The organism is Streptomyces sp. NRRL WC-3626 (assembly GCF_000718785.1).
In the GTDB taxonomy this organism is placed as follows: domain Bacteria; phylum Actinomycetota; class Actinomycetes; order Streptomycetales; family Streptomycetaceae; genus Streptomyces; species Streptomyces edwardsiae.
Genome location: NZ_JOCA01000021.1, coordinates 55,877 through 113,547 on the forward strand (window position 1 = coordinate 55,877; position 57,671 = coordinate 113,547).

The following is a 57,671-nucleotide window of genomic DNA, read 5'->3' on the forward strand; positions in this document are numbered from 1 at the left end:
CTGTTGGTCGACGACGACCGGGAACTGGCCGACATGCTCTCCGGCGTACTGCGGGAGGAGGGGTACGCGGTCGACATCGCGCCCGACGGGCAGCGCGGCCTGCATCTCGGCCTCTCCCGGCGGTACGACGTGCTCGTCGTCGACCGGCGTCTGCCGGCACTCGACGGCCTCGACCTCCTGAGACGGTTACGGTCCCGCACCGTCCGCACGCCGGTCTTGCTGCTGACCGCGATGGGTGCGGTGCACGACCGGGTGGACGGGCTGGACGCCGGCGCCGACGACTACCTCGCCAAGCCGTTCGAGCTCGACGAACTGAGCGCCCGATTACGGGCGTTGTGCCGACGGGCGCTCGACACCACCGATGTGCTCAGAATCGGATCGGGGCGTCTGCATGTGGGACGCCGGGAGGTCGAGCTGGCCAGCGGCGAGCAGGTCGCCCTCGCCGCCCGGGAGTTCGCGTTACTGTGGGCGCTCGCCTCGCGTCCGGCGATCGTGCACTCGCGGGCGGAGCTGCGCCGGCTGGTGTTCCAGGAGGCGCCCGCGTCCTCCATCGTCGACACCTACGTCTACTACCTCCGCCGCAAGCTCGGCCGGCAGATCGTGCGCACGGTCCGCGGTCTCGGCTACCGCCTGGGGCGGTTGTGAGGCCGCCGCCCGCCGAGTGGGCGGCGGTGCGCCGGGCGCGTCTGCGGATCGCCGTGATCACCGGGACGATCATCACGCTGCTGATCACGGTCGTCGGCGGCATCTCGCACACCGTGATGGTGCGGGCGCAGAACGATCAGGTGTGGCGTGAGCTGCGCTACGGCGCGGGCTATGGCGATCTTACCAGCCCTCCGGTGTGCACCTGGCTGTACGCACCCGGCACCACCCCCCTGTCCAACGCACCGGACGGATTCCCGTTGCGCGCCGACGTGAGCCGGGTGCGCGTCACCGGCGAGGCCGTGGAGCGCACCGTGGAGCGCAACCACACCGTCTACAGGGTGCGTACGCAGGTCAGGGCGGACGGGGACGTGGTGCAGGCGGTGTTCGACATGCGCTTCCAGCTGGCCGACCGCAACCATCTGTGGTTCGCACTGGGTGTGGCCGAACTGGTGGGACTGCTCGCCGCCGCCGTCACCGGGGCGCTCCTCGGGCGACGGGCCGTGGCCCCTCTGGCGGAGGCCCTCACCCGGCAGCATCAGTTCGTCACGGACGCCAGTCACGAGCTGCGCACCCCCATCACCCAGATGCACACGCGGGCGCAGGTGCTGGCCCGGCAAGCGGCCGACCAGGATCTGCCGGTCCCGCATCGCGACGGGCTGGCCCGGCTGGTCGCCTCGGCCGGCCGGCTCGGCGAGGTGCTCGACGACCTGCTGCTGTCCGCGAGCCTCGCGGCAGGCCCGGCACGGCGGCCGGAACGCCGACCGGTCGATCTGGTCGCGCTGGCCCGGACCGTGGTGGCGGAGGAGGCGGACCGGGCGCGGGCCCGTCGTCTCACCGTCGTCGTGGACGGACCTCCACATCCCCTCCTCGTCGACGGCATAGAGTCCGCGCTGCGCCGCGCCGCCGGTGAGCTGCTGTCCAACGCGATCAGCCACAGCCCGGCCGGGGGGCGGATCGAGGTGACGCTGTCGCGCTCCGCCGGCATGGCCGTACTGACCGTCACGGACTCCGGGCCCGGGTTCGAACCGGCGACGGTCGAGCAGCTGTTCCAGCGGTTCCACCGCGGCGACGGCGGACGGTACGGGCTGGGGCTCGCGCTGCTGCGGGAGGTCGTCACGCACCATCGGGGCACGGTCGCCGCCACCGGCCGTCCGGGCCACGGCGCCCGGTTCGTCATCCGGCTGCCGGAGTACGGGCCCCTGCCCGGCGTCCCGGCCCCCGCGGGTCCGGTCACGGCAGCTCGCGTGCGGCGAGCAGGCGTGCCGCGGCGCGGACGTCCGCGTCCAGCGGACGATCCGGCTCGACCGGGGGGATCACCTCGATGAGGGCGTCGAGGAGTTCCGCGCAGCGCGGCGCGGTGGGGCGGCGGGCGCCGACGTGGACGGCCTGGCGCAGACCGAGCGCGAGCGAGCCGGCCAGCAGGCCGAGGAGCTCCGCCATGTCGAAGGAGCGCAGGGCGGCCTGGGTGCCGAACGGTACGACGTCCTGGTTGTGCAGGTTCGTCGGCAGGCTCTGCATGCCTGCCGGTGTCGCGTTGCGGCGGATCTCCGCGACGAAGGCGGTGCCGGCCAGCTGGACGCCCTGGAGACCGTGCTGCAGGCCCGGTGCGGTGGCGAGCATCGGCGGCAGCCCTCCGTTGCGTGCCGGATCCGTCAGCAGGTCGAGCTGGCGTTCGGCGAGGTTGCCCAGCTGGGCGGTGACGGAGGCGAGCAGGTCGGCCGCGAACGCGGCGGGCTGCCCGAAGAAGTTCCCGCCATGCACCACCTTCCCGTTCTCCGCGTCGTCGTCGGGGAAGAACAGCGGGTTGTCGCTGACACCGCCGAGATCCGCGGCGACCACACCGTCGACGTAGCGCAGCGCGTCCTCGGCGGCGCCGAGCAACTGCGGGGCGCAGCGGATGCTGTACGGCTCCTGCAGCGGCCGGGTGCCGGAGGGGACGATGCCGGCGAGCGTCTCCCGCATCCGCGCGCCGGCGTCGACCGCTCCGGTGTGGCCGTAGACGCGCAGCAGGTCTCCGTCGAGGAAACCCGGCTCGCAGCCGAGCGTGTCGGCCAGCAGACAGGTGAGGGCCATGAGTGAGCGGTGCGCGGTGCGGACGGTGTCGCGGGCGAGTGCCAGCGCGGCGGTGGTGACGGAGGTGCCGTTGACGAGGGCCAGCGCGTCGCGGCCGTCCAGTGCGAGCGGGCGGAGCCCGGCGGCGGTCAGTGCCTCAGCGGCCGGCATGCGGCGGCCGTCCACGTAGGCGTGCCCCCGCCCGCGCAGTGCCTGGGTGGCGTAGGCGAGCGGGATCAGGTCGCCGCTTGCGCCGACAGAGCCGTAGCGGGGGACCGCGGGCGAGAACGTCGTGGCGAACATCGCGGCGAGCCGGTCGACGACCTCCGTGGACACGCCGGAGAACCCCTGGGCGAGGGACCAGGTGCGCAGCAGGAGGGCGGCACGGCTGATCTCGTGCGGCAGGTCCGGTCCCTGACCGGCCCCGAGGTGGGCCAGGGTGTTGTCGCACTGATCCGCCTCGTCGGGGCGTCCGGCGTACCCCACGAGTGCGCCGAATCCGGTGGTGGCGCCGTAGATCCTGGGGGGTTCGCCACCGCCGTCACCGTGCCGCAGGCCGTGCAGGAACCGGCGGCCGCGGCCCAGCCGCGCCCGGACCTCGGCGTCCACGCCGACGGTGAGCGGCGTCGCGGCGCGGCGCAGAGCGGCGGGGTCCAGGGGGCCGGTGAGTGAGACCGTGTCCGTAGGGGTGAGCACGTCCGGAAACGTAGCCGGGGAATCTCAGAGCGCTCTGAATTCCGGTGACTAGCTTCCGGAGCATGACCCATGACTACCTGATCATCGGTGCGGGGCCCGCGGGACTCCAGCTTGCCGCCTTGCTCGAGCGGGACGGCGCGGACTACGTCGTTCTGGAGCGCGGCAGTGGTCCGGGTACGTTCTTCACGCGGTTCCCCCGGCACCGCTATCTGATCTCGAACAACAAGGTGCACACGGGGTACGACGATCCGGAGCTGCGGCTGCGGATGGACTGGAACTCCCTGCTGAGCGACGACCCGGAGCTGCTGTTCACCCGGTACAGTCCCCGCTACTTCCCGCCGGCCGACGACCTGGTGCGCTACCTGTCGGACTTCGCCTCCCGGACCGGGGTGCGCGTACTTTACGACACCACCGTCGAGAAGGTCTCCCGCGACTCCGGGGGGTTCACCGTCACCGACCACACGGGAAGGACGTGGCGGGCACGGCGTCTGGTGGCCGCCACCGGAGTGCCCGTACCGAACCTGCCGTCGATCCCGGGCATCGAGCTCGCCGAACGCTACGACACGATCGACACCGATCCGAAGTCCTTCACCGATCAGCGTGTGCTCATCATCGGCCGGGGCAACTCCGCCTTCGAGACGGCCGAGAACCTGATGGAGACCGCGGCGGTCATCCACGTGGTCGGCTCGGGCTCGCTGAAGATGGCCTGGCGGACGCACTATGTGGGACACCTGCGCGCGGTCTACAACAACTTTCTGGACAGCTACCAGCTGAAGTCGCAGAACGCTCTCCTCGACGGCCGGGTACTCGCGATCAGACGTGAGCCGGACGGTTTTCACGTGCCGGTCTCCTTCGAGCGGGTCGACGAGGTGGTCAAGGAGATCCGCTACGACCGGGTGATCGTCGCGACCGGCTTCCGGTTCGACGGCTCGGTCTTCGACGACACCTGCACGCCGGAGCTGATCGTCGACGGCCGCTTCCCGGAGCTGACGCCTCTCGGCGAGTCGGTCAACGTGCCCGGCCTGTACTTCGCGGGGACGCTGATGCAGGGCCGCGACTTCGGAAAAGCCACGACCGGCTTCATCCACGGCTTCCGCTACACGGTGCGGGCGCTGCACCGCGGACTGCGGCAGCGCCACGACAAGGTGCCCTGGCCGACGACGGTCCTCGGCCGGGCCATGGAGCGGGCCGTCGACACGGTGATCGCCCGCGTCAACCGGTCCTCCGCGCTGTGGCAGCAGTTCGCCGTCCTCGGTGACCTGCTGCTCCTCGACCCGGACGGCACACTGCGCTACGCCGAGGAGGTGCCGGTCGCCCATGTGCCGGGCGCCGTGGGCGCCGGGGACTTCGGTGAGGTGGACGCCTACGCGGTGATCACGCTGGAGTACGGGGAGGACCACGACCGGGTGGACCCCTTCGACGTCACCGCGGGCCGCAAGTCCCAGCAGGACGTGTCGGGCCTGGACGGACGCTATCTGCACCCGGTCGTCCGCTGGTACCGGGGCGGCGAGTTCGTCGCCGAGCACCACCTCGCCGAGAACCTGGAGAACGAGTGGGACAGCGAGGACGTCCACCGCGCCCCGCTGGACGCCTTTCTCACCACGCACCGGAGCCCGGCCGCCCCGGTGGCGCCGTGACGCTCCGGGAACTGCACGACAGCGCACGGAAGGCACTGGATCCGACGCGCTACGACTACGTGGCGGGCGGCGCGGGCGAGGAACGCGTCCTCGCCGGCAACGAGAAGGCGTTCGCCCGGTACGCGCTGCTGCCGAGGGTGCTGAGCGGCGGCGAGACGCGGGACACCGCCGTCGATCTGCCGGGGGCCCGGCAGGCGGCGCCGGTGATCGTCGCACCGACCGCCTTCCACCGGCTGGCGCACCCGGACGGGGAGCGGGCCACCGCCCGTGCCGCCGCGGCCGAGGGCGCCGTCCTGGTGACGGGGACCACCGCGACCACCGCGGTCCTCGACGTCGTCGCCGCGGCGCGCGAAACGGCGCCCGACCCTGCCGTGTGGTTCCAGCTGTATCTGCACCCCCGCCGGGAGGTCACCGGGGCCCTCGTCCGGCGCGCCGAGGAGGCGGGCTGCACGGCGCTGGTGGTCACCGTCGACTCGCCGGTGTTCGGCCGGCACACCAGAGACCTGCGCAACGGGTTCACCGACCTGCCGCCCGGATTCGCCGCGGAGAACATGCGCGACCTGCCCGGCGCCGAGCCGGGCGCGCTCACCGCCATCCCCATGTCCCCGGCGGTGCGCTGGCCGGACTTCGCCGAGTCCCTGCGCGGCACCTCGCTTCCCGTGCTGATCAAGGGGGTACTGCATCCGGACGACGCACGCCTGGCCGTCGAGCACGGTGCGGCCGGGGTGATCGTCTCCAACCACGGGGGCCGCCAGTGCGACGCGGTCCCGGCAGCCGTGGACTGCCTGCCCGCCGTCGCCGAGGCGGTCGCGGGCCGTGTGCCGGTGCTGCTCGACGGAGGGGTGCGCCGGGGCAGCGACGTCGCGGTGGCGCTCGCGCTGGGCGCGAGCGCCGTCGGCGTGGGACGCCCGGTGGTATGGGGTCTGGCGGCCGAGGGGGAGACGGGGGTACGTCGGGTCCTGGCGACACTCTGCGACGAGTACGACCACACGCTCGCCCTGTGCGGCGGGCGCCGGAACGCCGATCTCACGGTCGACATGGTCGTACGGAACGGGGGACCGTGGTGAGGAACCGGACGGGGACGGAGGCATGGTGGCTGCCGCGCGCCGTAGTGGCGCTGCGGGTACGCATCTTCGAGAAGGTCAACGGCGACCGGGTGGTGACCCTGCCCGACGCCGCCCACGGGCCGGAGGTGTTCGAGCGGGTCTACGCCCACCCGGCCGCGAACGGACGGAGCGAGGGGGCGGGCCTGTCCGACCTGTTCTGGTACTGGCTGGCGCCGGGGCCCGAGGTGCACCAGGAGCACCTGGAGCCCGGCGAACGCTACGAGGACGTCGCCGCGACAACGCGGCGCATCCTGGCCGGGAACTCGGCCGAGCTCACGACGGCGGCCGCCCGCGCCGTCGCCGGTGCGCTGGACACGCTGCCGGACACACGGATCAGCCTCGTACGGCTGCGGGACCTGATGATGCCCGCGTGGGCCGAGTTCTGTTACGAGCTGGTCTTCCGGGAGCCGTGTCCGCCCCGTGCCCGGGATCTGATCACCGCTCACGCCGATGACGTGATCACCGCGCTGAAGTGCACCGGTCTGCGCCATCCCCGGCGCCGGGCCCGGCTGACCGTTTATCTGCGGGACCGGGTCGCGGCCGGCCACGTTCCGCACCGGCTGCCCGCCTCCCTGTCGGTGCCGGAACAGGTGCACTACCTGCAAGGGACCTTCTTCAACACGGCGGTCGTGCAACTGTCCGAGGCGACCGCGCACGTCCTGCTCGCCCTCGCCCGCCACCCGCGGGTGCAGCAGCGCCTGGCCGCCGGTCCCGAGGACGACCGGTACCTGACGCGGGTGCTCGACGAGACGATGCGGCTGTACCCGTTGTTCGGCATCGCCCACCGCATCACCACGGGTGAGATCCCACTCGACGCGACGACGGTGCTGCCGGCCGGCTCCGTGGTGTGCTTCAGCTACCCCGGCTACCACGCCACCGGGTACGAACGGCCCGACGTGTTCGACCCGGACCGCTGGACCCGCCTGACCGCCAAGGACGTTCATCACATCCCGTACGGCGTGGCGGCGAACCGTCCCTGTCCGGCCTGGCGGATCTCGCCGCTCGTGCTGCGGGCCGCGGTCCGCGAGGTGCTGGGCCGCTTCCGGCTGGACTCGACGGCCGCGCACACCCGCTCCAATCCGCACCGGGCGCCGTGTCTGCTGATTCCGCGCGGCCTGCCTGCCGAGCCCCGCCGCCTGCGCGCGTTGCGGAGCTTCGTCCGGCTGCGGGACGGTTTGGAGGACGTCACCCGCGGCGTACGCCAGCTGGTGCTCGGCACGGTCATGGTCCTGCACGCCCGCCGACTGCGTCCGGCGGCACGGTACTTCGCCGAGCAGCGGGCAGGACGCTGTCCGGTCCCCCACCCGGGACGGGGGAACGGATGACCCGCACGGAGCCCGGCCCCGCGTCGCTTCCGGCAGTCGTGGCGATCCCGGCCGGCTTCCGGTTCCGCGGCGATCCGCGTCCGATCTTCTACAGGGTGGAGAACCGGCCTTGCCCGCGCAACCAGCTTCGCTGATACCCCGGCCCACGCTGTTCTGGACCGGCGTCGCTCTCACGTGCGCCGGAGTCGGCCAGCACGTGTGGATGTTCGTCGACTCCGCGTCCATGGACTTCCACATGGCCATGATGGGCATGTCGGGGGTGATGTGGGCCGCCATGGCCGCCATCGTCGTGGGCGTGCTGCTCTCCGGGTTCGCGGTCGTGCAGCCTCCCGGAGCAGGTCCCGCGGCCACCCCCGCTCCGGCCCGGACGACCCGGGCGAACCGGCGCAGCCTCATCGCCGTGCTGAGCTTCGCGCTGATGGTGGACCAGATGAAGCCGGCCACCCTGGCGTTCATCCAGCCCGGCATGCGTGCCGAATTCCATCTCAGCGCCGCCGAGATCTCGTGGTTGCCCACCGTGGCGCTCAGCGGCACGGTAGTGGGATCACTGGTGGGGGGCCGTGCCGCGGACCGCATCGGGCGCAGGGCGACGGTCCTCATCGCGTCCCTTCTCTTCCTCGGTACGACGGTGTGCGGTGCCATGCCGACGTACGGCGGCATCCTGGTCATGTGCGCTCTGATGGGGATGGCGGCCGGAGGCATGCTGCCCGTCGTCTACGCCCTGATGACCGAGAGTCTGCCGCCCGGCCGGCGCGCGGCCGTCATGGTGCTCCAGGCCGGGCTCACCACCACGGGGGGCTACATGGCGGCCGCCGGACTGGCCGCGGTGCTGATCCCGCTGACCGGGTGGCGCGTTCTGTGGTTCGCCCAGCTTCCGCTGGTCCTGATCCTGATCGCGCTGAACCGGTGGATCCCGGAATCGGCTGCCTTCACGGCAGCCCGGCGGTCACAGGCCGGGCGCGTCCCCGCCTCCACCCTGTTCAAACGCCCTCAGACAGCCAAGACGCTGGTGGTCAGCGGATACGCACTGGCCTGGGGCCTCGTCTACTGGGGCTTCATCACCTTCCTGCCCAGTCAGTTGGAGGCCTCGGGCGAGAAGGGCATGTCCGCCGCCACGCTGCTGTTCATCTCGTCGCTGTTGTCCATCCCCACCTGCGTCGTGGCCGCGTGGCTCTACATGCGCTGGTCGGCGAAGGGCACCATGGTCGTCTACGCGGCCCTGACCGTCGCGGCGCTGCTCGTTCTGGCCGCCGTCGGAATGGACGGCAGCCGGCCTGTCCTGCTGACCGCGGTGATCCTGCTGTTCGCCGGAACCGCCGGTGTCATCGCGCTCATCGGCCCCTACACGGCCGAGATCTACCCCATGGCCATCCGGGGGACCGCCGGCGGTTGGGCCGCGGCGGTCGGCAAGTCGGGCGGAGCCTTCGGGCCCCCTCTCATCGCCCTGGTCCTCTCCGCGCCGGGAGGCATGCGCACTGCTGCGGTCCTCGCCGCTCTCCCCATGGCCGTGGCGGGCGGAGCCGTCGCCTTCCGCGGGAGCGACCCGGGGGCCGCCGCCCAGCGCCCCGAAGACGCCAGGCTGAACGCCGAACTCGACGATCTGATAAGGGGTGAGGCTCTTCCCGCCGAGCGGACCACGCCGACGGCGCCCGCAGCGGGCGGGGACGGCACGGCGGCGCCATGAACGGCGTCACCGGAACGGGCCGTGTCCCGCCCTCGCGGTTCACGCGAGGGCGGGACACGGCCCGGGACGGGGCTCCGGCCGGGCCCGCTAACCCCCGGCCGCGAGACGCCGTTTGTCGGGTTTCCCGGCAGCCGTGAGCGGTACCTCGCCGATGAGGGTGAGCCGGGTCGGAGCGCATGCCTCACCCAGGTCCGCTGCCACCAGCGCGCGCAGTTCGCCGAGGTCCGGGGTGTGACCGGCCGCGGGTACGACGAAGGCGTGGACGGCCTCGCCCGTACTGTCGTCGGGCACGGCGACGACGTACGCCTCGGCCACCGCGGGATGCCCGGCGAGCAGCCGCTCGACGGGCCCGGCGTAGTACACGTTGGCGTTGACGATGATCACGTCGCGGATCCGTCCCGTGAGCCACAGCCGGCCCGACGCGTCGAGATGGCCGAGGTCGCGGGTCCGCACCCATCCGCCGGAGAACACCTCCGCCGTGAGGGCGGGCTCCCGCCAGTAGCAGGAGCTCTGCGCCGGGGTACGGACGAAGAGTTCGCCGTCGGTCCCCTGCCGGACCGGGCGGCCGGAGGCGTCGCGGATCTCCAGTGCGACGGGCGGCACCCCGAGGGAGCCTGCCGGCTCCTCCGGGGTCGCCATGGAGATCATGCCGGTCTCGGTCTGTCCGTAGCCGTGGAAGACGACCGGGCCGAGCACCTCGACGGCCTCCCGCAGCCGTCCCGGCTCCAGCGGTGACCCCGACACCATCAGCGCGCGGAGACCACCGAGGTCCACCGGCGACTCGCGCTGGTCCGCCACGAGTCTCGCCAACCGGGCGACCGTCACGACACTCGCGGTCGCCCGGTGCCGCACCAGGGCGTCGGGAAAGTCCGGTGGGTCGGCGGTGACCAGGGTGCCGCCGGCGGCGAGTGCCAGCAACCCGTACTCCATCATCACCTGGCTGGCCAGGGTGCCGAACACCAGGAACCGGTCCATGCGCCCCGCGAGTCGACGGACGGCGGGCGGCCAGGCGTCCGGCCGGTGCGCCCAGCCCGCGGTCATCGCCGCGTAGGTCTGAGCGCACGCCTTGGGTACGCCGGTGCTGCCGCTGGTGTGCAGGAGCCGGGCGACGTCCTCGGGCCGTGCCAGGACCCCTGGCCGGACACCGTCATCCTCCGCCGACAGCAGGCTGTCGAGCGTGAGGAGGGTTCCGGGCCCACGGGCGCCGGGACCGTCCGACCGGTCGGTGACCCGTACACCGGCGTCCCGCAGAAGGTGCTCCCGCTGCCGCCCGGTCAGGCCGGGCCGCACCCCGACGACGCGAGCCCCGACGACATGGGCGGCGATGATCGCGGCGAACTCCCGGGGCCCCGCCCCCAGCAGCATGGCGACCCCGTCGCCGGGCCCGACACCGTGCTGCCGCATGCCGTTCACCGCGCGCCGCACCATGCCGAGGAGCCCGGCTCCCGACACCTCCCGGCCGGCGTGCTCGAACACCGTACGGTCACCCGCCGCGTCGAGAAGGTCGAGTACGCCGCCCGGGAACTGCTCAGCCAAGGCTTTCCCTCACGAACGTGGTGAGCGGCTGCCGGTGGACCGCCGTCAGGTTCCATTCGTTCTCCAGATTCTCCGCCAGGTGGTGGGTCCCGGCGAGTACGCCGTCCCGGTAGTGGCGGACGACGGGATGGAGATACGTGGAGTCCGCGGCGTGCTCGACGTCGTTCTCGAGCACGCGCGGGACACCGACGTCGAACGGGTCGGTCCGGTCGTGTTCGGGTCCGTACTCCAGGTCGGCGACGAACCGGTGCGGGGCGGGCCCGAGACCGCCGTCGGTGATGTAGTCGAGCGGGACCTCCTCCTGGTACACGGCGTGGTCGCCGTCCACGCCGACCACGTCACCGAGGAACCCGAACTGCTGCCACAGGCCCGACGAGCGGTTGACGCGGCCGATGAGGGCGTCGGCGATCGCCTCCGGCGTCGCGGTGAACGTCCGGGCCGGCCAGGGGGTGCCGAGATGGCGAGCGCCCAGGATGCGGTGCAGGGCACGGGTGGCGTAGCGGAAACCGTGGATGAAGCCGTTGGTGGACTTCTTGAAGTCCCGCTGCTGCATCAGGGTCCCGGCGAAGTACAGGTCCGGTACGTTGACCGACTCGAAGGACGAGGTCTGTCCGGGGAACCGGTCGTTGATGACGAGCGCGGGGCGGCAGGTTTCGTCGAAGACGGACGCGTCGAAGCGGAAGCCGGTGCATGCGATGATCCGGTCGTAGTGCAGTTCGCGCAGCGGTTCCTCGGTCCGCGCGTAGCGGAGCATCACCCGGAAGCCGCCGCTCGCCGACTTCTCGATACTCTCCACGGTGCCGTCGAGTACCGCGTTCTGCGACTTGAGCTGGTAGGTGTCCAGGAAATTGTTGTTCACCGCGCGCAGATGCCCGAGGTAGTGGGTCTTCCAGGCGAGTCTGACCGAGTGCGGGCCGGCGACGTGGATCACCGCGGCCTTCTCGATGAGCCCGTCGGCGGTTTCGAACGCGGAGTTCCCCTTGCCGATGACCAGCACCCGCTGGTTGGTGAAGGATGCCGGGTCGGGGTCGAAGGTGTCGTACCTCTCGGCGTGTTCGATACCCGGGACGGGAGGCTCGTAGAGCCGGGAGACGCCGGTCGCCATGACGAGCCGCTTGGCCCGCCAGGTGCGTCCCTCGTCGTCGCGGACGGAGAAGACGCCGTCCGCGCGGGAGACCTGGACGACCTCCGTCCCGTACTCGGCGCGCACCCCGGTGCGTGCCGCGAAGTCGGCCAGGTAGCGCACCAGGTCGTCCGCCGGCGGGAAGTAGCGCTCGCTGTACCGGGTGAAGAGCAGCTCCGGGTCGTCGCTGAGCAGCGAGTTCCAGTCCATGCGCAGGTTGAGTTCCGGGTCCGTGAAACCCGTGTTCACCTTGTTGGTCGATATCAGCCGCCGATGACGGGGATACCGGGTGAAGAACGTGCCCGGTCCTCTCCCTCGCTCCAGGACGACGTAGTCGCGCCCGTCGCGTTCCAGCAGAGCGGCGAGTTGAAGTCCGGCCGGCCCGGCCCCGATGATGAGATAGTCGCGCACCATGCGCCGGACGGTAGCGACGCCACATCAGAGGGCTCTGAGATTCGGCGGCCCGCACGGCGCCGCCGGCGCGCACACCAGCGGGCAACGTGGGAGACGGCCTGGCGGGTGAACGGCTGCGCCCGTGCTTGGAGCAGACCGCCGCACCAGACCGAGGCGGAACCGGCACACGCGGTACGCCACGGAAAGCCGCCGTGGTCCGCCGGACGGCCCGTGCGCGGGGCGGCGCCCGTACGCTTGCCCGATGTGAGACGCAGACGGCCGATCCCGCCCTCCCCCCTGCCGCAGCGCGACGGTGTCGACCCGGTACGGGTCCGGCTGCCCGCCGGGGGACAGTGGGCTACGGTACGGGAGCACCTGGCGCAGCGGCTCTCAGCCGCCGGCCCCGGAGTCGTGGACGCGATGTTCGCCGCGGGCCTGATCGTCGGGGCGGACGGACGGGCCGTACCGGCGGACACCCCGTACGCACCCGGCATGTTCCTTTGGTTCCACCGCGAGCTGCCCGCCGAGGTACCCGTGCCGTTCCCGCTGGAGGTCGTCCACCAAGACGAGCACATCGTCGTCGTCGACAAACCCCACTTCCTCGCCACCACCCCCCGCGGCAGCCACATCACCCAGACCGCCCTCACCCGCCTCCGCCACGAGCTGGGCATCCCGGAACTCGGCGCCGCGCACCGCCTCGACCGGCTCACCGCCGGCCTGGTGCTGTTCATCGTCCGGCCAAAGGAGCGCGGCGCCTACCAGACCCTGTTCCGCGACCGCCTGGTGCGCAAGGAGTACGAGGCCGTCGCCCCGTACGACCCGGCGCTCGCACTCCCCCGCACCGTACGCAGCCGGATCGTGAAGGAGCGCGGGGTGCTCACCGCCGAGGAGGTCGAGGGCGAGCCCAACGCCGAGACCCTGGTCGACATCGCCGCCCACCGCGCGGACGGTCCGGCCCGGTACCGGCTCGTACCCGGAACCGGCCAGACCCACCAGCTGCGGGTGCACATGAACGCGCTCGGCCTGCCGATCCTCGGCGACCCGCTGTATCCCGAGGTCACCCCGCCCGTCCCGGCCGGTGACTTCCGGCGCCCGCTGCAACTCCTCGCACGGAGAATGGAGTTCACCGACCCGGTGACCGGGGTGGAGCACCGCTTCGTCAGCGGACGGGAACTCGCGGCCTGGACGTCGTACGACGACTGGGCGGCGGCCGGTCAGTAGCCGCGCCACCAGCGCAGCAACCGCTGCCAGGCGCCCCGCGGCTCAGGCCGCGTCGGCGGCGGGGGCGGGGGCACCGGCATCGGCATCTGCGCGGGCGCCTCCACGCGGGGCGCGGGGGCCGCGTCCGGCCGGCTCACCCCAATGTGCCAGTCCTGCCGCGGTGGCGCGTCGTTCTCGTGGCTCGGCCGCTGCAGCACGTCCTGCTGCGGCCGGGGGATGAAGTTGACGGGCAGCTCCACGAGATGCCGGGACGCGATGGACTCGGTGAAGCGCAACTCCGACTCCGGCACGCTCAGTTCGACATCGGGCAGCCGCATCAGCAGCGCGTCGACGCCGACTTCCGCGATGACACGGCCGATGTCCTGCCCGGGACACTCGTGCGTGCCTCCGCCGAAGGCGAGGTGCGAGCGGTTGCCCATCATGTCGGCGGTCGGGTCGGGACGTACCCGCGGATCGACGTTGGCCGGTGCGGGCGCGAAGAGCAGTCCGTCGCCCTTGCGGATGCGCTGCCCGCCGAGCTCGGTCTCCTGCTTGGCGTAGTAGGCGAAGATGGTGCTGAACGGCGGTTCGTCCCAGAGCAGTTGCTCCACCGCCTGGGGCACGGTCATCTGCCCGCCGTTGAGCTGGGAGCGGAAGCGGGGGTCGATCAGCACCTGGCGCAGCACATTGGCGAGGAGGTTGGCCGTGGCCTCGTAGGCGGCGATGAGGACCACCCGGAGGTGCTGCGCGATCTCCTCGTCGGTCAGCCCGGCCGGGTGCCTGGTGAGGTGGCCGGTGAAGTCGTCCAGCGGTTCGGCCCGGCTGCGGGCGGTGAGGCGCTGCAGGGCGTCCATGATGTAGGCGTTGCTGGCGATCGCGGTCTCGGTGCCCCGGAGCATGTCGCGGGCCGCCTCGACGATCCGGTCGTTGTACTCGTCGGGCATGCCGAGGACATGGCACATCACGGCCATCGGCAGATGCTCGGCGTACTGGCCGACCAGTTCGGCCTCGCCCGCCTCGCAGAACCGGTTGACGACGCGCTGCACACTGCGGTTGACGTGCCGGCGCAGGCCCCGGAAGTCGGTGGCCGCCACCGCGACGTCGATGGCGCCGCGCAGCCTCCGGTGTTCGTCTCCCTCGGCGTGGGCGCACATCGGCTGCCAGGCGATGTGCGGCATCAGCGGGTGGTCCGGCTTGACCAGGCCGTCGCCGAGCGCGGACCAGATGCGGCTGTCCTTGCAGAAGTGCGCGGGGCTGCGCAGCAGTTGCTGGCTCTCGGCGTGGCCGAGGACCACCCACAGTGGTACGTCGTCGTGGATCAGCACGGGCGCCACCGGGCCGTGCTCGGCCCGCAGTTCCTCGTACAGCTTCTTCAGGTCCGGCGACTCATGGAGCCGGCTCAGCCCTCCGGGACCCCGGCCGTGCGCGGGACAGCCGGGGGGCGGGGCGGGCCGGGAGGAGTCCGCGCCGGCCGGGGAGTCTCCCGTCAGGGGGTTCGATTCAGTCGTCACAGTGGTCGCTCCGGAGGGAAGAACGGGGGGCTGGGGAGGGGACGGATCCCGGGGTCAGGTGAGCGAACCCGTCATGGCGAGCGAGTGCAGGAACCGCATCAGGGTCATCAGGACGTCACGGCTGGAGGCGCGGCGCCGCACATCGCACTCCAGGATGGGGACCCGCTCGGACAGATCGAGGGCGGACCGCAGGTCGGCGATGGGGTAGCGGGGGGCGTCGGGGAAGGAGTTGACGGCGACGACGAACGGCACTCCGCGTTCCTCGAGCCGCCCCATGACATCGAAGCTGACCTCGAGGCGGCGGGTGTCGACCAGGACGACGGCGCCGAGCGCGCCCTCGAACAGCCCGTTCCAGAGGAACCAGAAGCGTTCCTGGCCGGGGGTGCCGAACAGGTACAGCACCAGCTGGTCCGTGATCTTGATCCGGCCGAAGTCCATGGCGACGGTGGTGGCCGTCTTGGACGCGGAGCCGAAGTTGTCGTCGACCCCGACGCCGGCCTGGGTCATGGTCTCCTCGGTGGTCAGCGGTTTGATCTCGCTGACCGAGCCGACCATGGTCGTCTTGCCGACCCCGAACCCGCCCACGATCACGATCTTCACCGCGGCCTGTGCCGTCTGCGGCAGCTGGTCCTCGGCGCGGGGGCCCGGGATGGTCTCAGAGCCTTTGAAGTCCATGCATCACCGCTTCGAGAAGGGAACGGTCCGGGAGCGCCTCGCGGACGATCGGGAAGCGCGCCTGGACCAGTTCCGCCGCCAGCATGTCGGTGAGCAGCACGGTCACCACGCCGAACGGCAGGCTGAGATAGGCCGACAGTTCGGCCACGGACAGGGGGGCGGCACAGAGCCGGAGCAGCGCCGCCTGCTCGGGAGTGGCGGAGGGCGGGGGGTCCGGGGAACCGGCCACGATGAGCGTGACGAGATCGAGGTCCGCCCGTTCGCCGTCCGGTCCGGCGACCACGTACAGCCGCTCCGGGTTGCCGCCGCCCTCCTTCTTCCTGGCCGGTTCGGCCGGCTTCGGGGAGGGTGCGGCCCGGGGGAAGCGCCTCTGGCGTTGCGGAGGAGTCATACGGTCTGCCCGTTCCGTCGGGGCGGGCTGGTCAGATGGGCGCCGATACGGACGACGAGGTCGCGCATCATGCCGCCCATGCGGCCCGGCTCGCAGGTCATGTCGGAGAGCACCGCGAGATAGGCGTTGGCGCCGGCCGCCATGAGATAGAAGTAGCCCTCGTTGATCTCGATGAGGACCATCTTCATCTCGCCGTTGCCGTAAGGGAGTTCCTGGGCGACGGCCCCGGCGAGGCTCTGTACGCCCGCGCAGGCGGCGGCGACCCGGTCGGCGGCGTCGGGCTCGCCGCCGTAGCGGGCGATGCGCAGGCCGTCGGCGGAGAGCACCACGATCATCTCGACGCCGGGTACGCCGTCGGCGAGCTCCTTGAGCATCCAGTCGAAGTTGGCTCGTTGCTGGATCACTTGAGGTCCCCCTCGTCATCGGCCTCGGTGCGGGCCGGTTCGTTGATGAGATGCAGGTAGGCGGTCGGGTTCCGGGTGAAGTCGGTGGTGGGGACGTCCGGGTCGAGGCCCTTGCGCATGCCCTCCCAGAAGGCGTCGACCCACAGGCCGGGTTCGCGGTCGTCCTGCTTCTTCTCGGGCTCGGGCCTGGCCCAGATGTCGTGGTACTCCTCGCCCCGTTCCCTGGCCTCCCGCTCGGCCCGTTCGGCGGCCGCCTGCTCGGCGTAGCGCTGGTGGATCGGGGTCTTCACCCGGCTGCGGCGCTGCGGCAGCCCGCCCGCGGTCCACTCGGTGACCTCGGGGACGTCGTCCTCCATGGACACCGTCTCGGGGATGCGGGGGCTGGTGGGGCGGCGCTTCTTGGGGGTGCGCTCCGGTCCCGGGAGGGCGTCGACCGGGCGGGGCACGGCGGTGGCGCCGATGCCGTGGGCGAGGCCGACGCCGGGCTCGTCGGTGAGCATCTCGCTGGGCACGATGAGGACGGCGCGGACACCGCCGTAGGCGGAGGCGCGCAGTGAGACCTTCATGTCGAAGGCGGTGCAGAGGCGGCCGACGACGGCGAGGCCGAGGCGCGGGTTCTCCGTGATCTCCTGGAGGTCGGTGCCCTTCTGGGCCTGCTCGAGGATGCCCTCGATACGGGCGCGGGCCTGCTCGTCGAGGCTGACGCCGGCGTCCTCGATCTCGATGGCGACGCCGGTCTGCACCTCGGTGGCGGTGACGCTCACCTTGCTGGTCGGCGGCGAGTAGCGGGTGCCGTTGTCGAGGATCTCGGCGGCGGCGTGGATGACCGGCTCGACGTAGATGCCCTTGATGTTGACCTTGGCGATCGACTTCAGGTCGATGCGGCGGTATTCGAGGATGCGGGACATGGCGCCGCGCAGCACGCTGTAGAGCGCGACGGGCATGGGCCACTGGCGTCCGGGGCGGCCGCCGCCGAGGACGGAGATGGAGTCGGCGAGGCGGCCGATCAGCGCGGTGCCGTGGTCGATGCGCAGCAGGTCGTCGAAGACCTCGGGGTTGCGGCCGTGGTCCTCCTCCATCTCGCGGAGTTCGTTGGCCTGCTGGTGGACGATCGCCTGGACGCGGCGGGCGATGCTGACGAAGGAACGCTGGGCGGAGTCGCGCAGGTTCTCCTCGTCGTCGATGATCTTGAGGATCGTGCGCAGCAGGTCGATCTGGTACTTGGGCAGATCGCGCCAGGCGGGGTTGAGCTGCGGCAGGCCGCGGATGACTTCGTCGGGGTCGTTCCCGCTGTGCAGGAAGTCCAGGGCCGCGGGGACGACCCGCTGGGTGAAGTACTGCGTCTCCGTGTCATGGGCGGCGATCCGGGATTCCAGATACGCACGGTGACGGTCGTACTCGGCCTGCGACTCCCGCAGTACCCGGCCGCGGCGTACCGCCTCGGTCGCGGCGACGGTCACCAGCAGGGTCGCGACGGCGCCGCACACGCCGACGGCGATCCGGGCGGGCTCCGTCACCAGGGCGACGGCGGCTCCGGTCGCCGCGGCCATCACTATGGCCGGCAGCAACAACACGCGTGCGTGGGAAAGTTGGACACTCGCCATGTGAGCCCTCTGAAACGAATCGACTGATGGTCGGGGAACATGCACATAGGGGAACAAGCGCACGAATTCATCTCAACTCGGTGCGCTGCGGGCGAGCTTAGTCCGACGGGATCATCGCCATGTCATATTCCGCAAGTGCCGGAAACGACCCCTGGGGCAGGAGTACGCTCGGGTCGTTTGCACGCTGCGCGGCCGTTCGAACGCAGTGCGTCACGGCGTTCGGGCGTACGAAAACCACTCACCGTAATGAGTGAGAAGGGCGGCGGGCCTCCCTGATCCTGCCCGCCGAACGGGGCGTTGACGCTCCGGGAACGGCGGAAGCCCGGCGCGCACCTGGCGCACCGGGCTTCGAAGTCTCCTTCGTCCGGGCGGTGTTCAGCCCACGGACGAGTAGGCGACCACCCCGCGCAGCAGTCCGTCGACCGCCTTGCGGGCGTTCTTGGCGACCGTCGAACCGTCGCCGGTGGGTGCCGCCGCCGAGATCTGGCCGAGCACGTCGATGACCTGCTTGCACCAGCGCACGAAGTCACCGGCCGGCATCTCCGCCTCGCGCAGCACTTCGTCAAGGCCCTTGCCCGAGGCCCACGTGTAGGCGGCCCAGGCGAAGCCGAGGTCGGGCTCGCGCTGGCCGACACCCTCCGTCTGACTGATCCGGAAGTCCTCCTCCAGGGCGTCCAGGCGCCCCCAGATCCGGACCATCTCGCCGAGCGCCGCCTTCGCCCCGCCCGACGGCAGCTTGGGCGCCATCGCGTCGTCGGCGACCCGGGCCTCGTACACCAGGGCCGAGACGCACGCGGCGAGTTCGGCGGGGGCGAGCCCCTCCCACACGCCCTCGCGCAGGCATTCGCTGGCCAGCAGGTCGAGTTCGCCGTACAGCCGCGCCAGCCGCTTGCCGTGTTCGGTGACCTCGTCGCCACGCAGATAGTCCATCTCGGTCAGCAGCGCGACGATACGGTCGAAGGTCCGGGCGATGGTGTTCGTCCGGCCCTCGATGCGCCGCTCCAACTGCGAGGTGTCGCGCAGCAGCCGGTGGTGGCGTTCGGCCCAGCGGGCGTGGTCCTCACGGTCCTGGCAGCCGTGGCACGGGTGCGCCCGCAGTGCCTTGCGCAGCCGCGCGATCTCCCGGTCGTCGGCCGCCTGGGAACGCTTCTTGCGGTGCCGGTCCGGGGAGATGTGCCCGGCCTTGGTGCGCAGCGCGGAGGCGAGGTCCCTGCGGGACTGCGGGGAGCGCGCGTTGAAGGACTTCGGGATCCGCATCCGCTCCAGCGCCTCGACCGGCACCGGGAAGTCGATCGACGCCAGCCGCTTCACCTGCCGCTCGGCGGTCAGCACCAGCGGGCGCGGACCGTCGGAGTACTCGTAACCGCGGTGGCCGTCGGTCCGCCCCGCGGGCAGACCGGGGTCGAGGACCAGCGCCAGCCCCGCGTACTTTCCGGTGGGTACGTGGATGACGTCACCGGGTTTGAGCTTCTCCAGCGCGACGGCGGCCTCCGCACGCCGCTGCACGGCGCCCTGGCGGGCCAGTTCGTTCTCCCGGTCCTTGAGTTCACGGCGCAGCCGCGCGTACTCGTCGAAGTCGCCGAGATGGCAGGTCATGGAGGCCTTGTAGCCCTCGAGGCCCTCCTCGTTGCGCTGCACCTGCCGGGAGATGCCGACGACCGACTTGTCCGCCTGGAACTGCGCGAACGACGTCTCGAGGAGCTCGCGCGAACGGTGCCGGCCGAACTGCTCGACCAGGTTGACCGCCATGTTGTACGACGGCTTGAAGCTGGACCGCAGCGGATAGGTGCGGGTACCGGCCAGTCCCGCCAGATGGTCGGGGTTCATGGCGCGCTGCCACAGCACGACCGCGTGGCCTTCGACGTCGATGCCGCGGCGGCCGGCCCGGCCGGTCAGCTGGGTGTACTCGCCGGGGGTGATGTCGGCGTGCTGCTCGCCGTTCCACTTGACGAGCTTCTCCAGGACCACCGAGCGGGCGGGCATGTTGATACCCAGGGCGAGGGTCTCGGTCGCGAACACGGCCTTCACCAGGCCGCGGACGAAGAGTTCCTCGACGACCTCCTTGAACGTCGGCAGCATTCCCGCGTGATGGGCGGCGATGCCGCGCTCCAGGCCCTCCAGCCACTCGTAGTAGCCGAGGACGTGCAGATCCTCGGCCGGGATGGCGGCCGTGCGCTCCTCGACCAGGGAGCGGACCCGTGCCCGCGCCTCGTCGTCGTTGAGTCTGAGGCCCGCGTACAGGCACTGCTGCACGGCGGCCTCGCAGCCGGCGCGGCTGAAGATGAAGGTGATCGCGGGCAGCAGGCCCTCGGCGTCGAGCCGCTCGATGACCTCGGGACGGCTCGGCGTCCACACGCGCGAGCGCTGTCTGCGCTCCCGCTCCCGGTCGGCCTCGCGCACATTGCCCCGCCCGCGCTTGCGGTCCCCCCAGGACGGGCGGCTCGCCTCCAGGCGGGCCATGCGCGTGAGGTCCGGGTTGACGGCCTTCTTGCGGCCCTCCCCCTCCTCGAACAGGTCGTATATCCGGCGGCCCGCGAGCACGTGCTGGAACAGCGGCACCGGCCGGTGCTCGGAGACGATCACCTGGGTGTCACCGCGGACGGTGTCCAGCCAGTCGCCGAACTCCTCCGCGTTCGACACCGTCGCCGACAGTGACACCAGGGTCACGGACTCGGGGAGGTGGATGATCACTTCCTCCCAGACGGCGCCGCGGAAGCGGTCGGAGAGGTAGTGCACCTCGTCCATCACCACGTAGCCGAGGCCGAGGAGGGTCTGCGAACCGGCGTACAGCATGTTCCGCAGCACCTCGGTGGTCATCACGACCACCGGGGCACCGGAGTTGACGCTGTTGTCGCCGGTGAGCAGGCCCACCCGCTCCGCGCCGTAGCGGCGGCACAGGTCGGCGTACTTCTGGTTCGACAGCGCCTTGATGGGTGTCGTGTAGAAGCACTTCTTGCCCTGCTGGAGGGCGAGATGGACGGCGAACTCGCCGACGATCGTCTTGCCGGAGCCGGTGGGCGCGGCGACCAGGACGCCCTTCCCCGACTCGAGCGCCTGGCAGGACTCGATCTGGAAGGGGTCGAGGCCGAAGTCGTACATCTCGCGGAATGAGGCGAGCGCGGTGGCCTGCTCGGCAGCGCGCATGCGTGCTGCCGCGTACCGCTCGGCCGGTGAGAGGTCCTCTGTCATCGTGCTTTCGAGCGTACCGGCCGCACCGACAACAGGACGATCATTATCCGTTCAGGGGCCGACGACCCGCAGCGCCCCCGGCACGCACCGGGCGGTCAGCGGCAGCGGTCCCACCGGTTCCCCGTCCGCGTACCCCGTGACCTCCTCGGCGGCCAGCTCGACGGTCGCCGCCCGCAGCACGGTGATCGCCGGGTGGTCTATGTGCGTGCCCCGGTACACCTTCGGGAACACCCGCAGCAGCGTGGCCCGGCTGCACTCGCCGACCACCGTGATGTCCAGCAGTCCGTCGGTCAGGTCCGCGCCGGGGCAGATCCGCATGCCGCCGCCGTACGACGGCCCGTTCCCGACGGCCACCAGCGTCGCCTCGATCTCGCGGACCTCGCCGCCGTCGAGGGTGATCCGGTACGGCAGCGGCTTGAAGGCGGCCAGTTCGGCGACCATCGCCAGGTCGTACTTGAAGCGTCCGAGGGGCATCCGCATGCGGTTGCCGCGGTCGTTGACCCGGGAGTCGAAGCCGGAGGCGAGTACGGCGCCGAACCAGCGGTCGCCGACCCTGCCGAGGTCGATGTCGCGCACCCGGCCGCACTTGAGGGCGTCGGCGATCATCCGGCCGGCCGCGGCGGGTTCGCGCAGCGGCATGCCGAGCGCGCGGGCGAAGTCGTTGCCGGTGCCCGCGGCCACCAGGCCGAACGGGGTGCCGGTGCCGACGACGGCCTGCAGCGCGAGGTTCGCCATGCCGTCGCCGCCGACCGCGATCAGGGCGCCGGTGCCCTCCTCGACGGCGGTACGGGCCCGGGCCAGGGCGTCCTGCGGGTCGTCGCCGAGCACGGTCCGCACCGAGAAGCCGGCGTCCCGCAACGCGGCAGCGGCCGGCCGCGCCGCGCGGGCGCCCCGGCCGCGGCCCGCGGTGGGGTTGACGAAGAGGGTGATCTCGCTGGTCACGGGAGTGACCCTACGATCTGCGGGACGCTCCTCAGGTCACGTCGTCATAACCGTTGACCCGGTCCCGCGTCGTCTGCTCGGGCACGGAGGCCACCGGCTCGACGGGATCGATGTCCTCGGGGGTGAGATCCAGGTCCGAGGCCTCGTCGTCGGCGGGGCCCATGGCCTCGCGACGGCGCTTGCGGCGGTCGTTGAGCAGGGACACGACGACCGCGGCGAAGTACAGGATCCAGATCGGCCCGGCCAGCGCGAGCATGGTCAGCGGGTCGGTGCTCGGCGTGGCGATGGCCGCGAACAGGGTGATGCCCATGATCATGCCGCGCCACCAGCCGAGCATCCGCCGGCCCGTGAGGACACCGGCGAAGTTGAGCATCACCAGCAGCAGCGGCAGCTCGAAGGAGAGGCCGAAGACGATCACCATGCGGGTGACGAGGTCCAGCAGGTCGTCCAGCGGCAGCAGGTTGTCGACGTTGGACGGCGTGAAGGTGAGGAGCACCTCGGCGGTGGTCGGCAGCACCGCGTAGGCGAAGTAGGCGCCGGCCAGGAAGAGCGGGAAGCCCGTCGCGACGAACGCGTAGGCGTACTTCCTCTCGTGCCGGTGCAGGCCCGGCGCGACGAAGGCCCACAGCTGGTACAGCCAGACCGGGGAGGCCAGTACGACACCGGCCATCAGCGAGACCTTCAACGCCAGCGTGAACGGCGTGAGCAGACCGTTGATCGTGATCTGCGCGCACGGCTCTTCGGTGTCCGAGCGGGCGAGTTCCGCGAAGGACTTCTCGCATCCGACGGACTTGAAGACCGGCTCGGTGAAGAAGTTGATGATGTCGTTGTAGAAGAAGGCTGCGACGACCGTCACGGCGATGATGGCCAGCAGGGCCTTCGCGAGCCGGTTGCGGAGCTCACGAAGGTGCTCCGCGAGGGGCATCCGCCCCTCGGGATCCTTCTCCTGTTTGCGGGCAGGCTTCAGCAACCCACGTTCCCATCTCGTGCGGCGGGCCGGTGGTCACCGGCCCTGCGTCAGCGCTTGGTCGTGTCCGTCGGCTCCGCCACCGGGCGGGCGCTGGTCACGTCTCCGGGGGCGGCCTGGATGGTGCGCTGAGCGGAGGGCTCCTCCGGGGGAACCGGCGGGTCGGCGGGGGCGGAGGACTTGTCGTCCTTCATCGCCTTGGCCTCGCTCTTGAGGATGCGGGCCGACTTGCCGAGCGACCGCGCCATGTCCGGGAGCTTCTTGGCGCCGAACAACAAAATGACGACGACGAGGATGAGAATCAACTCGGGAGCGCCGATCTTGCCACCGAACATAAGTCTTTACCTTCTCACCGAGGCTGTTGGGGGTGGGATGCCGTCCGACCAGACCGTCCGACCGGTCGGACACGCGTCCGAACGATCGTGTCGTCAGCGATCGTAACGCTCGGGGGTGAACGTGAGGCAATCCCCGTGCGTACTCCCGTCCGCGGTCCGGGCCTCGTCTCCGGGCCGCGATCAGCAGCGTACCTGCCACGCCCCGCCACCCAACAGGCCGAACCCCGCCGACCCCGCGGCGAGCCCCGCTTCTCCCGCAGCCCGCGCGCAGCCTGCGGCCCCACTCCCGCAGCCTGCGGGCAGTCGTGCCGCTGGGGCGGCACGGGTGGGCGCAGGCGGCACCCCCACCAGCGGGCAGCACCCCCACTCCCCGGCCGGCCTCGCCTCCGCAGCCTGCCGCCCCACTCCCCGCAGCCTGCGGGCAGTCGTGCCGCTGGGGCGGCACGGGTGGGCGCAGGCGGCACCCCCACCAGCGGGCAGCGCCTCAGTTCCTCGCCCCCGCCGCCCCTTCCCGTCCCGTCCCTGGGGCTGCGCCCCAGACCCGCTTTCGGCCCTGGACGGGCCTCGTCCTCAAACGCCGGACGGGCTGGGAGTCGCGGCTCAGGTGGGCATCGGCCCCGCGGGCCGGACTTCGGGTGCGGGTGGGTGGGCTACAGCGCTTCCGCCGACCGAGCCGTACTGCTCGCCGCCCGCTCCAGTTCCTCCGCCGCGCGGCCGATCCGGCCGGCCGAGTCCGCGACCTGTCTCCCCAGCCGCTCCGCCTCGACGAAGACCCGGACGGCGAGAACCGCGAGCACCAGCAGACCCAGAAACCCCACGGCAACAGCGAACATCGGCCAGAACATGACGCGAGCCTAGACCGTCGAGTGCAGCCGCAGCGTACGCACCCCGCCACCGGTCAGCAGTTCCACGATCCGCTCCCCCGCCGGCTTGCGGACGGCCACCCCGCACTCGGGGCAGGTGAAGGAGTAGAACGTCGTACGGCTGCTCGCCCCGATGGCGAGCCGCAACGCACTGGCGGCGAGTTCGAACCGCTCCCGGCAGTCCGGGCACCCCGCCCGGAACAGCACCGGGGCCACGCTTCTCATCCCCGCGAACGCGGACGCCGCCGTCATGCCACGCGTACCGGACGTCGCCGACTCGCTCAAAGCCCTCGCTCCTGCCTGTCGTCCTGCCCGTCCCGCACCCTGCGCGGGGGCGGTCATCCCGCCGCCTCGGCCCCGTCGTACGCCGCGAGCGCCTCACGGGCCGCCTGCCGGGCACTGTCGGCCAGCGCCTGGGGCGCGACGATGCGGCCGTCGCGGCCCAGCCGCAGGGCCAGCCGTCTGAGCGAGGCCGGCTCGGGGGTGCGCAGAGTGATACGCAGCCCGCCGTCGGGAAGCTCATCCGCGCTGTCGTGCGGGTAGTACTCGGCGACCCAGCGCCCGCCCGGTCCGACCTCCACCACGACCTCGGGGTCCTCCGCCGCCGGCTGCACCAGCCCTTCCGACAGGTCCCGCAGCTCGACCTCGGGCGGCGCGGACGGCTCGTCGAGGATGCGGATCTCGGCGACCCGGTCGAGCCGGAAGGTGCGGCGTGCCTCGGAGCGGCGGCACCACGCCTCGACGTACGTATGACCGACGCTGACCAGGCGGATCGGGTCGATCTCCCGCTCGGTGACCTCGTCACGGGCGGGCGAGTAGTAGCGGATCCACAGTCTGCGGCGCTCGGCGATGGCCCGGTCGACGTCCGCGAAGACGCCGCCCTCCGACTCGAAGGTCACCGACAGCCGGGAGCTGGCGCCGGCCGCCTCACCGGCCGAGGTCTCCACCTTGGCGGTGGCCCGCAGCAGCGCCTGCCGGTCGCTCTCGCGCAGTCCGGGCAGGGTGGCCACGGCGCGGGCGGCGACCAGCAGGGCGGTGGCCTCGTCGGCGGCGAGCCGCAGCGGCTCGGCCGCCTCGGCGCCGAGGGCGGCCGGGTTGTGCCACCAGATGCGCTCGCCGTCGGTGTCGATGTCGAGCAGATCGCCGCCACGGAAGCTGGTGCCGCACATGGGCAGCACGTCGAGGTCGGAGACCAGTTCGTCCTCGGTGATGCCGAAGGCGCGCGCCACGTCCTCGATCCGCGCGCCGGGACGCTCCCGCAGATAGGTGACCAGGGAGAGCATCCGCCGGGTCTGGTCGATGGCGTTCACGGGCCTGACCGGTTTGCCTGCCACGTTCTTGTCCGCTCCCCCTCAGCCCTTGGCCACGGCACGCAGCCGGTCCACCACGTCGGCCCGCAGCTCGGCGGGCTCCAGAACGACCACGTCCGGCCCGAACTCCACCAGCCAGGCGTCCAGCCCGTGCCCGTACGGAATCTCCAACTCGTCCCAGCCGTCGCCGAGTTCCCGCACCACGGTGGCCTTCGCCCGCAGGGGGTAACCGGCGTCGGAACGCAGCCGGATCCGCGCCGAACGGTCCGCGCTCTCCCCCGCCCAGCTCGCCACGGTCTCCCGCACGGTGACGACGTCCGGCACCGGGACGGTGAACCGTCCGCTGCGCGAGCGCACCTTCCCGGTGATCCGGGACAGCCGGAAGACGCGCTCGGCGCCCCGGTCGCGGTCCCAGCCGGCCAGATACCAGTGGCCCCGCCAGCACTCCAGCGCCCACGGCTCGACATGCCGCTGACCGGGCTGGGCGGCGTTGGCCTTGCGGTAGTCGAAGACGACCGGCCGGCGGTCGCGGCAGGCCAGCATCAGCGGCTCGAACGCGGCCTCGTGCACGGGGATGCGCGGCTCCAGCGCACCATGGGCGCCGTACGGGTCGACGTCCTCGGGCAGTCCGGCCGCGCGCAGCTTCTGCAGGGCGCCGCTGGCCGCTCCGGCGAGCCGGGCCTGCTGCCACACCTTGGCGGCGAGCCCGAGCGCGGCGGCCTCCTCGGCGTCGAGGGTGATGGGCGGCAGCCGGTTGCTGTCACGGCGGGCGAGGTAGCCGACCTCGCCGTCGAGGTTCTCCACGGTCTCGATGACGAGTCCGAGTTCGCGCAGATCGTCCTTGTCGCGCTCGAACATGCGGTTGAAGGAGTCGTCCGAGCCCGCCGCGCCGATTCCCCTGAAGGCCTCGACGTACGCCTCGATGGAGTCCCGCAGCTCACGCTTGCTGAGCGGCCGCCGTGTCCCGAGCAGACACAGCGCCAGATTCATCAGCCGCTCGGCCTTGGCAATGGCCATCGACCCGCTTCGCCTCCCTATGGTGCTTACGAGCGATGACCGTACCGCCCCGAGGTGGCGCGGTAAAAGCCGGAGGCCCATGCCCGGACAGGCATGGGCCACGGATGATCGGCTCCGGTCGGATCAGACGCCTAGCAGGTCGACCACGAAGATCAGGGTCTCACCGGGCTTGATCGCCGGGGTGGGGCTCTGGTCGCCGTAGGCGAGGTGCGCAGGGATGGTCAGCTGACGGCGGCCGCCGACCTTCATGCCCTGCACGCCCTGGTCCCAGCCCTTGATGACCCGGCCGCCGCCCAGCGGGAAGCGGAAGGGGGCGCCACGGTTCCAGCTGGCGTCGAACTCCTCGCCCGTGCTGAAAGCGACACCGACGTAGTGCACGGTGACGGTCTGGCCCGCCTGCGCCACCTCGCCGTCGCCCTCCCAGATGTCCTTGATCTCGAGGTCCGCCGGGGGCTCGCCGCCCGGGAAGTCGATCTCGGGCTTGTCGCTGCTCACGTCTAACGCTCCTGCTTGTCTGCGGAAAGGCGAACACGCACAGTCTTACATCCTCACGGCGTCACAGCTTCGCGAGGATGTCGACCGAGAAGACGAGGGTCGAGTCCTTCTTGATGCCGCTGCCCTGCGGGGGGTTGTCGCCGTAGCCCAGCTCCGGCGGGATGACGATGAGGACCCGGCTGCCGACCTTCTTGCCGGTCAGTCCCTGCGCCCAGCCCTTGACGACCTGCTGGAGCGAGAACGACGTCAGCTGTCCCCGGGCGTACGTGGAGTCGAACTCCTTGCCGCCGTCCCACAGCACGCCCTTGTACTGCACCAGGACACTGCTGTCGGCCGCGACCTTCTCGCCGTCGCCCTCGATGACATAGCTGGACACCAGCTTCTTCGGGGCGTCCGCGTCGGGCACCTCGATGGAGGGTGCCTTGCCGTCGGTGTTGGTGCCGACCTTGGGCAGGGCGGTGTCGTCCTGGGCGACGTCGGTGCCCTTGGCGGAGCTCTTGGCGTTGTACGAGTCCTCGATGTCGACCACGAACACCAGGGTGTCGGTGCCCTTGATGCCCGCCTGCGCGTTGCCCTGCTCGCCGTAGCCCCAGGTGGGCGGGACGGCCATCTGGACGCGGCTGCCGGCCTTCTTGCCGGTCAGCGCGTACCGCCAGCCGTCGATGATGGTGCCCTGGGCGAGCTGGATGGCCAGCGGGGCCTTGCGGTCGTAGGAGTTGTCGAAGACCTTCGCGGTGCTCCACACCTGACCGAGGTAGTGGGCCACCACGAAGTCGTTCTCCGCGACCGTCTTGCCGTTGCCCGCGATGACCGTCTTGACCGCGAGGTCCTTGGAGGGGTCGCCGCTGCCCTTGGCGACCGTCGGCTTCTCCCCGAACTTCGTGCCCGCCGTGATCGCCGGCAGCGGTCCGTCGACGATCTTCGGCGAGGGCGCCGCGGACGTCTGGGGCGCCGAGGGGGAGGCGCTGTCGCTGGCCTTGCCCGAGTCGGACTTGTCGTCGCCGCACGCGGCGAGCGTGGCCAGTCCGGCGGGAACGGCAATGAGAAGTGAGCGTCGGCGCACGGTGGGGGCCTCGTAATCGTCGATCTTGTGGATGGCGTCCGCGCAACTCTACGGCGTGAGAAGGGCGCCGCACGGTGTAACGTACGGCGCCCGTGTGACGTTCCGGGAATTTTGGGATCTCCCGGTGGAACGTCTCTCTCACATTCCGGCGATCAGCTTCTCCACGCGTTCGTCCACCGAGCGGAACGGGTCCTTGCACAACACGGTGCGCTGGGCCTGGTCGTTGAGCTTGAGGTGCACCCAGTCGACGGTGAAGTCGCGGCGCTGCTCCTGGGCCCTTCGGATGAAGTCACCGCGCAGCCGGGCCCTGGTGGTCTGCGGGGGAACGGACTTGCCCTCGAAGATCTTCAAATCGTTGCAGATCCGGGCCGCTTGTCCCTTTTTCTCCAGCAGGTAGTACAGGCCCCGCCGGCGGTGGATGTCGTGGTAGGCGAGGTCTATCTGCGCCACCCTCGGGTGCGACATGGTCATGTTGTGCTTGGCCCGGTACCGCTCGAGGAGCTTGTACTTCATGACCCAGTCGATCTCGGTGCCGATACGGTCGAGATCCTCGGCCTCGATCGCGTCCAGCGTGCGGCCCCACAGCTCCAGCACCTGCTCGACGGTGCCCGTGCGGATGCCGCGGCGCTCGCAGAAGTCCACCGCCTTCTCGTAGTACTCGCGCTGCACGTCCAGGGCGGACGCCTCCCGGCCGCTGGCCAGGCGCACCTTGCGCCGTCCCGTGATGTCGTGGCTGACCTCGCGGATCGCCCGGATCGGGTTCTCCAGGGTGAGGTCGCGCATCACGGTGCCCGCCTCGATCATGCGCAGCACCAGGTCGGTGGCGCCGACCTTGAGCAGCATGGTCGTCTCGGACATGTTGGAGTCGCCCACGATGACATGCAGCCGCCGGTAGCGCTCGGCGTCCGCGTGCGGTTCGTCGCGCGTGTTGATGATGGGCCGCGAGCGGGTCGTCGCCGAGGAGACGCCCTCCCAGATGTGCTCGGCCCGCTGGCTCACGCAGTACACGGCGCCGCGCGGCGTCTGCAGCACCTTGCCGGCGCCGCAGAGGAGCTGTCTTGTCACCAGGAACGGGATGAGGATGTCCGCGAGCCGCGAGAACTCCCCGTGCCGGGCCACCAGATAATTCTCGTGGCATCCGTACGAGTTGCCCGCGGAGTCGGTGTTGTTCTTGAAGAGGTAGACGTCGCCCGCGATTCCCTCCTCGTGCAGGCGTCGTTCGGCGTCCACCAGGAGTCCTTCGAGAATGCGCTCGCCGGCCTTGTCGTGGGTGACCAGTTCGGTCACGTTGTCACATTCCGGCGTTGCGTATTCCGGATGTGATCCCACGTCGAGATAGAGGCGGGCGCCGTTCCGCAGAAAGACATTGCTGCTGCGGCCCCATGACACGACACGGCGGAAGAGGTACCGCGCCACCTCGTCAGGCGACAGGCGGCGCTGTCCCCTGAACGTGCACGTGACGCCGTACTCGTTCTCCAGCCCGAAAATGCGGCGGTCCATGAGGGAACATTACGCCCGATCACCCGACCTGAAACGAGGTTCGACAGCACGATTTGGATCATTTTCCGAACCGGCCGCAACAACCGCTCGCCCGGCGGGAACTGCCAATACCCGTCCGGTGGCGATCAAAACCAGCAGCGACACGCCGCCCGCGACGCCCGGCATCGCGAAGCCCCACAGCGCCCCGCCCGCCTCGACGACCGGACCGGTCAGGCCCGTGCCGACCGACGCGCCGACGGTGAAGGTCGTCACCAGCCAGGAGAACGCCTCCGTGACGGTCCCGCGCGGTGCGTGCCGGTCCACGAGCACGAAGGCACAGGCGATGGCCGGGGCCAGGAAGAGGCCCGCGACCACGGTGAGCAGCGTCATGGCCACCGGGCCGGGCATCAGCATCAGCGGCAGGTAACACACCGCCAGAAGGGCCACGAGCACCCGCAGTCGCCGCGCGGGGTCACCGGCCCACTGCCGCGCCCCGTACGCCATGCCGCCGATCAGGGCGCCCAGCCCGATCCCCGCCATCAGCCAGCCGTACACCTGGTCGCCGCCGTGCTCGTCCGCGTACGTCAAGGCCGCGACGGTGATGGAGCCCAGTGCCATGCCGACGGCCAGGAAGGCACCCAGCAGCGCGAGAAGTCCCGGGGAGCGCAGCGCGCCCAGCCAGTGCGCCTCGCGCGGCGCGGACCGCCACGCGCGCGAGGGCGGCGACACGACGACGGAGAGGGCGCCCAGCACCCCGATGACGTTCAGCACGAGGAGTGCGGCCTGCGCGGACCACAAGGAGGCGCACACCGTCACCAGAAGCGGCCCGACGGTGAACATCACCTCCTGGGCGACGGCGTCCATGGCGTACGCCCGGTGGATGTGGTCCTCCTTGGGCAGCACGGAGGACCACAGGGCCCGCAGCCCGCCCTCCAGGGGCGGTGTGAAGAGCCCCGCCGCGGCCACCGCGCCGTACGCCACCGCCGGTGAGCCGGTGCCCGTGAAGGCGAACACGGCCATCGCCAGCGCCGACAGCACCGCGGCGGGCAGCTGCACCCGCGGCTGCCCCCGCAGATCCACCAGCCGCCCCAGCACCGGCTGTCCCACGGCGTTGGCGACGCCGTACACCGCCGCCAGCGCGCCGGCCAGGCTGTACGTACCGCCCTCCGCGCGCACGAACAGCACGATCGCGATGGCGGCGGTCGCGTTGGGCAGCCGTCCCACGAGCGTGCCCACGAGCAGCCGGGTGGCGTGCCGCGCCCGGAGGATCTCCAGGTACCCCGTGGCCATACGGGCCTCTCCTCTGTAGGTTTTACGTATAACTTGGTTCTCCATACGTACCATGTCGGCTGTTCACCAGTCCAGACGAAGGAGCGGCACGACGATGCCCCGAGCCGGCACCCGCCCCACGAGCCGGGACGTCGCCCGGGCCGCCGGTGTCTCCCAGGCCGCGGTCTCCCTGGTCCTCGGCGACAAATGGCGCGGCCGGGTCTCCGAGGCCACCGCGGAACGTGTCCGCGAGGCCGCGCGCACCCTGGGCTACCGGCCCAATCTGGCCGCCCGCAATCTCCGCCTGGGCCGCACCCGTACGGTTCTGCTGGTCGTCCCGGCGCTCCCCACGGAGTTCTTCGCGGGTGTCTACACGGGTGCGGCCCGGGTGGCCTCCCGGCACGGCTTCGGCGTGGTGCTCTACCCCTCCCCCGAGGGCATCGGCCCCGCCCGCGACCCCTTCGCGTCCGCCCAGGCGGCCCTGGACGGCGTGATCGCCTCCTCGATGGCCGCGGAGGCGCTCACCGCGATCCGCGGCGAGGCGCTGCCGCTGGTGATGCTGGACAGCGATCCCGCGGGCAGTGTGGGCGCTGCCACGGTCAACCTCGACATCGCCGACGGCGTCCGCCAGGTCACGGAGCACCTGCTGGCCCTGGGGCACCGCAGGTTCCTGCATCTGGCGGCGGATGTGGCGTCCTGGACCTTCGAGGTGCGCGCGCGGGAGCTGGCGGCGCGGCTGGGGGATGTGCCGGGAGCCTCCCTGCGCACGGCGCGGGCGCCCTTCTCGATCAAGGGGGCTCAGGCGGCGGCGGAGACGGCGCTGTCCGCCGCCGCGGACCGGCCCACGGCCGTGGTGTGCGACGACGACCATCTGGCGGCCGGCACGTACAAGGCGGCGCGGCGGCTGGGGCTGCGTGTGCCGGAGGATCTGTCCGTCACGGGGCTGGACGATCTGGCCCTCGCGAGCGCGATCGATCCGGAGCTGACGACGGTGCGGCTGGACGCGGAGCTGTTCGGCGAGCGGGGGATGGAGGCGCTGCTGGCGGTCCTGGAGGGCCGCGCGCCCGCCTCCGGCGACATCCCGGTCGAACTGGTCCTCCGCGCCTCCACGGCGCCGCCGCACCCCTGACGACCGCGCTCCCGCGGCAGCGGGCACCCAGGTATCGCTCGAGCCGGCTCCGCACCCCATCGCCACGCGGGTGCGAGCCGGGGATCGCGCGTCCCGGCGCCTACCGGGCCCCGCCGCACCCACCCACGCAGGTGGGATTGGCCGGCGGCCCGGCGCCTACGGGCTGCCGTCGCGGGTGGCCCGGTGCGGGGGCAGCCCGACCGCACCCGCACCCGTCAGGGCGGCGTGACAGTTACTCGACGTCTCCGCCGGAGTCCGTCTCCGGGTCGGAGTCCGTCTTCGACACCGACTCCGTGGCCCCGGCCTCCAGGAGCCGCGACAGCGGCCCCCCGCTGATCCGCCGGAACTTCCGCTTCTGCGGGCGTGTGCGGTCCAGCACCGCCACCTCCAGCCGCTCCGCGGGAATCTCCCGCTCGCTCCCGTTGGTGTCACGCGACAGCGCCTGCACCGCCAGCCTCAGCGCCTGGGCCAGCGTCATCCCGTCCCGGTGCCGCTGGTCCAGGTACCCGCTGATCTGCTCCGCGTTGCCGCCCACCGCCACCGAGCCGTGCTCGTCCACGATGGACCCGTCGTGCGGCAGCCGGTAGATCTGGTCGAACTCCGGGGTCTCCCCGACCTCGGCCACCACCAGCTCCACCTCGTACGGCTTCTCCCCCACGCTCGAGAAGATCGTCCCCAGCGTCTGCGCGTACACGTTCGCCAGGCCCCGGGCCGTCACATCGTCCCGGTCGTAGGTGTAACCCCGCAGATCGGCGTACCGCACGCCCCCGATCCGCAGGTTCTCGTACTCGTTGTACTTGCCGGCCGCGGCGAACCCGATCCGGTCATAGATCTCGCTGAACTTGTGCAGCGCACGGGACGGGTTCTCACCGACGAACACGATCCCGTCGGCATACTGCAGCACCACAAGGCTGCGACCACGGGCGATGCCTTTACGGGCGTACTCCGCCCGGTCCGCCATCGCCTGCTGGGGTGAGACATAGAACGGCGTCGACACCGGTTATCCGTCCCTTTCTGTCGAAGTCACTGGACCACCAATCAACCGAACAACCCGCCCGCGCCGCCTACAGCAGCGAGGCCCGCGGCCCGTCCGGCTGCTCCAGCCGCCGCTCCAGCACCGACCGGGCGATGTCGGACGACTCGTCCTCGGTGAGCCGGCGGAAGCCGTCATCGGTGATCACGGTGACGATCGGATAGATCCGGCGGGCGACATCGGGACCACCGGTCGCCGAGTCGTCGTCTGCCGCGTCGTACAGCGCCTGCACCACCAGTGTGGTGGCCTCGGCCTCACTCAGATCGTCCCGGAACAGCTTCTTCATCGCACCGCGCGCGAAGATCGACCCGGACCCGGTCGCGGCGTACCCGTGCTCCTCGGAACGCCCGCCCGTGACGTCGTAGGAGAAGATCCGTCCCTTCTCCCGGTCCACGTCGTACCCGGCGAACAGGGGCACCACGGCCAGCCCCTGCATCGCCATGCCCAGGTTCGAGCGGATCATCGTCGACAGCCGGTTCGCCTTGCCCTCCAGCGACAGCTGCGCGCCCTCGACCTTCTCGAAGTGCTCCAGCTCCAGCTGGAACAGCTTCACCATCTCCACGGCGAGACCGGCCGTACCGGCGATGCCCACCGCCGAGTACTCGTCGGCCGGGAACACCTTCTCGATGTCCCGCTGCGCGATGACGTTCCCCATGGTGGCCCGCCGATCACCGGCGAGAACCACTCCGCCGGGGAACGTCACGCCGACGATCGTCGTGCCGTGCGGTGCCTCGATCACACCTTTCACGGGCGGCAACGACCTCTTGCCCGGCAGCAGTTCCGGCTGATGCTCGGAGAGGAAGTCCATGAAGGAGGAGGACCCCGGCGTCAGGAAGGCAGCCGGCAGACGCCCGGTGCTACGAGTGTTCGCTTCCACGAAGTTCCTTCCAGGTAGGCGGCTGCCCGACGAACAGCGTCGGGATCGTCTCCCAACTTGCCGATGGCCGAATTGCAGTTGAAGCACAGTACGCCACGGACCCTACCCGCCCTGCGGCAATGATCCACATGTCCGGCGGAGGCTTTCGGGCAGCCCTCGCGGCCCGCCCCCCGGAGCGCGAACGCTGCCCGCGGCCGGCCGATCCCGCACCACGGACAGCGCTCCACGCCGTCTTCGACTCTCACCCCGGACGCCCCCGCAACCTTCGGTCCGAAGGTTACTGGCCGCCCTTTTGAACGAATGAGCGAACGAAATCCTCGGCGTTGGCCTCGAGCACGTCATCGATCTCGTCCAGGACGTCGTCCACGTCCTCGTTCAGCTTCTCCTGCCGCTCCTTGAGGTCCTCCGAAGCCTGCGTCTCCGCCGCCTGCTCCTCGACCTCCTCGGTCGACCGGGTGGCCTTCTGCTGTCCGCCGCCGGTGTCCTTGGTCGCCATCACCCTCACCCCGCTCGGTTCGCCCGACACACTTGCTCGGTCAAGATCAGACCCTACTCGCCGGGTCCGACAGTGCCCCCGCAGTTGCTCCAACGTACGGGGACCACCTCGATGATTCCCGGACCCGGTGATTTCCACCCTGTCCGGCCGGCCCTTCCCGGGTACCCCCGGTACCCGCTCAGTTCCCCGACAACACCCTGACCAGGTCTTCCGCCGTGCGGCACCGGTCCAGGAGCTCCTTGACGTGATTACGCGTTCCGCGAAGCGGTTCCAGGGTTGGGACCCGCTGCAGCGAGTCCCGGCCCGGCAGATCGAAGATCACCGAGTCCCAGGAGGCCGCCGCGACATCGTCCGCGTACTGCTCGAGACAGCGCCCGCGGAAGTACGCGCGGGTGTCCTCCGGAGGTGCCGTACGCGCCCGCTCGACGTCGCCCTCGTCCAGCAGCCGCTTCATCCGCCCGCGGGCCACCAGACGGTTGTACAGCCCCTTCTCCGGGCGTACGTCGGCGTACTGCAGGTCCACGAGGTGCAGCCGGGCGGCGTCCCAGTCCAGGCCGTCCCTGCGCCGGTAGCCCTCCATGAGCTCCCGCTTGGCGACCCAGTCCAGCTCACCGGCCAGACTCATCGGATCGTTCTCCAGCCGCGTGAGCGTGTCCTCCCAGCGCCCGAGGACGTCCCTGGTCTGCTCGTCGGCGTCGGCCCCGAAGCGCTCCTCCACGTACTTGCGGGCCAGCTCGTAGTACTCCATCTGGAGCTGTACGGCGGTCAGCGTCCGCCCGCTGCGCAGCGTGACGAGCCGCTTCAGCGTGGGATCGTGCGAGACCTGGTGCAGCGTGCGCACCGGCTGGTCGACCGCCAGGTCCACCGCGATGAACCCGTCCTCGATCATGGACAGCACCAGCGCGGTCGTGCCCAGCTTCAGATACGTCGAGATCTCGGACAGATTCGCGTCACCGATGATCACATGCAGCCGCCGGTACTTCTCGGCGTCCGCGTGCGGTTCGTCGCGCGTGTTGATGATGGGCCGCTTGAGGGTCGTCTCCAGGCCCACCTCGACCTCGAAGTAGTCCGCCCTCTGACTGAGCTGGAAGCCGTGCTCATGGCCGTCCTGGCCGATACCGACGCGGCCGGCGCCGGTGAAGACCTGACGGGAGACGAAGAACGGCGTCAGATGGCGCACGATGTCCGAGAAGGGGGTCTCCCGCTTCATCAGGTAGTTCTCGTGCGTGCCGTAGGACGCGCCCTTGTTGTCGGTGTTGTTCTTGTACAGGTGGATCGGCTGGGCGCCGGGGAGCTGGGCGGCCCGTTCCGCCGCCTCGGCCATGATCCGCTCACCGGCCTTGTCCCAGAGGACGGCGTCGCGCGGGTTGGTGACCTCGGGGGCGCTGTACTCCGGATGGGCGTGGTCCACGTAGAGCCGTGCGCCGTTGGTGAGGATCACGTTGGCCAGGCCGATGTCCTCGTCGGTGAGCTGGGTGGAGTCGGCGGCGTCACGGGCGAGGTCGAAGCCTCGCGCGTCCCGCAGCGGATTCTCCTCCTCGAAGTCCCAGCGGGCCCGGCGGGCCCGGTGCATCGCCGCCGCGTAGGCGTTCACGATCTGGGACGAGGTGAGCATGGCATTGGCGTTGGGATGGCCGGGGACGGAGATGCCGTACTCCGTCTCGATGCCCATTACTCGCCGTACGGTCATGCGGCCCTCCTTGCCCGGCGGCGTCCCCGGTCGGGGACGCTGCTGTACCGCCGGCGCTCCGGTGCGTGTGCGGTGCCCGTCCCCGCACTGCGCGACTCGGCGATACGGAAGAGCCTAGAACGCCTTTGCGCTGGTGGGGAGATCATTTGCGTCATTGCTGTGCTCCAACGGTGGCCCGAAAAGCAATCGGCTGCGGGTACCCGTCGGGGGCACCCGCAGCCGCCCTGGCTTTTACAGGTACTGACCGGTGTTCGCCACCGTGTCGATGGAGCGTCCGGTGTCCGCGCCCTGCTTTCCGGTGATGAGCGTACGGATGTAAACGATCCGTTCGCCCTTCTTTCCGGAGATGCGGGCCCAGTCGTCCGGGTTGGTGGTGTTGGGCAGGTCCTCGTTCTCCTTGAACTCGTCCACGCAGGCCTGGAGCAGGTGGGAGACGCGGAGGCCCTTCTGGTTCTTTTCCAGGAAGTCCTTGATCGCCATCTTCTTGGCGCGGCCCACGATGTTCTCGATCATGGCGCCGGAATTGAAGTCCTTGAAGTAGAGGACTTCCTTGTCGCCATTGGCGTAGGTGACTTCCAGGAAGCGGTTTTCCTCGGATTCGGCGTACATCTGTTCCACGGCGGTCCGGATCATGCTCTGGACCGTCATGGACCGGTCGCTGCCGTGCTCGGTGAGGTCGTCGCCGTGCAGCGGGAGGCGCTCGGTGAGGTACTTGCCGAAGATGTCCTGGGCGGCCTCGGCGTCGGGACGCTCGATCTTGATCTTCACGTCGAGCCGGCCGGGGCGCAGGATGGCGGGGTCGATCATGTCCTCACGGTTCGAGGCGCCGATCACGACCACGTTCTGCAGGCCCTCCACACCGTCGATCTCGGCGAGCAGCTGGGGGACGATGGTGTTCTCCACGTCCGAGCTGACGCCGGAGCCGCGGGTGCGGAAGAGGGACTCCATCTCGTCGAAGAAGACGATGACGGGGGTGCCCTCGCTGGCCTTCTCCCGGGCCCGCTGGAAGACCAGGCGGATCTGCCGCTCGGTCTCGCCGACGTACTTGTTCAGCAGCTCGGGGCCCTTGATGTTGAGGAAGAAGCTCTTGCCGGCGGCCACGCCGGTGACCTCGGCGACCTTCTTGGCCAGCGAGTTCGCGACGGCCTTGGCGATGAGCGTCTTTCCACATCCGGGAGGCCCGTAGAGCAGCACGCCCTTGGGCGGCCGCAGTTCGTGCTCCTTGAACAGGTCCGGGTAGAGGTACGGCAGCTCGACCGCGTCGCGGATGGCCTCGATCTGGCCGCCGAGGCCGCCGATCTGCTCGTAGCCGATGTCGGGGACTTCCTCGAGGACGAGTTCCTCGACCTCGCTCTTGGGGACGACCTCGTAGACGTAACCCGAGCGGGGCTCCATGAGCAGGGCGTCGCCGGGGCGGATGGTGACGTCCAGCAGCGGCTCGGCGAGCCGCACCACCCGCTCCTCGTCGGTGTGCCCGAGCACGAGGGCCCGCTCGCCGTCCTCGAGGATCTCCTTGAGGGTCACGATGTCGCCGACGCGCTCGAAGGCCATGGCCTCGACCACGTTGAGCGCTTCGTTGAGCATGACTTCCTGGCCGCGCCGGAGCTCGTCGAGCTCGACGCCGGGGCTGACGTTCACCCGCAGTTTGCGGCCGCCGGTGAAGATGTCGGCCGTGCCGTCCTCGTTCGCCGTGAGGAAGACGCCGAAGCCTGCCGGTGGCTGTGCGAGCCGGTCGACCTCCTCCTTGAGGGCCACGATCTGGTCGCGTGCCTCACGGAGTGTGCCCGCGAGTCGTTCGTTCTGGGCGGACACGCCGGCCAGGTTGGTCTGCAGCTCGACGATCCGCTCTTCGAGAATCCTCGTGTGTCGCGGAGAGTCGGCGAGCTTGCGTCGCAGGACGGCGATCTCCTGCTCAAGGTAGGCAATCTGCCCGGCCGGGTCGTCGGACCCGCGTCCTGGGCGGATGCCGCGGTTCATGTCGTCGTCGTGGGCTGCCACGGTCCTCACCTCCTCCAAGGGGAGCTGGACGCTTCCAGACCCTACCTGGGCGGGTGTCGATTGAAACCCCTAGATCACAAAGACGGTCGGGGTGTGTCCGATCTTCACCCTTGCGCTCTCCCTCACGCCAGGGGAATACCCACCGAGGATGATCGGAACCCCGGCGAAGGTAGGGTCGAAGTGTTCAACACCCGTCGGAGCTGGCCGGATTCCCGTCCGGCCCGACACGAGAGACGGCAGGAGAGATGAGCGTGCAGCAGGAGGCCGGTGTCGGCGGCGAGGCCCTTGAGGTCTGGATCGACCAGGACCTGTGTACCGGTGACGGCATCTGCGCCCAGTACGCGCCCGAGGTGTTCGAGCTGGACATCGACGGTCTGGCCTATGTGAAGAGCGCGCAGGACGAGTTGCTGCAGGACAGGGGGGCGACGACGCCGGTCCCGCTGCCGCTGCTCACGGATGTGGTCGACTCGGCGAAGGAGTGTCCGGGCGAGTGCATCCACGTCCGCCGGGTTTCGGACAGCGTCGAGGTGTACGGCCCGGACGCCGGGTGACCGGTTTCGCACGGTGCGTCACGTCTGTCTGATTTCTCACACGCGGCACACGCGCCGTGCGGCGGGACGTGCGCGCCCCGCCGCACGCCCGCGCGGTCAGACGCTCTTCGCCACGGAGGGGGCGGAGCGTACGAACGCGCCGTTCTCCCAGCGCCACTTCACGCTCTCGTGCACATCGGGGCAGCAACTGGGCACATCGGACGCGGAGTAGCCGAAGAGGGTCGTGACGACCTCCCCGTCGTGTACGGCGAAGTCGTCGACGTTGTTGCGGTCCGCGGGGTCGACGAGGGTGGCCACCACGCGCGGTTCGCCGCCGTCCGCGCCCCGGGTGAGGACGTAGACGCCGTCGGGCGGGGTCCCCATCGGGGAGTCGCAGTGGACGACGGCCACCGTCTCCGGGCGGCCGTCGCCGTCGAGGTCGCCGGAAGCCCTCTTCTTCACGACGGTCTTCAGCCGGCCGCAGTCGAGCGGGAAGTCGGCGGCCGCGGGGTCGGGCGGGGCGGTGTGCGCCGGGGCGCTCTTCGTCTGCGGTCCGGGCGGCGGGGCCGCGGTGGCGGCGTCGGGCTGGAGGACCGAGGAGAAGGCCACGACACCGGCGAGGGCCGTGGCCGTGGCGACCCAGTGGATGGGCCGGGTGTGCGTGTGGGCGAGCTCCGGGACAACGGAAGGCTGCACGAGGAGTGTCTCCTGTGAGGGCTGTGCCGGTGGGGGGTGGCCAGCATCGTGCCACACGTCACAGGGAAGAGGGAACGGCGGGGTGCGCGGTACCGGTGCGGGGGACCGGGAGCGCGGGGTGCCGCCGGTTCAACGTGACGGCGCCGTGGCGCAGTTCCCGGTACGGGCCGGGAACTGCGCCACGGCGCCTGTGCGTTGCTGCAAGGACGGACCGCGTCAGCGGGCGGCGCCCGCGTCGGCGTTCGGTCCCGAGTAGTCCTCGCCGTAGGCGCCCTTGGCGGGGCGTCGTCGGCGCATCGGCGGCTCGACCCCGTCGGCGAGGCGGCGGGCGGTGAGCAGGAAGCCGGTGTGGCCGATCATCCGGTGGTCCGGGCGGACGGCCAGGCCCTCGATGTGCCAGTTGCGGATCATCGTCTCCCAGGAGGTCGGCTCGTTGAAGCAGCCGATCTCGCGGATGGACTCCACGGTCCGGGCGAGCTGGGTGGTGGTGGCGACGTAGCAGCAGAGGATGCCGCCGGGGACGAGTGCCTTGGAGACGGCCTCCAGGCACTCCCAGGGGGCGAGCATGTCGAGGATGACCCGGTCGACGTCGCCGTCGGACAGGTTGTCCTGGAGGTCTCCCACGGTGAGCTGCCAGGCGGGGTGCGGGCCGCCGAAGTAGCGCTCGACGTTCTGCCGGGCGATGTCGGCGAAGTCCTCGCGGCGCTCGTAGGAGTGCAGCATGCCCTGGTCGCCGATGGCGCGCAGCAGGAAGCTGCTCAGCGAGCCGGAGCCGACGCCGGCCTCGACGACGCGTGCGCCGGGGAAGATGTCGGCGAAGGCGAGGATCTGCCCCGCGTCCTTCGGGTAGACGACGGCTGCCCCGCGGGGCATGGACAGGACGTAGTCGGGGAGCAGGGGGCGCAGCGCGAGGTAGGCGACGTTCCCGGTGGTGCGGACGACGCTGCCCTCGGGAGCACCGATCAGTTCGTCGTGGGGGAAGGAACCCTTGTGGGTGTGGAAGTTCTTCCCGGCCTCGAGCGTGAACGTGTAGTGGCGGCCCTTGGGGTCGGTCAGCTGAACCTGGTCCCCGACCTTGAAGGGCCCGCGCCTGCGGGCGGCACCGGTCGGTTCGGACATGTGACCAGCCTACCGGTCTCCCGGGGGGCCGCCGACCACGGGCGGACCGGTCAGCTGGGCCTGGCCATGGCCTTCACGAAGGCGCGCTCGACGTCGGCCGCGGACAGGACGCCGTAGATCTCGCCGGTGTCCTCGACCACGAGGTACTCGGTGGCGGGGGTGGCGCGCAGGGCGTCGAGGAGGTCCTCCCCGGCGAGCTCCGCGGGGACGTGCATGCCGTCGGTGATGTCCTGGGCGAGTCCGCCGACCGGTACCCAGGGGCGTCGGTGCTCGGGTACGCCGACGATGGCGGCCTCGCGGACCAGGGAGAGGGGGACGCCGTCGGGGTCGACGACGACGAGGGCGCGGGCGCCCGCCGCGTTGGCGCGGCGCAGGGCCTCGGAGAGGGGGGTGTCCGTCTCGACGGGCACCGCGCGGCGGGTGAGGTTGCGGGCGCGCAGCTCGGGGAGGTGTTCGCGGAGCCGGGCCATGCGCAGGCTGTTGCCGGCGCCGGTCCAGATGATCGCGGCGAGGATGGCGGCGAGCAGGGCGTCCATGACGGTGTCCATGCCCACGTTGTCCACGGCGTCGGAGCCGAGGACGCCGGACTGGGTGAGCAGCGGGAGGCCGATCAGGACGGCGACGGCGAGGGCGCGGCCGACCCAGGCGGCGGCGATGGTGCCGGTCATGGGTTTGCCGCTGATGGCCCAGACGACGGCGCGGAGCATCCGGCCGCCGTCGAGCGGGAGGCCGGGCAGCAGGTTGAAGACGGCCACGATGAGGTTGGAGATCATCAGGCCGGCCAGCAGGACGCCGGGGACGCTGCTGGGGTCGACGGCCAGCAGCGCGAGGTAGAACAGGCCGGACAGGACGAGGGAGAGCAGGGGGCCGACGAAGGCCAGCACGAACTCGCGTCCGGGGGTCTCGGCCTCCTTCTCGATCTCGGAGACGCCGCCGAAGAACTGGAGCTGGATGCGGCGCACCGGGAGTTTGAAGCGGAGGGCGGCGATGGTGTGGGCGAGCTCGTGGACGAGGACGGAGGCGTAGAAGGCGACCGCGAAGAAGAGGGAGACGAGATAGCTGACGGCGCCGAGCTCGGGCAGTACGCGGTCGATCTGTCCGCCGAACACCCAGGTGATGAGGATGGCGACGAGGAACCAGCTGGGCGCCACGTACACGGGCACGCCGAAGGGGCGGCCCATCAGCAGGCCGCCGCGCTGCTTCTCCTGGGGGCGCTGGGGCGGTGGCGTCCGGCCGGTGCCGGAGTGGGCGAGGTGGCGTCCCGTGCCGGTGTCGGCGGGGGGCGGTTTCTCCCGCCCGGCGTCAGGACCGGCATCCGGAACAGGGGGGTCCGGTTCCGCGGCCGGGGGTCGCGGTTCCTCGGGGGCGGCGGGCCGTTCGTCGGTGGGGTGGCCGGGCTCGGCAGGGGGCCGAGTGCCCGTGCGGTCGGGCGACTCGTCGTTGCCGGGCCGCGGCTGTCCGCGCCCGCCGCTTACGTCCACCGGTGTCCCCTCGTTCGCTGCGTCTCCCGCGCCTGCCGGGCGGGAGGGTCTCGTGTCGATGGTATGCGGCCTGTGCCGTGCGTTCCGCCCCGGCACCCTGTCTCTGCTCTCCTTCCCCTTCCCTCTCACCTGTCACCCGCCGGTGTGCGCTCGTGGTGGCGGCCGGTCGCGTACGCGCTGTCGGTGGCGGGCCGTAGGGTCTGGGGCATGGACACGAGCATCGAGGGTGGGGAGCGGGCCGGTGCCGGCCCGGTCGCAGAGGGCGTACGAGCGGACACGGCCACCGCCGTGGCGCCTTCCTCGCTGTCGCCCTCGCGTGCGAGCGACTTCATGCAGTGCCCGCTGCTGTACCGGTTCCGGGTGATCGACAAGCTGCCGGAGAAGCCGAGCGAGGCGGCGACCAGGGGCACGCTGGTGCACGCGGTGCTGGAGCGGCTCTTCGACGCGCCGGCCGCCGACCGGACCGCGCCGCGGGCCAAGTCGCTGATCCCGGGTCAGTGGGACCGGCTGCGGGAGAGCAGGCCGGAGGTCGTGGAGCTGTTCGCCGACGATCCGGAGGGCGAGCGGCTCGCGCGCTGGCTGGCGGAGGCGGAGCGGCTGGTCGAGCGCTGGTTCTCGCTGGAGGATCCGAGCCGGCTGGAGCCCGCCGAGCGGGAGCTGTTCGTCGAGACGGAGCTGGACACCGGGCTGCGGCTGCGCGGCATCATCGACCGGGTGGACGTCGCGCCGACGGGCGAGGTGCGGATCGTCGACTACAAGACGGGTAAGGCGCCCCGGCCGGAGTACGCCGAGGGCGCGCTGTTCCAGATGAAGTTCTACGCCCTGGTGGTGTGGCGGCTGAAGAAGGTGGTCCCGCGCCGGCTGCAGCTGGTGTATCTCGGCAGTGGTGACGTGGTGACGTACGACCCGGTGCTCGCGGATCTGGAGCGGGTGGAGCGCAAGCTGCTCGTGCTGTGGGACGCGATCCGGCTGGCGACCGAGACGGGTGACTGGCGTCCGCGGCCCACCAAGCTGTGCGGCTGGTGCGATCACCGGGCACACTGCCCGGAGTTCGGGGGCACTCCCCCGCCGTATCCGCTGCCGGTGAGGGCGCCCGAGTCCGGCGGGGGCCCGGAGGGCAGAATGGGTGCGGACTAGCGAAGGAGACTTACGTGGCCATCCGCGTCCTACTGGTCGACGACCAGCCGCTGCTGCGTACCGGGTTCCGGATGATTCTGGAGGCCGAGCAGGATCTCGCGGTCGTCGGCGAGGCCGGGGACGGCCTCCAGGCCCTGGACCAGGTGCGGGCGTTGCAGCCCGACGTGGTGCTGATGGACATCCGCATGCCGCGGATGGACGGGGTGGAGGCGACCCGGCAGATCACGGGGCCCGAGCGGGACGGGCCGGCGAAGGTGCTGGTGCTGACGACGTTCGATCTCGACGAGTACGTGGTGGAGGCGCTGAAGGCGGGGGCCAGCGGCTTCCTGCTGAAGGACGCCCCGGCCCATGAGCTGGTACAGGCGATCCGTGTGGTGGCCGCCGGGGAGGCGATGCTCGCGCCGAGCATCACGCGCCGGCTGCTGGACAAATACGCCACGCATCTGCCGTCCGGCGACGAGCCGGTGCCCAACACCCTGCACACGCTGACCGAGCGTGAGGTCGAGGTGCTGAAACTGGTGGCGCGCGGGCTGTCGAACGCGGAGATCGCCGCGGATCTGTTCGTCAGCGAGACCACGGTCAAGACGCACGTGGGCCATGTGCTGACCAAACTGGGGCTGCGCGACCGGGTGCAGGCCGCGGTGTACGCCTATGAGAGCGGGCTGGTGCGTCCCGGCGCGCAGTAGTGCGGCCCGGCCGTCGAACGACGAGGGCGCCCTCCCCACCGGGAGGGCGCCCTCGTCGTGTCGCCACGGTGTCGGCTCAGAGGCCGGGGTCAGCCGCTGACGCCCCGTCCGAGCTCCCAGAGCTGGAGCGTGGAGGACGAGTTGAGCGCGTAGGCGGTGCCGGTGATGCCGTCGCGGGCGGCGACGTACTGCTTGCCCTGCCACAGCGGGAGCACCGGGACGTCGGTGGCGACGATGTTCTGGATCTCCGTGAGGCTGTCGGAGGCGGACAGCCGGTCGGCCTGGCGGCGCGACTCGGGGATCAGTTCCTTGATGATCTCGGTGTTGGCGTAGGGCGAGCTGAGGAAGTTGTCCTTGTCCAGGAAGGGGGCCGTGAAGGCGTCCGCGTCCGGGAAGTCGGGGAACCAGCCCATGCCGTAGACGTCGTACTTCTCGTTCTGAGCGGCCGTCTTGTACTTGTTCCAGGTCTCGCTCTTGATGTCGGTCTCGAACAGACCGCTGTCGTTGAGCTGCTTGCTCAGCTGCTCGAACTCCGTCTTGGCGGCGGGGCCGTAGTGGTCGTGCGTGTAGTGCAGGGTCAGCTTCACCGGGAGGCTGACGCCGGCTTCCTCCATCAGGTCGCGGGCCTTGGACACGCTCGGGTCGCCGTACTTGTTGAAGAACGCGTTGGAGTGACCGGTGACGCCGGCGGGGACGAGCGAGAACAGCGGCTGGGCCTGGGAGCCGTAGACGGTGCCGACCAGCTCGCTGCGGTTGATGAGCTGGGCCATCGCCTGGCGGACGGCCTTGTCCTTCACCGTGGGGGCCTCGGTGTTGAAGGCCAGGTAGCGGATCTCGAGACCGGGCGACTCGACCAGCTCGATCTCGTCGTCGGTGGAGGTGCCGAGCTCCTGGATCTGCTCCGGTGACATGGTGCGGGTCATGAGGTCGATGTCGCCCTTGTCCAGCGCGTCGCCCATGTCGTCGGCACTGTCGAAGGAGACCATCTCGACCTTGTCGTTGTTCACCTCCAGAGCGCCCTTGTAGGAGGGGTTCTTGGTGAAGGTGGCACTGACCATCGTGCCGTCCTCGACCTTGCTCTTCAGCGTGTACGGGCCGGAGGCGTCGATCTCGAAGCCCTCGCGCAGCTTGTTCTTCTCGTAGTCGTCCGGGTTGACGATGCCGGCAACCGGAGTGGACAGCTTGTACGGGAAGGTCGCGTCGGCGCTCTTGAGGTGGAAGATCACCTCGCGGTCGCCCTGCGTCTCGACGGTGTCGATGGTGGACAGCAGCGCGAACACGCCACTGTCGCCCTTGATGTCGAGGGCGCGCTCGATGGAGAACTTCACGTCCTCCGCGGTGATCCCGTCGCCGTTCGAGAACTTCAGGCCGTCGCGCAGGGTGCAGCTGTAGCGCTCGTTGCCGGCGTCGGTGAATCCGCAGGACTCGGCGGCCTCGGGCACCGGCTCACCGTCACCGCGGGGCTGGACCATCAGGGTCTGCACGGTCTGCCGCAGGATGTTCCAGGTACCGACGTCGTAGGCCCAGGCCGGGTCGAGGGGCGCGGGGCCGTCCTCCTTGGATGCGGTGAACCGGTCCGTGGTGCCCACGACGATCGCGTCGCCGTCTCCGCTCCCGCCCTCGGTGTCGCCGCAGGCGGCGAGCACCGGCGCGAGCAGGCCCATCGCGGCCGCCAGCACCAAAGTCTTGCGGTTCATGCTCGAGTTTCTCCAGGACTGTCGACTCCGTGTATCCGGCATGCGGGGGTTGTCGCGGCGGACCACAGGATGGGGGCGAGGTTCTCGCGATGACATTAGTCCGCGCCCGCAGGACGGTTCGCAGCCGCCGGAGTTGAGGGCTCATCACGCAGTGAGACCGGGTGTGAACGCACCGGTAAAGGCGACCGGGGCACGATTGGTGCAGCTTCTTATGAATCGGGACACAAGGGCGCACCGCCGACTACCGAAAGGGGGCGGAAGGCACATGCAGACATCGTTGTCGACCCCCCTTCATGTGGTGAACCTCACATGTGAAAACGTGCTCGGCGGCACGGGAATGCGGCCGCCGGCGACGCGTCGAATTCTTTCGGGGGCGTACACCCGGGAGTCTCCGGGACCGGATCGCGGGAATTCCGGCGGTAACACCGCTGCGCTGGGTGAACGCCTAGCGCATTTCCGTCATCACACCGTGCAGGAATGACAGGTCCACGACTTCCAGGGACGGGACGACCGTCCGCCGGGCGGCCGGAGTGATCGGGCCCACGGAGGGCACGGCGACGACACGGCAGCCCGCCGCCTCGGCGGCGGCGACACCGGTCACGGTGTCCTCGACGACGGCGCAGCGCACCGGGTCGACACCGAGTCCCGCGGCGGCCGCGAGATAGGGGTCGGGGAACGGCTTGGTGCGTGGCACCTCGTCGCCGGCGACCGACAGTGCGAAGTGCTGGGGGCCCAGCGTGGTCAGCACCCGGTCGATGATCCGCCGGTGGGAGGCGGAGACGAGCGCCGTGGGGATCTCGTACTCGGACAGTTCGGCGAGCAGCCGCGCGGCGCCCGGCATCAGCGGCAGGGCGAGGTCGATACGGTCCTCGAAACCGTCGTTGAGCAGGACCGTGAGTTCGGCGAGGCCGATGTCGGCGCCGGTGGCCTCGATGAGGAAGCCCGCGCTGCGGGTCATGGGGCCGCCGACCACGACATGGCGCCAGGAGTCGTCGAGGGTGTGGCCGAGGGAGGCGAAGACCTCGACCTCGACGTCCCACCAGAAGCCCTCGGTGTCGACCAGGGTGCCGTCCATGTCGAGGAGCACTGCCTGCAGGGCCGACCCCTCGGCCGTCCGGGTTCCGAGCGCGGGAACCGTACTGGTCATCCGCGTACCTCCTTCACAGGGACGATCAGGCCGGTTCCCACGAGGGGAACCGGCCTGCGGTGGACCGACCAGTGTACGTCGTGCGGGACGCGAACGCCCGGTGTGGCGCCCGCGGCCTCAGCGGGCGTTGAAGTACTTGGCCTCCGGGTGGTGGATGACGATGGCGTCCGTGGACTGCTCGGGGTGCAGCTGGAACTCCTCGGACAGCTGGACGCCGATGCGCTCGGGTTCGAGCAGGGCGGCGATCTTGGCGCGGTCCTCCAGGTCGGGGCAGGCACCGTAGCCGAGGGAGAAGCGGGCGCCCCGGTACTTCAGGGCGAACATGTCCTCCATCGCGGCCGGGTCCTCGGCCGCGAAGCCGAGTTCGGAGCGCACCCGGGCGTGCCAGTACTCGGCGAGGGCCTCCGCCAGCTGTACGGAGAGTCCGTGCAGCTCCAGGTAGTCGCGGTAGGCGTTGGCCTCGAACATCCGGGCGGTCTCCTCGCCGATGCGGGAGCCGACCGTGACGACCTGGAGACCGACGACGTCCCTCTCACCGGACTCCTCCGGGCGGAAGAAGTCCGCCAGGCACAGCCGGCGGCCGCGGCGCTGGCGCGGGAAGGTGAAGCGGGTGCGCTCGTTGCCCTGCTCGTCCAGGATGATCAGGTCGTCGTCCTTGGAGACGCACGGGAAGTAGCCGTACACCACGGCGGCCTCCAGCAGGTTCTCCGTCTGCAGCCGGTCGAGCAGTCCGCGCAGTCGGGGGCGGCCCTCGGTCTCGGCCAGTTCCTCGTACGTCGGTCCGTCGCCGGTGCGGGCCTGCTTGAGGCCCCACTGGCCCTTGAAGAGGGCGCCCTCGTCGAGCCAGCTCGCGTACTCCTTGAGCTGGATGCCCTTGACCACGCGGGTGCCCCTGAAGGGCGGGGTGGGGACGGGGTTGTCGGTGGCGACGTCGGAGCGGACGTGCCCCTCCTCGGGGCGCTCCTCGATCTCCACGGTGGCCGCGCGGACCCGGCGCTGGCGCAGTTCGGGCAGCTGGGCGCCGGGCACTCCGCGCTTGATGCCGATGAGGGCGTCCATCAGGCGCAGGCCCTCGAAGGCGTCGCGGGCGTAGCGGACCTCGCCCTGGTAGATCTCGTGCAGGTCCTGCTCGACGTAGGCGCGGGTGAGGGCGGCACCGCCGAGGATCACCGGATAGTCGGTGGCGAGGCCGCGCTGGTTGAGCTCCTCCAGGTTCTCCTTCATGATCACCGTGGACTTCACCAGCAGTCCGGACATGCCGATGACGTCGGCCTTGTGCTCGTCGGCGGCGTCCAGGATCGCGGAGACCGGCTGCTTGATGCCCAGGTTGACGACGTTGTAGCCGTTGTTGGTCAGGATGATGTCGACGAGGTTCTTGCCGATGTCGTGCACGTCGCCGCGCACGGTCGCGAGCACGATGGTGCCCTTGCCGGCCTCGTCCGTCTTCTCCATGTGCGGCTCGAGATGGGCCACGGCGGTCTTCATGACCTCGGCGGACTGGAGGACGAACGGCAGCTGCATCTGGCCGGAGCCGAAGAGCTCGCCGACGACCTTCATGCCGTCCAGGAGGGTGTCGTTGACGATGGCGAGGGCGGGCCGCTCCCGGAGGGCGTCGTCGAGGTCCTGTTCCAGGCCGTTCTTCTCGCCGTCGATGATGCGCCGCTTCAGCCGCTCCTCCAGCGGCAGCGCGGCCAGTTCCTCGGCCTTGCCGGCCTTGAGGGACTTGGCGGTGGCGCCCTCGAAGAGCTGCATCAGCTTCTGCAGCGGGTCGTAGCCCTCGGCGCGGCGGTCGTGGATGAGGTCGAGGGCGGTGCGGACCTCCTCCTCGCTGAAGCGCGCGATGGGCAGGATCTTCGACGCGTGGACGATCGCCGAGTCCAGGCCGGCCCTGACGCACTCGTCGAGGAAGACCGAGTTCAGCAGGATGCGGGCGGCCGGGTTGAGGCCGAAGGAGATGTTCGACAGGCCGAGGGTGGTCTGCACCCGCGGGTGGCGTTCCTTCAGCAGCCGGATGCCCTCGATGGTGGCCAGGCCGTCCTTGCGGGACTCCTCCTGGCCGGTGCAGATGGTGAAGGTCAGACAGTCGACGAGGATGTCCTCCTCACGGATGCCCCAGTTGCCGGTGAGGTCGTCGATCAGCCGTTCGGCGATCTCGACCTTCTTCTCGGCGGTACGGGCCTGGCCCTCCTCGTCGATGGTGAGCGCGATCAGCGCGGCACCGTGCTCCTGGGCCAGCCGGGTGACGCGGGCGAAGCGGGACTCGGGGCCGGCGCCGTCCTCGTAGTTCACCGAGTTGATGACCGCACGGCCGCCGAGCTTCTCCAGACCGGCCCGGATGACGTCGACCTCGGTGGAGTCAAGGACGATGGGAAGGGTGGAGGCGGTGGCGAAGCGGCCGGCCAGTTCCTTCATGTCGGCGACGCCGTCGCGGCCCACGTAGTCCACGCACAGGTCGAGCATGTGCGCGCCCTCGCGGATCTGCTCGCGGGCCAGCTCCACGCAGTTGTCCCAGCGGCCTTCGAGCATGGCCTCGCGGAACTTCTTCGACCCGTTGGCGTTCGTCCGCTCGCCGATCGCCAGGTAGGCGGTGTCCTGACGGAAGGGGACGCTCTGGTACAGGGAGGCGGCGCCGGGCTCCGGGCGCGGGTCGCGGCCGGCCGGGGCGAGGCCCTGCACGCGTTCCACGAGCTGCCGCAGGTGCTCGGGCGTCGTACCGCAGCAGCCGCCCACCAGGGAGAGGCCGTAGTCGCGGACGAAGTTCTCCTGGGCGTCGGCGAGCTCTCCCGGGGAGAGCGGGTAGCGGGCGCCGTCCTTGGTGAGTTCCGGCAGGCCGGCGTTGGGCATGCAGGACAGCTGGACGCGGGAGTGGCGGGCCAGGTGGCGCAGGTGTTCGCTCATCTCGGCCGGGCCGGTGGCGCAGTTCAGGCCGATCATGTCGATGCCCAGCGGTTCCAGCGCGGTGAGCGCGGCACCGATCTCGGAGCCCAGCAGCATGGTGCCGGTGGTCTCGACGGTGACCGACACGATCAGCGGGACCTCGAACCCGGCGGTCTCCATCGCGCGGCGGGCGGCGATGACGGAGGCCTTGGTCTGCAGCAGGTCCTGGGTCGTCTCCACCAGGAGCGCGTCCGCGCCGCCCGCGAGGAGACCTTCGGCGTTCTGCTGATAGGCGTCGCGGATGACGCCGAAGGAGGTGTGGCCGAGGGTGGGCAGCTTGGTGCCGGGGCCCATCGAGCCCAGGACCCAGCGGGGGCGGCCGTCCCGCGCGGTGAACCCGTCGGCGGCCTCGCGGGCGATGCGCGCGCCGGCCTCGGACAGTTCGGTGACGCGCTCGGGGATGTCGTACTCGCCCAGCGCGGTGAGGTTGGCGCCGAAGGTGTTGGTCTCGACGCAGTCGACTCCGGCGTCGAAGTACGCGGAGTGGACCGAACGGACGATGTCCGGGCGCGTCAGGTTCAGGATCTCGTTGCAGCCCTCGAGGTTCTCGAAGTCCTCGAGCGTGGGGTCCTGTGCCTGGAGCATGGTGCCCATCGCTCCGTCGGCGACCACCACGCGGGTGGCGAGCGCCTCACGGAGGGCGGACACACGGGTCCGGCTGTCGGCGGAAGGGGTCAGCGGCGACGAGGCCATGTACGGGGCTCCCTAGATGCGACGGCTGTCGGCTTTGCGGCTGCCCGGGATCCCCTCACGGAGCGTCCCCGGCTGGGCGCACCTCGCCAGGGTATCCGGGACCACGCCCTGATGTTCAGGGCGTCCACGGGGCGGACGATGATGGCCGGTGTCCGACGTTCGGAGTACGGGTCGGGGAACCGATCACGTCCGATCGTTGGCGGGAGGTCGCCATCGACCGGTAGTGTTCGGCATTGCCGAACAGTGGCAGCGGCGCGTCGCGGGTCGACGGCCGAAGGGGACGGAGGCAGTACGGCGATGGCACGGAACATCCAGTCGCTCGAACGGGCGGCGGCGATGCTGCGGCTGCTCGCGGGTGGCGAGCGGCGGCTCGGCCTGTCGGACATCGCCTCGTCGCTGGGCCTCGCCAAGGGCACCGCGCACGGCATCCTGCGCACCCTCGCGCAGGAGGGGTTCGTCGAGCAGGACGACGCCTCCGGGCGCTATCAGCTGGGCGCCGAGCTGCTGCGCCTGGGCACCACCTACCTCGATGTGCACGAGCTGCGGGCGCGCGCCCTGGTGTGGACCGACGACCTGGCCCGTTCCAGCGGCGAGAGCGTCTACCTGGGCGTGCTGCACCAGCAGGGCGTGCTGATCGTGCACCACGTCTTCCGGCCGGACGACAGCCGGCAGGTCCTGGAGATAGGGGCCATGCAGCCGCTGCACTCGACGGCGCTGGGCAAGGTGCTGTCGGCCTACGACCCGGTGGCCCACAGCGAGGCCCTGGAGGCCGACCGCAAAGCGTTCACCGAACGTACGGTGTGCGATCCGGACGCCTTCGAGCACATCCTCGACCTCACGCGCGCGCGGGGGTACGCGGCCGACGTGGAGGAGACCTGGGAGGGCGTCGCCGCCGTCGCCGCCCCCATTCACGACCGGCGCCGTATGCCGGTGGGCGCGGTGGGCATCACGGGGGCGGTGGAGCGGCTGCGCCGGGACGGCGAGCTGCGCTCCGAGCTCATCGCGGCGGTACGGGACTGCGCCCGCGCGGTGTCGCGGGACCTGGGCGCCGGACGCTTCTGAGCGCATCACGGACGGGACCGGGACGCCGTACGGCGTTCCGGTCGAAGGCATGTCCCGACGCGGGCGTTCCGGGGCCGGACCCTGGGCAGAGATCGATAACCCGGGGCGATCAATAACGATCGCGTTTTCGATAACCAAACCCTTGACGGGTGCCGGGCGCCGGGAAAGACTCCCGTCCATCGGTCGGCATTGTCGAACACCTACCGGCAATACGCGCTAGAGTAGGACAATGCCAAGGGCCGGCATCGCTCTCACCCCTGAGGGCGCCAATCCCCGGTGGGACCCGGGGGTCGGCTTCCCTGGACGAAGGACAAAGGAGTCGCGGGTGTCCAGCTCCGACATCTTCATCGGCGAGACCATCGGTACCGCCATACTCATCCTGCTCGGTGGCGGCGTGTGCGCCGCCGTGACGCTGAAGGCCTCCAAGGCCCGTAACGCCGGCTGGCTCGCCATCGCCTTCGGGTGGGGCTTCGCCGTCATGACGGCGGTCTACATAGCCGGTCCGCTCTCCGGCGCCCACCTCAACCCGGCCGTGACCGTGGCCCTCGCCGTCAAGGACGGCGAGTGGAGCAACGTTCCGGTCTACTTCGCCGGAGAGTTCCTCGGCGCGATGATCGGCGCGACCCTGGTCTGGCTCGCCTACTACGGCCAGTTCCTGGCCCACCTCACCGACCGGGAGATCGTCGGCGGGCCGGGCGCGCAGTCCACGGCCGCCAAGGCGGTCGAGGCGCAGGAGAAGGGCGCGGGCCCGGTGCTCGGCATCTTCTCCACGGGTCCCGAGATCCGGCACACGGTGCAGAACCTCGCCACGGAGATCATCGGCACCTTCGTACTGCTGCTCGCCATCCTCACCCAGGGTCTGAACGACGCGGGCAACGGACTCGGCGTACTGGGCGGCCTGATCACGGCGCTCGTCGTGGTCTCCATCGGCCTGTCGCTGGGCGGCCCGACCGGTTACGCCATCAACCCGGCCCGCGACCTCGGCCCGCGCATCGTGCACGCCCTGCTGCCGCTGCCGAACAAGGGCGGTTCCGACTGGTCCTACGCGTGGGTACCCGTGGTGGGTCCGGTGATCGGCGGTGCCCTCGCGGCTGGCCTCTACAACGTCGCCTTCGCGTAGCTGCGGAATCCTCGACAGCGCCGTACGTACTGCCCCGTAACCAAGGAACTCCCAGGAGCACACAGTGACCGACGCCCACACCGCCGGCCCGTTCATCGCCGCCATCGACCAGGGCACCACCTCCTCCCGGTGCATCGTCTTCGACCGCGACGGGCGCATCGTCTCCGTCGACCAGAAGGAGCACGAGCAGATCTTCCCGAAGCCGGGCTGGGTCGAGCACGACGCCAACGAGATCTGGACCAACGTCCAGGAGGTCGTCGCCGGGGCCATCGACAAGGCCGGCATCACCCGCGACGACATCAAGGCCATCGGCATCACCAACCAGCGCGAGACCACCGTGCTGTGGGACAAGAACACCGGTGAGCCGGTCCACAACGCCATCGTCTGGCAGGACACCCGCACCGACGCCCTCTGCCGCGAGCTGGGGCGCAACGTGGGCCAGGACCGCTTCCGCCGCGAGACCGGCCTCCCCCTCGCCTCCTACTTCGCCGGTCCGAAGGCCCGCTGGCTGCTCGACAACGTCGACGGTCTCAAGGAGCGCGCCGAGGCGGGCGACATCCTCTTCGGCACCATGGACACCTGGGTCATCTGGAACCTGACCGGCGGTGCGAACGGCGGCCACCACGTCACCGACGTCACCAACGCGTCCCGCACGATGCTGATGAACCTGCACACCATGCAGTGGGACGAGAAGATCGCCGAGTCCATCGGCGTCCCCCTGGCGATGCTGCCGGAGATCCGCTCCTCCGCCGAGGTCTACGGCGAGATCACCGGCGGCCGGCTGGGCGAGCTGCTCGGCGGCATCCCCGTCGCCTCCGCGCTGGGCGACCAGCAGGCGGCCCTGTTCGGCCAGACCTGTTTCGCGGAGGGCGAGACCAAGTCGACGTACGGCACCGGCACCTTCATGGTGATGAACACCGGCGACAAGATCATCAACTCCTACAGCGGGCTGCTGACCACCGTCGGCTACAAGATCGGCGACCAGGACACGGTCTACGCCCTGGAGGGCTCGATCGCCGTCACCGGTTCGCTGGTGCAGTGGATGCGCGACCAGATGGGCCTGATCTCCACCGCCGCCGAGATCGAGACCCTCGCCCTGTCCGTCGAGGACAACGGCGGCGCCTACTTCGTGCCGGCCTTCTCCGGCCTGTTCGCCCCGTACTGGCGCTCCGACGCCCGCGGTGTGATCGCCGGCCTCACCCGGTACGTCACCAAGGCGCACCTCGCGCGCGCCGTGCTGGAGGCCACCGCCTGGCAGACGCGGGAGATCGCCGACGCCATGACGAAGGACTCCGGCGTGGAGCTGACCGCCCTCAAGGTCGACGGCGGCATGACCTCCAACAACCTGCTGATGCAGACGCTCGCCGATTTCGTGGACGCCCCCGTGGTGCGCCCGATGGTCGCCGAGACCACCTGCCTCGGCGCCGCCTACGCCGCCGGCCTCGCCGTCGGCTTCTGGAACAGCACCGACGACCTGCGCGCCAACTGGCGGCGGGCCGCCGAGTGGACCCCCCGCATGGACGCGGAAATCCGCGACCGTGAGTACAAGAGCTGGCTCAAGGCCGTCGAGCGGACCATGGGCTGGCTCGAGGACGAGGAGTAGGAACCACCATGACCACCCAGTCCACCCTGCAGTCCGTGCCTGCCCTGGGGACGCGCCCGGCGTCCGGCTCGAACCCGAGCCGCGCCGAGACCCGGGAGCAGCTCTCCAAGGCGTCGTACGACCTTCTCGTGATCGGCGGCGGCATCCTGGGCATCTCCACCGCCTGGCACGCCGCGCAGTCCGGCCTCAGGGTGGCCCTGGTGGACGCCGGCGACTTCGCCGGCGCCACCTCCTCCGCCTCGTCCAAGCTGCTCCACGGCGGTCTGCGCTATCTGCAGACCGGCGCGGTGAAGCTGGTGGCGGAGAACCACTTCGAGCGCCGTGCGGTCTCCCGCGAGGTGGCCCCCCACCTGGCGAACCCGCTCACGTTCTACCTCCCCGTGTACAAGGGCGGGCCGCACGGCGCGGCGAAGCTCGGCGCCGGTGTCTTCGCGTACTCGGCGCTGTCCGCCTTCGGCGACGGCGTCGGGCATCTGCTCTCGCCGGCCAAGGCCGCGCGGGACGTGCCGGAGCTGCGCACCGACAACCTCAAGGCCGTGGCCGTGTACGGCGACGACCAGATGAACGACGCGCGCATGGCGCTGATGACGGTCCGCGCGGCGGCCGAGTCCGGCGCGGTCGTCCTCAACCACGCCGAGGTGACGGGCCTGCGCTTCACCCGGGGCCGGGTCACCGGCGCCGAGCTGCGCGACCGGCTCTCGGGCGACGAGTTCGGGGTGAACGCCCGGCTGGTGCTCAACGCGACCGGCCCGTGGGTCGACCACCTGCGCCGCATGGAGGACCCGGAGGCCGCGCCGTCCATCCGGCTGTCGAAGGGCGCCCACCTGGTCCTGAAGCGGACCTCGCCGTGGAAGGCCGCGCTGGCCACGCCGATCGACAAGTACCGGATCACCTTCGCCCTCCCCTGGGAGGACATGCTGCTGCTCGGCACCACCGACGAGGAGTTCGAGGGCGACCCGGCGGACGTCGCGGTCACCGAGAAGGACACCGCGCAGATACTCGACGAGGCCGCGTTCTCCATCCGCGACCAGCAGCTCGACCGTGATCTGATCACGTACTCCTTCGCGGGTCTGCGGGTGCTGCCCGGCGGTCCCGGGGACACGGCCAAGGCGAAGCGGGAGACCGTCGTCACCGAGGGCCGGGGCGGGATGCTGTCCGTCGCGGGCGGCAAGTGGACCACCTTCCGCCACATCGGCCGTACGGTGATGCAGAAGCTCCAGGCGCTGCCCGGCCACCCGCTCGGCGACGACTTCGAGCCGGTCGCCGCGCTGCCGAAGAAGCTGCCGCTGCCGGGGGTGGCCAACCCCCGCGCGGTCGCCCACCGGCTGCTGGTGGACGGTCCGGCGCCCGGCCCGCGGATGGCGGCGGACACCGCCAGGCACCTGGCCACCCACTACGGTTCGCTGGCCTTCGACATCGCCCGTCTCGCCAACGAGGACCCGGCGCTCGCCCGGCGTGTGCACCCGGACGCCCCGGAGATCCGGGCGCAGGTCGTCTGGGCCCGGGACCACGAGTGGGCCGAGACCGCGGACGACGTGCTGCGCCGCCGTACGACGCTGACGATCCGGGGCCTGGCCACGGACGAGGTCCGCGCGGATGTGCAGGAGCTGCTCGACAAGAAGTAGCCGCAGTTCGTCCGGCTCCCCCGCGCGGGAGCCGGGTGTACGCCGCCGGGGGCGGCTCCGCGCCGACGGGGCCGCCCCCGGCCCGTACATAATGGCCGGATACATCGGAGGTCTGGCCCGCAGGGAGGCGCGGTATGGCAGTGACCGACGAGGCGATCGAGAAGATCAAGTCGATGATCGTCTCGGGTGCGCTGCGTCCCGGCGCCCGGCTGCCCAAGGAGAGTGAGCTCGCGGCCGAGCTGGGGCTGTCCCGCAACTCGCTGCGCGAGGCGGTGCGTGCCCTGTCGCTGATCCGCATCCTGGACGTACGGCAGGGCGACGGCACGTACGTCACCAGTCTGGACCCGCAACTCCTGCTGGAGGCGCTGAGTTTCGTCGTCGACTTCCACCGGGACGACACGGTCCTGGAGTTCCTCGCCGTACGCCGCATCCTGGAGCCGGCCGCGACGGCCCTGGCGGCCGGGCGGCTCCGCGAGGAGCAACTGGACGAGCTGACGGAGCAGTTGGACAAGCTGGGTGACGAGCCGTCGCTGGAGGACCTGGTGGCCGCCGATCTGGAGTTCCACCGGGCCATCGTGCGCGGCTCGGGCAACTCGGTGCTCTGCTCCCTGCTCGACGGTCTGTCCGGGCCCACCACCCGGGCGCGGATCTGGCGCGGGCTCACCCAGGAGGACGCCGTCGGGCGCACCCTGCGCGAGCACCGGGCCATCCTCGCCGCCCTGCGGGACCGGGACGCGGAGGCGGCGAGGTCCTGGGCGACGGTGCACATCGCGAGCGTGGAGCAGTGGCTGCGGTCGACGCTGTGACGGGTGTTTCCGTGTGCCCGGCGGGGCAGTGATGGGGGCACTCCCCTTGTGAAGGGGGTCGCGGGCGCCCCCTGGGCACGCCGTAAGGTTGGGGCGTACGCGAGGGCACGTCGGAAGGAGGCGCTGGGTGATCGAGCTCGAGGGGGTACCCGAGCTGATCGACCCGGTCATGGTGGCCGCGTTCGAGGGCTGGAACGATGCCGGTGACGCCGCCTCCACCGCGGTCGCGCATCTGGAGCGGGAGTGGAAGGGCGAGGTGTTCGCGGCGCTGGACGCCGAGGACTACTACGACTTCCAGGTGAACCGTCCCACGGTGTTCATGGACGGCGGGGTGCGCAAGGTCACCTGGCCGACGACGCGGCTCTCGGTGGTCCGGGTCGGCGGGGACAAGCCGCGTGACCTGGTGCTGGTCCGCGGGATCGAACCGTCCATGCGCTGGCGTTCGTTCTGCAACGAGATCCTCGGTTTCGCGCACGAACTCGGCGTGGAGCTGGTGGTCGTGCTGGGCGCGCTGCTCGGTGACACCCCGCACACCCGGCCGGTCCCGATCAGCGGGACCACGTCCGACCCGGACCTGGCCCGCCGGATGGATCTGGAGGAGACCAAGTACGAGGGTCCCACGGGCATCGTCGGCATCCTCCAGGAGGCGTGCGCGCACGCGGGCGTGCCGGCCGTGTCGCTGTGGGCGGCGGTGCCGCACTACGTCTCGCAGCCGCCCAACCCGAAGGCCACGCTGGCCCTCCTGAACCGGCTGGAGGACCTGATCGACGTACGGATCCCGCTGGGCGAGCTGCCCGAGGACGCGCGTGCCTGGCAGGTGGGCGTGGACCAGCTGGCCGCGGAGGACAGCGAGGTCGCCGAGTACGTCCAGTCGCTGGAGGAGGCGCGGGACACCGCGGAGCTGCCGGAGGCGTCGGGCGAGGCGATCGCCCGCGAGTTCGAGCGCTATCTGCGGCGCCGTGACGGTGCGTCGGGTCCGCCCGGCGGGCATGCGACGGCGGATGGCTCGGACGGTACGTCGTACCGGCGCGAGGGTCCGTCCGGACGCCCCCGCCCGCCTCGTCCCCCGAAGCCGGATCCGGAAGCGGACTCCGACACGGGCGGCGAGGAGTCGTCGGAGGACTGAACGAGAAGGGGCGCCCCGTTTCTGACGGGGCGCCCCTTTTTGCCGTCGTGGCCGGCTGCGGTGCCGCGCGGG

The 57,671-nt window shown here is 70.8% G+C and carries 48 protein-coding genes and 1 pseudogene (1 of these 49 cut by a window edge); 17 read left to right on the forward strand and 32 right to left on the reverse strand.

The window, feature by feature from the left end; all coding sequences use genetic code 11:
- Together IF28_RS0127125 and IF28_RS0127130 are read left to right on the forward strand one after the other, a co-directional pair.
- Positions 1-645, forward strand: the 3' portion of a protein-coding gene (locus tag IF28_RS0127125; RefSeq protein ID WP_030225299.1) for a response regulator transcription factor. The gene continues 36 nt to the left of window position 1, outside the view; only the last 645 of its 681 coding nucleotides appear in the window; the start codon falls outside the window, past its left edge; the stop codon is at positions 643-645.
- A complete protein-coding gene (locus IF28_RS0127130) occupies positions 642-1,970 on the forward strand; it encodes a sensor histidine kinase (RefSeq protein ID WP_234325352.1) in 1,329 nt (442 codons plus the stop codon). Before IF28_RS0127125 ends, IF28_RS0127130 begins: the two co-directional genes overlap by 4 nt.
- Here IF28_RS0127130 and IF28_RS0127135 read toward each other — a convergent pair.
- Complete coding sequence (locus IF28_RS0127135; RefSeq protein ID WP_030225304.1) at positions 1,876-3,393, reverse strand: aromatic amino acid ammonia-lyase; 1,518 nt, start codon at positions 3,391-3,393, stop codon at positions 1,876-1,878. The two genes, IF28_RS0127130 and IF28_RS0127135, sit on opposite strands and share 95 nt — an antisense overlap.
- Positions 3,394-3,455: 62 nt before the next feature.
- On the opposite strand from IF28_RS0127135, the gene IF28_RS0127140 reads away from it, so the two are divergent.
- The 4 genes from IF28_RS0127140 (at position 3,456) to IF28_RS0127155 (ending at position 9,145) form a co-directional block, all read left to right on the forward strand.
- On the forward strand, positions 3,456-5,030 hold the full coding sequence (locus tag IF28_RS0127140) for an NAD(P)-binding domain-containing protein (RefSeq protein ID WP_030225307.1): 1,575 nt from the start codon (positions 3,456-3,458) through the stop codon (positions 5,028-5,030).
- Positions 5,027-6,097: an alpha-hydroxy acid oxidase gene (locus IF28_RS39975; RefSeq protein ID WP_030225309.1), complete on the forward strand. Its 1,071-nt coding sequence runs from the start codon at positions 5,027-5,029 to the stop codon at positions 6,095-6,097. Before IF28_RS0127140 ends, IF28_RS39975 begins: the two co-directional genes overlap by 4 nt.
- On the forward strand, positions 6,091-7,461 hold the full coding sequence (locus IF28_RS0127150) for a cytochrome P450 (protein ID WP_030225311.1): 1,371 nt from the start codon (positions 6,091-6,093) through the stop codon (positions 7,459-7,461). Before IF28_RS39975 ends, IF28_RS0127150 begins: the two co-directional genes overlap by 7 nt.
- Before the next feature lie 109 nt (positions 7,462-7,570).
- Positions 7,571-9,145: an MFS transporter gene (locus tag IF28_RS0127155; RefSeq protein WP_037894114.1), complete on the forward strand. Its 1,575-nt coding sequence runs from the start codon at positions 7,571-7,573 to the stop codon at positions 9,143-9,145.
- A gap of 87 nt (positions 9,146-9,232) precedes the next feature.
- On the opposite strand, the gene IF28_RS0127160 is transcribed toward IF28_RS0127155, so the two are convergent.
- On the reverse strand, positions 9,233-10,681 hold the full coding sequence (locus IF28_RS0127160) for a class I adenylate-forming enzyme family protein (RefSeq protein WP_030225320.1): 1,449 nt from the start codon (positions 10,679-10,681) through the stop codon (positions 9,233-9,235).
- Positions 10,674-12,218 (reverse strand): NAD(P)-binding domain-containing protein, encoded by a 1,545-nt coding sequence (locus tag IF28_RS0127165; RefSeq protein WP_030225321.1) that lies wholly within the window; start codon positions 12,216-12,218, stop codon positions 10,674-10,676. The genes IF28_RS0127160 and IF28_RS0127165 overlap by 8 nt, the downstream gene beginning before the upstream one ends.
- A gap of 243 nt (positions 12,219-12,461) precedes the next feature.
- On the opposite strand from IF28_RS0127165, the gene IF28_RS0127170 reads away from it, so the two are divergent.
- The gene (locus IF28_RS0127170; protein ID WP_030225322.1) at positions 12,462-13,418 is read left to right on the forward strand and encodes an RluA family pseudouridine synthase; all 957 of its coding nucleotides are present in this window, start codon (positions 12,462-12,464) and stop codon (positions 13,416-13,418) included.
- Here IF28_RS0127170 and IF28_RS0127175 read toward each other — a convergent pair.
- From IF28_RS0127175 to IF28_RS0127255, 17 genes are all read right to left on the reverse strand, one after another.
- Positions 13,412-14,908 (reverse strand): cytochrome P450, encoded by a 1,497-nt coding sequence (locus IF28_RS0127175; RefSeq protein WP_030225325.1) that lies wholly within the window; start codon positions 14,906-14,908, stop codon positions 13,412-13,414. The two genes, IF28_RS0127170 and IF28_RS0127175, sit on opposite strands and share 7 nt — an antisense overlap.
- A 54-nt stretch (positions 14,909-14,962) precedes the next feature.
- A complete protein-coding gene (locus IF28_RS0127180; RefSeq protein ID WP_030225330.1) occupies positions 14,963-15,583 on the reverse strand; it encodes a GTP-binding protein in 621 nt (206 codons plus the stop codon).
- Entirely contained in the window at positions 15,564-15,974 is a 411-nt protein-coding gene (locus IF28_RS0127185; RefSeq protein WP_030225332.1) for a DUF742 domain-containing protein, read from the reverse strand. Before IF28_RS0127185 ends, IF28_RS0127180 begins: the two co-directional genes overlap by 20 nt.
- Positions 15,971-16,378, reverse strand: a complete 408-nt coding sequence (locus IF28_RS0127190) for a roadblock/LC7 domain-containing protein (RefSeq protein WP_030225334.1) — start codon at positions 16,376-16,378, stop codon at positions 15,971-15,973. The genes IF28_RS0127185 and IF28_RS0127190 overlap by 4 nt, the downstream gene beginning before the upstream one ends.
- Positions 16,375-17,952 (reverse strand): ATP-binding protein, encoded by a 1,578-nt coding sequence (locus IF28_RS0127195; RefSeq protein WP_030225336.1) that lies wholly within the window; start codon positions 17,950-17,952, stop codon positions 16,375-16,377. The genes IF28_RS0127190 and IF28_RS0127195 overlap by 4 nt, the downstream gene beginning before the upstream one ends.
- A gap of 405 nt (positions 17,953-18,357) precedes the next feature.
- Positions 18,358-21,171: a DEAD/DEAH box helicase gene (locus IF28_RS0127200; RefSeq protein WP_030225339.1), complete on the reverse strand. Its 2,814-nt coding sequence runs from the start codon at positions 21,169-21,171 to the stop codon at positions 18,358-18,360.
- 51 nt (positions 21,172-21,222) lie between these two features.
- Positions 21,223-22,113: a diacylglycerol kinase gene (locus tag IF28_RS0127205; protein WP_030225341.1), complete on the reverse strand. Its 891-nt coding sequence runs from the start codon at positions 22,111-22,113 to the stop codon at positions 21,223-21,225.
- 31 nt (positions 22,114-22,144) lie between these two features.
- Positions 22,145-23,083 carry a twin-arginine translocase subunit TatC gene (tatC, locus tag IF28_RS0127210; RefSeq protein WP_030225347.1) on the reverse strand — a complete coding sequence of 313 codons (939 nt, stop codon included), beginning with the start codon at positions 23,081-23,083 and terminating at the stop codon, positions 22,145-22,147.
- Between the two features lie 47 nt (positions 23,084-23,130).
- Positions 23,131-23,415 (reverse strand): Sec-independent protein translocase subunit TatA, encoded by a 285-nt coding sequence (gene tatA, locus IF28_RS0127215; RefSeq protein WP_030225350.1) that lies wholly within the window; start codon positions 23,413-23,415, stop codon positions 23,131-23,133.
- Between the two features lie 650 nt (positions 23,416-24,065).
- Positions 24,066-24,260, reverse strand: a complete 195-nt coding sequence (locus tag IF28_RS0127220; RefSeq protein ID WP_030225352.1) for a hypothetical protein — start codon at positions 24,258-24,260, stop codon at positions 24,066-24,068.
- A 9-nt stretch (positions 24,261-24,269) separates the two neighbouring features.
- Positions 24,270-24,563: a hypothetical protein gene (locus tag IF28_RS0127225; RefSeq protein ID WP_030225358.1), complete on the reverse strand. Its 294-nt coding sequence runs from the start codon at positions 24,561-24,563 to the stop codon at positions 24,270-24,272.
- A 53-nt stretch (positions 24,564-24,616) separates the two neighbouring features.
- On the reverse strand, positions 24,617-25,612 hold the full coding sequence (locus tag IF28_RS0127230; protein WP_078621457.1) for a helix-turn-helix transcriptional regulator: 996 nt from the start codon (positions 25,610-25,612) through the stop codon (positions 24,617-24,619).
- Between the two features lie 18 nt (positions 25,613-25,630).
- Positions 25,631-26,605: a helix-turn-helix transcriptional regulator gene (locus IF28_RS0127235; protein WP_030225363.1), complete on the reverse strand. Its 975-nt coding sequence runs from the start codon at positions 26,603-26,605 to the stop codon at positions 25,631-25,633.
- Between the two features lie 123 nt (positions 26,606-26,728).
- Positions 26,729-27,100, reverse strand: coding sequence for an FKBP-type peptidyl-prolyl cis-trans isomerase (locus tag IF28_RS0127240; protein WP_030225365.1), 372 nt, complete (start codon positions 27,098-27,100; stop codon positions 26,729-26,731).
- A 61-nt stretch (positions 27,101-27,161) separates the two neighbouring features.
- Complete coding sequence (locus IF28_RS0127245) at positions 27,162-28,163, reverse strand: FKBP-type peptidyl-prolyl cis-trans isomerase (RefSeq protein WP_030225366.1); 1,002 nt, start codon at positions 28,161-28,163, stop codon at positions 27,162-27,164.
- Between the two features lie 138 nt (positions 28,164-28,301).
- On the reverse strand, positions 28,302-29,663 hold the full coding sequence (gene pafA / locus IF28_RS0127250; RefSeq protein WP_030225367.1) for a Pup--protein ligase: 1,362 nt from the start codon (positions 29,661-29,663) through the stop codon (positions 28,302-28,304).
- A gap of 9 nt (positions 29,664-29,672) precedes the next feature.
- Entirely contained in the window at positions 29,673-30,932 is a 1,260-nt protein-coding gene (locus tag IF28_RS0127255) for an MFS transporter (protein ID WP_030225368.1), read from the reverse strand.
- Between the two features lie 94 nt (positions 30,933-31,026).
- Between IF28_RS0127255 and IF28_RS0127260 the strand changes: the two genes are divergently transcribed.
- Positions 31,027-32,040: a LacI family DNA-binding transcriptional regulator gene (locus tag IF28_RS0127260; RefSeq protein WP_030225369.1), complete on the forward strand. Its 1,014-nt coding sequence runs from the start codon at positions 31,027-31,029 to the stop codon at positions 32,038-32,040.
- A gap of 232 nt (positions 32,041-32,272) precedes the next feature.
- Here the strand turns inward: IF28_RS0127260 and prcA are convergent, their stop codons facing one another.
- The 6 genes and pseudogenes from prcA to arc form a co-directional block, all read right to left on the reverse strand.
- A complete protein-coding gene (gene prcA / locus IF28_RS0127265; RefSeq protein ID WP_030225370.1) occupies positions 32,273-33,037 on the reverse strand; it encodes a proteasome subunit alpha in 765 nt (254 codons plus the stop codon).
- 67 nt (positions 33,038-33,104) lie between these two features.
- On the reverse strand, positions 33,105-33,950 hold the full coding sequence (gene prcB, locus IF28_RS0127270; protein WP_037894118.1) for a proteasome subunit beta: 846 nt from the start codon (positions 33,948-33,950) through the stop codon (positions 33,105-33,107).
- A pseudogene (locus IF28_RS38845) lies at positions 33,902-34,102 on the reverse strand (endonuclease domain-containing protein); the annotation flags it as partial. The gene prcB and the pseudogene IF28_RS38845, both read right to left, overlap by 49 nt.
- A gap of 125 nt (positions 34,103-34,227) precedes the next feature.
- On the reverse strand, positions 34,228-34,446 hold the full coding sequence (locus IF28_RS0127280; protein WP_030225373.1) for a ubiquitin-like protein Pup: 219 nt from the start codon (positions 34,444-34,446) through the stop codon (positions 34,228-34,230).
- A gap of 178 nt (positions 34,447-34,624) precedes the next feature.
- Positions 34,625-36,136, reverse strand: a complete 1,512-nt coding sequence (dop, locus tag IF28_RS0127285) for a depupylase/deamidase Dop (protein WP_369016198.1) — start codon at positions 36,134-36,136, stop codon at positions 34,625-34,627.
- A 231-nt stretch (positions 36,137-36,367) separates the two neighbouring features.
- Positions 36,368-38,134 carry a proteasome ATPase gene (gene arc / locus IF28_RS0127290; RefSeq protein WP_030225377.1) on the reverse strand — a complete coding sequence of 589 codons (1,767 nt, stop codon included), beginning with the start codon at positions 38,132-38,134 and terminating at the stop codon, positions 36,368-36,370.
- 245 nt (positions 38,135-38,379) lie between these two features.
- Here arc and IF28_RS0127295 point away from each other — a divergent pair, with 245 nt between their 5' ends.
- Positions 38,380-38,685 carry a ferredoxin gene (locus IF28_RS0127295; RefSeq protein ID WP_030225380.1) on the forward strand — a complete coding sequence of 102 codons (306 nt, stop codon included), beginning with the start codon at positions 38,380-38,382 and terminating at the stop codon, positions 38,683-38,685.
- Between the two features lie 96 nt (positions 38,686-38,781).
- On the opposite strand, the gene IF28_RS0127300 is transcribed toward IF28_RS0127295, so the two are convergent.
- The 3 genes from IF28_RS0127300 to IF28_RS0127310 form a co-directional block, all read right to left on the reverse strand.
- A complete protein-coding gene (locus IF28_RS0127300) occupies positions 38,782-39,360 on the reverse strand; it encodes a hypothetical protein (protein ID WP_030225382.1) in 579 nt (192 codons plus the stop codon).
- 216 nt (positions 39,361-39,576) lie between these two features.
- Positions 39,577-40,479, reverse strand: coding sequence for a tRNA (adenine-N1)-methyltransferase (locus IF28_RS0127305; protein WP_030225384.1), 903 nt, complete (start codon positions 40,477-40,479; stop codon positions 39,577-39,579).
- 50 nt (positions 40,480-40,529) lie between these two features.
- On the reverse strand, positions 40,530-41,960 hold the full coding sequence (locus IF28_RS0127310) for a site-2 protease family protein (protein ID WP_030225387.1): 1,431 nt from the start codon (positions 41,958-41,960) through the stop codon (positions 40,530-40,532).
- A gap of 207 nt (positions 41,961-42,167) precedes the next feature.
- On the opposite strand from IF28_RS0127310, the gene IF28_RS0127315 reads away from it, so the two are divergent.
- Both IF28_RS0127315 and IF28_RS0127320 read left to right on the forward strand, forming a co-directional pair.
- A complete protein-coding gene (locus tag IF28_RS0127315) occupies positions 42,168-43,097 on the forward strand; it encodes a RecB family exonuclease (RefSeq protein ID WP_030225390.1) in 930 nt (309 codons plus the stop codon).
- A gap of 14 nt (positions 43,098-43,111) precedes the next feature.
- A complete protein-coding gene (locus IF28_RS0127320) occupies positions 43,112-43,783 on the forward strand; it encodes a response regulator (protein ID WP_030225393.1) in 672 nt (223 codons plus the stop codon).
- Positions 43,784-43,872: 89 nt separating this feature from the next.
- Here IF28_RS0127320 and IF28_RS0127325 read toward each other — a convergent pair whose 3' ends face one another.
- The 3 genes from IF28_RS0127325 to metH all read right to left on the reverse strand — a co-directional run bounded on the left by IF28_RS0127325 (position 43,873) and on the right by metH (position 50,257).
- Positions 43,873-45,480, reverse strand: coding sequence for an ABC transporter substrate-binding protein (locus IF28_RS0127325; RefSeq protein ID WP_030225395.1), 1,608 nt, complete (start codon positions 45,478-45,480; stop codon positions 43,873-43,875).
- A gap of 445 nt (positions 45,481-45,925) precedes the next feature.
- On the reverse strand, positions 45,926-46,627 hold the full coding sequence (locus IF28_RS0127330) for an HAD family hydrolase (protein ID WP_030225398.1): 702 nt from the start codon (positions 46,625-46,627) through the stop codon (positions 45,926-45,928).
- 117 nt (positions 46,628-46,744) lie between these two features.
- Positions 46,745-50,257: a methionine synthase gene (gene metH / locus IF28_RS0127335; RefSeq protein WP_030225400.1), complete on the reverse strand. Its 3,513-nt coding sequence runs from the start codon at positions 50,255-50,257 to the stop codon at positions 46,745-46,747.
- A 297-nt stretch (positions 50,258-50,554) separates the two neighbouring features.
- On the opposite strand from metH, the gene IF28_RS0127340 reads away from it, so the two are divergent.
- The 6 genes from IF28_RS0127340 to IF28_RS0127365 all read left to right on the forward strand — a co-directional run bounded on the left by IF28_RS0127340 (position 50,555) and on the right by IF28_RS0127365 (position 57,599).
- Positions 50,555-51,319: an IclR family transcriptional regulator gene (locus tag IF28_RS0127340; RefSeq protein WP_030225401.1), complete on the forward strand. Its 765-nt coding sequence runs from the start codon at positions 50,555-50,557 to the stop codon at positions 51,317-51,319.
- Positions 51,320-51,644: 325 nt separating this feature from the next.
- Positions 51,645-52,439, forward strand: coding sequence for an MIP/aquaporin family protein (locus IF28_RS0127345; protein ID WP_030225403.1), 795 nt, complete (start codon positions 51,645-51,647; stop codon positions 52,437-52,439).
- A 64-nt stretch (positions 52,440-52,503) separates the two neighbouring features.
- On the forward strand, positions 52,504-54,042 hold the full coding sequence (glpK, locus tag IF28_RS0127350) for a glycerol kinase GlpK (RefSeq protein ID WP_030225404.1): 1,539 nt from the start codon (positions 52,504-52,506) through the stop codon (positions 54,040-54,042).
- Positions 54,043-54,050: 8 nt separating this feature from the next.
- Positions 54,051-55,667 (forward strand): glycerol-3-phosphate dehydrogenase/oxidase, encoded by a 1,617-nt coding sequence (locus tag IF28_RS0127355; protein ID WP_030225407.1) that lies wholly within the window; start codon positions 54,051-54,053, stop codon positions 55,665-55,667.
- 134 nt (positions 55,668-55,801) lie between these two features.
- Positions 55,802-56,473, forward strand: a complete 672-nt coding sequence (locus tag IF28_RS0127360) for a FadR/GntR family transcriptional regulator (protein WP_030225410.1) — start codon at positions 55,802-55,804, stop codon at positions 56,471-56,473.
- Between the two features lie 127 nt (positions 56,474-56,600).
- Entirely contained in the window at positions 56,601-57,599 is a 999-nt protein-coding gene (locus IF28_RS0127365; protein WP_030225412.1) for a PAC2 family protein, read from the forward strand.
- Positions 57,600-57,671 lie beyond the last annotated feature (72 nt).

Coding starts and splice junctions, on each gene's coding strand:
- IF28_RS0127140 (WP_030225307.1), top strand. CDS start 3,456: ATGACCCATGACTACCTGATCATCGGTGCGGGGCCCGCGGGACTCCAG.
- IF28_RS0127165 (WP_030225321.1), bottom strand. CDS start 12,218: ATGGTGCGCGACTATCTCATCATCGGGGCCGGGCCGGCCGGACTTCAA.
- IF28_RS0127180 (WP_030225330.1), bottom strand. CDS start 15,583: ATGGACTTCAAAGGCTCTGAGACCATCCCGGGCCCCCGCGCCGAGGAC.
- IF28_RS0127185 (WP_030225332.1), bottom strand. CDS start 15,974: ATGACTCCTCCGCAACGCCAGAGGCGCTTCCCCCGGGCCGCACCCTCC.
- IF28_RS0127200 (WP_030225339.1), bottom strand. CDS start 21,171: ATGACAGAGGACCTCTCACCGGCCGAGCGGTACGCGGCAGCACGCATG.
- tatA (WP_030225350.1), bottom strand. CDS start 23,415: ATGTTCGGTGGCAAGATCGGCGCTCCCGAGTTGATTCTCATCCTCGTC.
- IF28_RS0127220 (WP_030225352.1), bottom strand. CDS start 24,260: ATGTTCTGGCCGATGTTCGCTGTTGCCGTGGGGTTTCTGGGTCTGCTG.
- IF28_RS0127235 (WP_030225363.1), bottom strand. CDS start 26,605: ATGGCCATTGCCAAGGCCGAGCGGCTGATGAATCTGGCGCTGTGTCTG.
- pafA (WP_030225367.1), bottom strand. CDS start 29,663: ATGGACCGCCGCATTTTCGGGCTGGAGAACGAGTACGGCGTCACGTGC.
- IF28_RS0127255 (WP_030225368.1), bottom strand. CDS start 30,932: ATGGCCACGGGGTACCTGGAGATCCTCCGGGCGCGGCACGCCACCCGG.
- IF28_RS0127260 (WP_030225369.1), top strand. CDS start 31,027: ATGCCCCGAGCCGGCACCCGCCCCACGAGCCGGGACGTCGCCCGGGCC.
- IF28_RS0127280 (WP_030225373.1), bottom strand. CDS start 34,446: ATGGCGACCAAGGACACCGGCGGCGGACAGCAGAAGGCCACCCGGTCG.
- dop (WP_369016198.1), bottom strand. CDS start 36,136: ATGACCGTACGGCGAGTAATGGGCATCGAGACGGAGTACGGCATCTCC.
- IF28_RS0127295 (WP_030225380.1), top strand. CDS start 38,380: ATGAGCGTGCAGCAGGAGGCCGGTGTCGGCGGCGAGGCCCTTGAGGTC.
- IF28_RS0127305 (WP_030225384.1), bottom strand. CDS start 40,479: ATGTCCGAACCGACCGGTGCCGCCCGCAGGCGCGGGCCCTTCAAGGTC.
- IF28_RS0127315 (WP_030225390.1), top strand. CDS start 42,168: ATGGACACGAGCATCGAGGGTGGGGAGCGGGCCGGTGCCGGCCCGGTC.
- IF28_RS0127325 (WP_030225395.1), bottom strand. CDS start 45,480: ATGAACCGCAAGACTTTGGTGCTGGCGGCCGCGATGGGCCTGCTCGCG.
- IF28_RS0127330 (WP_030225398.1), bottom strand. CDS start 46,627: ATGACCAGTACGGTTCCCGCGCTCGGAACCCGGACGGCCGAGGGGTCG.
- metH (WP_030225400.1), bottom strand. CDS start 50,257: ATGGCCTCGTCGCCGCTGACCCCTTCCGCCGACAGCCGGACCCGTGTG.
- IF28_RS0127340 (WP_030225401.1), top strand. CDS start 50,555: ATGGCACGGAACATCCAGTCGCTCGAACGGGCGGCGGCGATGCTGCGG.
- IF28_RS0127355 (WP_030225407.1), top strand. CDS start 54,051: ATGACCACCCAGTCCACCCTGCAGTCCGTGCCTGCCCTGGGGACGCGC.
- IF28_RS0127360 (WP_030225410.1), top strand. CDS start 55,802: ATGGCAGTGACCGACGAGGCGATCGAGAAGATCAAGTCGATGATCGTC.